The sequence below is a fragment of the Acinetobacter sp. GW821-FHT01C12 genome (assembly GCF_059422625.1).
This window is the reverse complement of sequence record NZ_JBWKXD010000002.1, coordinates 711,782-766,577: the sequence shown is the minus strand read 5'-3', so window position 1 is coordinate 766,577 and position 54,796 is coordinate 711,782. Positions and strand designations below refer to the sequence as shown.

At 37.3% G+C, this 54,796-nt stretch carries 70 protein-coding genes, 1 other RNA gene and 2 pseudogenes (2 of these 73 cut by a window edge); 54 read left to right on the top strand and 19 right to left on the bottom strand.

All coding sequences use genetic code 11. The annotated features are described in order from the left end of the window. Positions 1 to 673: the 3' portion of a GGDEF domain-containing protein gene (locus AC07WY_RS09160; RefSeq protein WP_262087523.1), read on the top strand. The gene continues 488 nt to the left of window position 1, outside the view; only the last 673 of its 1,161 coding nucleotides appear in the window; the start codon falls outside the window, past its left edge; it ends in the stop codon at positions 671 to 673. On the opposite strand, the gene AC07WY_RS09155 is transcribed toward AC07WY_RS09160, so the two are convergent. Further along, positions 670 to 1,944 (bottom strand): MFS transporter, encoded by a 1,275-nt coding sequence (locus tag AC07WY_RS09155; RefSeq protein WP_494736220.1) that lies wholly within the window; start codon positions 1,942 to 1,944, stop codon positions 670 to 672. The two genes, AC07WY_RS09160 and AC07WY_RS09155, sit on opposite strands and share 4 nt — an antisense overlap. A gap of 193 nt (positions 1,945 to 2,137) precedes the next feature. Next, on the bottom strand, positions 2,138 to 2,341 hold the full coding sequence (locus tag AC07WY_RS09150) for an amino acid transport protein (RefSeq protein ID WP_262086792.1): 204 nt from the start codon (positions 2,339 to 2,341) through the stop codon (positions 2,138 to 2,140). A gap of 204 nt (positions 2,342 to 2,545) precedes the next feature. Between AC07WY_RS09150 and def the strand changes: the two genes are divergently transcribed. Beyond that, on the top strand, positions 2,546 to 3,025 hold the full coding sequence (gene def, locus AC07WY_RS09145) for a peptide deformylase (RefSeq protein WP_004817516.1): 480 nt from the start codon (positions 2,546 to 2,548) through the stop codon (positions 3,023 to 3,025). An 88-nt stretch (positions 3,026 to 3,113) separates the two neighbouring features. On the opposite strand, the gene glpK is transcribed toward def, so the two are convergent. Then, positions 3,114 to 4,595: a glycerol kinase GlpK gene (gene glpK / locus AC07WY_RS09140; protein ID WP_034614061.1), complete on the bottom strand. Its 1,482-nt coding sequence runs from the start codon at positions 4,593 to 4,595 to the stop codon at positions 3,114 to 3,116. A gap of 130 nt (positions 4,596 to 4,725) precedes the next feature. On the opposite strand from glpK, the gene ssrA reads away from it, so the two are divergent. Then, positions 4,726 to 5,084: a transfer-messenger RNA gene (gene ssrA, locus AC07WY_RS09135) on the top strand. 193 nt (positions 5,085 to 5,277) lie between these two features. Continuing rightward, entirely contained in the window at positions 5,278 to 6,423 is a 1,146-nt protein-coding gene (locus AC07WY_RS09130) for a tyrosine-type recombinase/integrase (RefSeq protein ID WP_494736219.1), read from the top strand. Here AC07WY_RS09130 and AC07WY_RS09125 read toward each other — a convergent pair. From AC07WY_RS09125 to AC07WY_RS09080, 10 genes are all read right to left on the bottom strand, one after another. Beyond that, positions 6,420 to 6,593, bottom strand: a complete 174-nt coding sequence (locus AC07WY_RS09125; protein WP_171252532.1) for a hypothetical protein — start codon at positions 6,591 to 6,593, stop codon at positions 6,420 to 6,422. The genes AC07WY_RS09130 and AC07WY_RS09125 overlap by 4 nt on opposite strands. Further along, positions 6,590 to 6,787, bottom strand: coding sequence for a hypothetical protein (locus AC07WY_RS09120; RefSeq protein WP_327857671.1), 198 nt, complete (start codon positions 6,785 to 6,787; stop codon positions 6,590 to 6,592). Before AC07WY_RS09120 ends, AC07WY_RS09125 begins: the two co-directional genes overlap by 4 nt. Further along, positions 6,784 to 6,999: a hypothetical protein gene (locus AC07WY_RS09115; protein ID WP_494736218.1), complete on the bottom strand. Its 216-nt coding sequence runs from the start codon at positions 6,997 to 6,999 to the stop codon at positions 6,784 to 6,786. The genes AC07WY_RS09120 and AC07WY_RS09115 overlap by 4 nt, the downstream gene beginning before the upstream one ends. After that, the gene (locus AC07WY_RS09110; protein ID WP_494736217.1) at positions 6,996 to 7,619 is read right to left on the bottom strand and encodes a hypothetical protein; all 624 of its coding nucleotides are present in this window, start codon (positions 7,617 to 7,619) and stop codon (positions 6,996 to 6,998) included. The genes AC07WY_RS09115 and AC07WY_RS09110 overlap by 4 nt, the downstream gene beginning before the upstream one ends. Further along, positions 7,606 to 8,112, bottom strand: a complete 507-nt coding sequence (locus AC07WY_RS09105; RefSeq protein ID WP_494736216.1) for a hypothetical protein — start codon at positions 8,110 to 8,112, stop codon at positions 7,606 to 7,608. The genes AC07WY_RS09110 and AC07WY_RS09105 overlap by 14 nt, the downstream gene beginning before the upstream one ends. Before the next feature lie 9 nt (positions 8,113 to 8,121). After that, positions 8,122 to 8,409 carry a hypothetical protein gene (locus AC07WY_RS09100; RefSeq protein WP_327857668.1) on the bottom strand — a complete coding sequence of 96 codons (288 nt, stop codon included), beginning with the start codon at positions 8,407 to 8,409 and terminating at the stop codon, positions 8,122 to 8,124. Further along, positions 8,406 to 8,717 (bottom strand): hypothetical protein, encoded by a 312-nt coding sequence (locus AC07WY_RS09095; RefSeq protein ID WP_490774463.1) that lies wholly within the window; start codon positions 8,715 to 8,717, stop codon positions 8,406 to 8,408. The genes AC07WY_RS09100 and AC07WY_RS09095 overlap by 4 nt, the downstream gene beginning before the upstream one ends. Further along, positions 8,714 to 8,902, bottom strand: coding sequence for a hypothetical protein (locus tag AC07WY_RS09090; protein WP_303577969.1), 189 nt, complete (start codon positions 8,900 to 8,902; stop codon positions 8,714 to 8,716). Before AC07WY_RS09090 ends, AC07WY_RS09095 begins: the two co-directional genes overlap by 4 nt. A 216-nt stretch (positions 8,903 to 9,118) precedes the next feature. Further along, positions 9,119 to 9,514 (bottom strand): hypothetical protein, encoded by a 396-nt coding sequence (locus AC07WY_RS09085; RefSeq protein WP_494736215.1) that lies wholly within the window; start codon positions 9,512 to 9,514, stop codon positions 9,119 to 9,121. A gap of 16 nt (positions 9,515 to 9,530) precedes the next feature. Beyond that, the gene (locus tag AC07WY_RS09080; RefSeq protein ID WP_494736214.1) at positions 9,531 to 10,274 is read right to left on the bottom strand and encodes a S24 family peptidase; all 744 of its coding nucleotides are present in this window, start codon (positions 10,272 to 10,274) and stop codon (positions 9,531 to 9,533) included. 101 nt (positions 10,275 to 10,375) lie between these two features. Between AC07WY_RS09080 and AC07WY_RS09075 the strand changes: the two genes are divergently transcribed. The 12 genes and pseudogenes from AC07WY_RS09075 (at position 10,376) to AC07WY_RS09020 (ending at position 15,821) form a co-directional block, all read left to right on the top strand. Next, positions 10,376 to 10,567 (top strand): Cro/CI family transcriptional regulator, encoded by a 192-nt coding sequence (locus AC07WY_RS09075; RefSeq protein WP_488632626.1) that lies wholly within the window; start codon positions 10,376 to 10,378, stop codon positions 10,565 to 10,567. 8 nt (positions 10,568 to 10,575) lie between these two features. Further along, positions 10,576 to 10,830 (top strand): hypothetical protein, encoded by a 255-nt coding sequence (locus AC07WY_RS09070; protein WP_488632625.1) that lies wholly within the window; start codon positions 10,576 to 10,578, stop codon positions 10,828 to 10,830. 57 nt (positions 10,831 to 10,887) lie between these two features. Further along, positions 10,888 to 11,775, top strand: coding sequence for a replication protein (locus AC07WY_RS09065; protein WP_494736213.1), 888 nt, complete (start codon positions 10,888 to 10,890; stop codon positions 11,773 to 11,775). Next, positions 11,772 to 12,524, top strand: coding sequence for an ATP-binding protein (locus AC07WY_RS09060; RefSeq protein WP_494736212.1), 753 nt, complete (start codon positions 11,772 to 11,774; stop codon positions 12,522 to 12,524). The genes AC07WY_RS09065 and AC07WY_RS09060 overlap by 4 nt, the downstream gene beginning before the upstream one ends. Beyond that, positions 12,521 to 12,754, top strand: coding sequence for a hypothetical protein (locus AC07WY_RS09055; RefSeq protein WP_488632622.1), 234 nt, complete (start codon positions 12,521 to 12,523; stop codon positions 12,752 to 12,754). Before AC07WY_RS09060 ends, AC07WY_RS09055 begins: the two co-directional genes overlap by 4 nt. Further along, positions 12,751 to 13,023 (top strand): hypothetical protein, encoded by a 273-nt coding sequence (locus AC07WY_RS09050; RefSeq protein WP_494736211.1) that lies wholly within the window; start codon positions 12,751 to 12,753, stop codon positions 13,021 to 13,023. Before AC07WY_RS09055 ends, AC07WY_RS09050 begins: the two co-directional genes overlap by 4 nt. A 2-nt stretch (positions 13,024 to 13,025) precedes the next feature. Next, positions 13,026 to 13,364 (top strand): annotated as a pseudogene (locus AC07WY_RS09045) (RusA family crossover junction endodeoxyribonuclease); the annotation flags it as partial. Next, a complete protein-coding gene (locus AC07WY_RS09040) occupies positions 13,361 to 14,038 on the top strand; it encodes a metallophosphoesterase (protein WP_494736210.1) in 678 nt (225 codons plus the stop codon). The pseudogene AC07WY_RS09045 and the gene AC07WY_RS09040, both read left to right, overlap by 4 nt. A 10-nt stretch (positions 14,039 to 14,048) precedes the next feature. Next, positions 14,049 to 14,483, top strand: coding sequence for a hypothetical protein (locus AC07WY_RS09035; protein WP_494736209.1), 435 nt, complete (start codon positions 14,049 to 14,051; stop codon positions 14,481 to 14,483). A gap of 2 nt (positions 14,484 to 14,485) precedes the next feature. After that, positions 14,486 to 14,683 carry a hypothetical protein gene (locus AC07WY_RS09030; protein ID WP_494736208.1) on the top strand — a complete coding sequence of 66 codons (198 nt, stop codon included), beginning with the start codon at positions 14,486 to 14,488 and terminating at the stop codon, positions 14,681 to 14,683. Between the two features lie 508 nt (positions 14,684 to 15,191). Then, complete coding sequence (locus AC07WY_RS09025) at positions 15,192 to 15,374, top strand: type II toxin-antitoxin system HicA family toxin (RefSeq protein ID WP_004831652.1); 183 nt, start codon at positions 15,192 to 15,194, stop codon at positions 15,372 to 15,374. 42 nt (positions 15,375 to 15,416) lie between these two features. Next, a complete protein-coding gene (locus AC07WY_RS09020; protein WP_224964164.1) occupies positions 15,417 to 15,821 on the top strand; it encodes a type II toxin-antitoxin system HicB family antitoxin in 405 nt (134 codons plus the stop codon). Positions 15,822 to 15,854: 33 nt separating this feature from the next. Here AC07WY_RS09020 and AC07WY_RS09015 read toward each other — a convergent pair whose 3' ends face one another. Then, positions 15,855 to 16,040 carry a hypothetical protein gene (locus AC07WY_RS09015; RefSeq protein WP_494736207.1) on the bottom strand — a complete coding sequence of 62 codons (186 nt, stop codon included), beginning with the start codon at positions 16,038 to 16,040 and terminating at the stop codon, positions 15,855 to 15,857. A gap of 350 nt (positions 16,041 to 16,390) precedes the next feature. On the opposite strand from AC07WY_RS09015, the gene AC07WY_RS09010 reads away from it, so the two are divergent. From AC07WY_RS09010 to AC07WY_RS08845, 34 genes and pseudogenes are all read left to right on the top strand, one after another. Further along, the gene (locus AC07WY_RS09010; protein ID WP_494736206.1) at positions 16,391 to 16,633 is read left to right on the top strand and encodes a hypothetical protein; all 243 of its coding nucleotides are present in this window, start codon (positions 16,391 to 16,393) and stop codon (positions 16,631 to 16,633) included. 81 nt (positions 16,634 to 16,714) lie between these two features. Beyond that, entirely contained in the window at positions 16,715 to 17,155 is a 441-nt protein-coding gene (locus tag AC07WY_RS09005) for a hypothetical protein (RefSeq protein ID WP_434278956.1), read from the top strand. A gap of 413 nt (positions 17,156 to 17,568) precedes the next feature. Beyond that, the gene (locus AC07WY_RS09000; RefSeq protein WP_494736205.1) at positions 17,569 to 18,039 is read left to right on the top strand and encodes a hypothetical protein; all 471 of its coding nucleotides are present in this window, start codon (positions 17,569 to 17,571) and stop codon (positions 18,037 to 18,039) included. Between the two features lie 313 nt (positions 18,040 to 18,352). Beyond that, complete coding sequence (locus tag AC07WY_RS08995; RefSeq protein ID WP_494736240.1) at positions 18,353 to 18,913, top strand: terminase small subunit; 561 nt, start codon at positions 18,353 to 18,355, stop codon at positions 18,911 to 18,913. 9 nt (positions 18,914 to 18,922) lie between these two features. Then, the gene (locus AC07WY_RS08990; protein ID WP_464016757.1) at positions 18,923 to 20,419 is read left to right on the top strand and encodes a terminase large subunit; all 1,497 of its coding nucleotides are present in this window, start codon (positions 18,923 to 18,925) and stop codon (positions 20,417 to 20,419) included. Beyond that, positions 20,416 to 21,891 (top strand): DUF4055 domain-containing protein, encoded by a 1,476-nt coding sequence (locus AC07WY_RS08985; protein ID WP_494736204.1) that lies wholly within the window; start codon positions 20,416 to 20,418, stop codon positions 21,889 to 21,891. The genes AC07WY_RS08990 and AC07WY_RS08985 overlap by 4 nt, the downstream gene beginning before the upstream one ends. Continuing rightward, positions 21,857 to 22,957, top strand: a pseudogene (locus tag AC07WY_RS08980) (phage head morphogenesis protein); the annotation flags it as partial. The gene AC07WY_RS08985 and the pseudogene AC07WY_RS08980, both read left to right, overlap by 35 nt. A gap of 587 nt (positions 22,958 to 23,544) precedes the next feature. Next, positions 23,545 to 23,754, top strand: a complete 210-nt coding sequence (locus AC07WY_RS08975; protein WP_327857647.1) for a hypothetical protein — start codon at positions 23,545 to 23,547, stop codon at positions 23,752 to 23,754. 108 nt (positions 23,755 to 23,862) lie between these two features. After that, positions 23,863 to 24,639 (top strand): DUF6651 domain-containing protein, encoded by a 777-nt coding sequence (locus tag AC07WY_RS08970; RefSeq protein ID WP_303578024.1) that lies wholly within the window; start codon positions 23,863 to 23,865, stop codon positions 24,637 to 24,639. Between the two features lie 16 nt (positions 24,640 to 24,655). Further along, entirely contained in the window at positions 24,656 to 25,792 is a 1,137-nt protein-coding gene (locus AC07WY_RS08965; protein ID WP_327857645.1) for a major capsid protein, read from the top strand. 43 nt (positions 25,793 to 25,835) lie between these two features. Continuing rightward, complete coding sequence (locus tag AC07WY_RS08960) at positions 25,836 to 26,174, top strand: hypothetical protein (RefSeq protein ID WP_494736203.1); 339 nt, start codon at positions 25,836 to 25,838, stop codon at positions 26,172 to 26,174. 7 nt (positions 26,175 to 26,181) lie between these two features. Then, positions 26,182 to 26,556, top strand: a complete 375-nt coding sequence (locus AC07WY_RS08955; RefSeq protein ID WP_494736202.1) for a hypothetical protein — start codon at positions 26,182 to 26,184, stop codon at positions 26,554 to 26,556. Then, a complete protein-coding gene (locus AC07WY_RS08950) occupies positions 26,553 to 26,921 on the top strand; it encodes a glutamate 5-kinase (protein WP_494736201.1) in 369 nt (122 codons plus the stop codon). Before AC07WY_RS08955 ends, AC07WY_RS08950 begins: the two co-directional genes overlap by 4 nt. 47 nt (positions 26,922 to 26,968) lie before the next feature. Further along, positions 26,969 to 27,352 carry a hypothetical protein gene (locus AC07WY_RS08945; protein WP_494736200.1) on the top strand — a complete coding sequence of 128 codons (384 nt, stop codon included), beginning with the start codon at positions 26,969 to 26,971 and terminating at the stop codon, positions 27,350 to 27,352. 39 nt (positions 27,353 to 27,391) lie between these two features. Further along, positions 27,392 to 27,775 (top strand): hypothetical protein, encoded by a 384-nt coding sequence (locus AC07WY_RS08940; RefSeq protein WP_434278965.1) that lies wholly within the window; start codon positions 27,392 to 27,394, stop codon positions 27,773 to 27,775. Then, the gene (locus AC07WY_RS08935; protein ID WP_494736199.1) at positions 27,772 to 28,182 is read left to right on the top strand and encodes a hypothetical protein; all 411 of its coding nucleotides are present in this window, start codon (positions 27,772 to 27,774) and stop codon (positions 28,180 to 28,182) included. The genes AC07WY_RS08940 and AC07WY_RS08935 overlap by 4 nt, the downstream gene beginning before the upstream one ends. A gap of 184 nt (positions 28,183 to 28,366) precedes the next feature. After that, positions 28,367 to 28,891, top strand: coding sequence for an antA/AntB antirepressor family protein (locus AC07WY_RS08930; protein WP_434278967.1), 525 nt, complete (start codon positions 28,367 to 28,369; stop codon positions 28,889 to 28,891). 78 nt (positions 28,892 to 28,969) lie between these two features. Continuing rightward, entirely contained in the window at positions 28,970 to 29,884 is a 915-nt protein-coding gene (locus tag AC07WY_RS08925) for a phage tail tube protein (RefSeq protein WP_494736198.1), read from the top strand. A 2-nt stretch (positions 29,885 to 29,886) separates the two neighbouring features. Then, positions 29,887 to 30,366 carry a phage-derived protein YdaY family protein gene (locus tag AC07WY_RS08920; protein WP_494736197.1) on the top strand — a complete coding sequence of 160 codons (480 nt, stop codon included), beginning with the start codon at positions 29,887 to 29,889 and terminating at the stop codon, positions 30,364 to 30,366. Positions 30,367 to 30,649: 283 nt separating this feature from the next. Continuing rightward, positions 30,650 to 30,994, top strand: coding sequence for a phage tail protein (locus tag AC07WY_RS08915; protein WP_287839110.1), 345 nt, complete (start codon positions 30,650 to 30,652; stop codon positions 30,992 to 30,994). A gap of 57 nt (positions 30,995 to 31,051) precedes the next feature. After that, a complete protein-coding gene (locus AC07WY_RS08910) occupies positions 31,052 to 31,384 on the top strand; it encodes a hypothetical protein (protein WP_327857634.1) in 333 nt (110 codons plus the stop codon). Continuing rightward, entirely contained in the window at positions 31,371 to 32,138 is a 768-nt protein-coding gene (locus AC07WY_RS08905) for a phage minor tail protein L (RefSeq protein ID WP_494736196.1), read from the top strand. Before AC07WY_RS08910 ends, AC07WY_RS08905 begins: the two co-directional genes overlap by 14 nt. Before the next feature lie 2 nt (positions 32,139 to 32,140). Continuing rightward, positions 32,141 to 32,884, top strand: a complete 744-nt coding sequence (locus AC07WY_RS08900) for a C40 family peptidase (protein ID WP_494736195.1) — start codon at positions 32,141 to 32,143, stop codon at positions 32,882 to 32,884. Next, positions 32,877 to 33,506, top strand: coding sequence for a tail assembly protein (locus tag AC07WY_RS08895; protein ID WP_494736194.1), 630 nt, complete (start codon positions 32,877 to 32,879; stop codon positions 33,504 to 33,506). The genes AC07WY_RS08900 and AC07WY_RS08895 overlap by 8 nt, the downstream gene beginning before the upstream one ends. 49 nt (positions 33,507 to 33,555) lie before the next feature. Then, the gene (locus AC07WY_RS08890) at positions 33,556 to 40,014 is read left to right on the top strand and encodes a TipJ family phage tail tip protein (protein ID WP_494736193.1); all 6,459 of its coding nucleotides are present in this window, start codon (positions 33,556 to 33,558) and stop codon (positions 40,012 to 40,014) included. Next, positions 40,014 to 40,334, top strand: a complete 321-nt coding sequence (locus tag AC07WY_RS08885) for a hypothetical protein (RefSeq protein ID WP_303578005.1) — start codon at positions 40,014 to 40,016, stop codon at positions 40,332 to 40,334. The genes AC07WY_RS08890 and AC07WY_RS08885 overlap by 1 nt, the downstream gene beginning before the upstream one ends. Next, a complete protein-coding gene (locus AC07WY_RS08880) occupies positions 40,334 to 41,071 on the top strand; it encodes a hypothetical protein (protein WP_303578004.1) in 738 nt (245 codons plus the stop codon). Before AC07WY_RS08885 ends, AC07WY_RS08880 begins: the two co-directional genes overlap by 1 nt. Before the next feature lie 63 nt (positions 41,072 to 41,134). Next, positions 41,135 to 41,506, top strand: coding sequence for a hypothetical protein (locus AC07WY_RS08875; protein ID WP_303578003.1), 372 nt, complete (start codon positions 41,135 to 41,137; stop codon positions 41,504 to 41,506). Continuing rightward, on the top strand, positions 41,503 to 42,030 hold the full coding sequence (locus AC07WY_RS08870; protein WP_494736192.1) for a glycoside hydrolase family 108 protein: 528 nt from the start codon (positions 41,503 to 41,505) through the stop codon (positions 42,028 to 42,030). The genes AC07WY_RS08875 and AC07WY_RS08870 overlap by 4 nt, the downstream gene beginning before the upstream one ends. Before the next feature lie 148 nt (positions 42,031 to 42,178). After that, positions 42,179 to 43,156, top strand: a complete 978-nt coding sequence (locus AC07WY_RS08865) for a hypothetical protein (protein WP_494736191.1) — start codon at positions 42,179 to 42,181, stop codon at positions 43,154 to 43,156. A 13-nt stretch (positions 43,157 to 43,169) separates the two neighbouring features. Next, positions 43,170 to 43,634, top strand: a complete 465-nt coding sequence (locus tag AC07WY_RS08860; RefSeq protein ID WP_494736190.1) for a PDDEXK family nuclease — start codon at positions 43,170 to 43,172, stop codon at positions 43,632 to 43,634. 132 nt (positions 43,635 to 43,766) lie between these two features. Then, positions 43,767 to 48,338 (top strand): tape measure protein, encoded by a 4,572-nt coding sequence (locus tag AC07WY_RS08855; protein ID WP_494736189.1) that lies wholly within the window; start codon positions 43,767 to 43,769, stop codon positions 48,336 to 48,338. Positions 48,339 to 48,416: 78 nt separating this feature from the next. Then, positions 48,417 to 48,851, top strand: coding sequence for a hypothetical protein (locus tag AC07WY_RS08850; RefSeq protein ID WP_327857623.1), 435 nt, complete (start codon positions 48,417 to 48,419; stop codon positions 48,849 to 48,851). Continuing rightward, positions 48,852 to 49,199 (top strand): hypothetical protein, encoded by a 348-nt coding sequence (locus tag AC07WY_RS08845; RefSeq protein WP_327857622.1) that lies wholly within the window; start codon positions 48,852 to 48,854, stop codon positions 49,197 to 49,199. A 38-nt stretch (positions 49,200 to 49,237) separates the two neighbouring features. Here AC07WY_RS08845 and AC07WY_RS08840 read toward each other — a convergent pair whose 3' ends face one another. Beyond that, a complete protein-coding gene (locus AC07WY_RS08840) occupies positions 49,238 to 50,035 on the bottom strand; it encodes a BRO-N domain-containing protein (RefSeq protein WP_494736188.1) in 798 nt (265 codons plus the stop codon). 146 nt (positions 50,036 to 50,181) lie between these two features. On the opposite strand from AC07WY_RS08840, the gene AC07WY_RS08835 reads away from it, so the two are divergent. Together AC07WY_RS08835 and AC07WY_RS08830 are read left to right on the top strand one after the other, a co-directional pair. Further along, entirely contained in the window at positions 50,182 to 50,685 is a 504-nt protein-coding gene (locus AC07WY_RS08835; protein WP_494736187.1) for an Arc family DNA-binding protein, read from the top strand. 245 nt (positions 50,686 to 50,930) lie between these two features. Beyond that, positions 50,931 to 51,755: a hypothetical protein gene (locus AC07WY_RS08830; RefSeq protein WP_494736186.1), complete on the top strand. Its 825-nt coding sequence runs from the start codon at positions 50,931 to 50,933 to the stop codon at positions 51,753 to 51,755. Between the two features lie 53 nt (positions 51,756 to 51,808). Here the strand turns inward: AC07WY_RS08830 and AC07WY_RS08825 are convergent, their stop codons facing one another. The 3 genes from AC07WY_RS08825 to AC07WY_RS08815 form a co-directional block, all read right to left on the bottom strand. Further along, positions 51,809 to 52,093 carry a hypothetical protein gene (locus AC07WY_RS08825; RefSeq protein ID WP_494736185.1) on the bottom strand — a complete coding sequence of 95 codons (285 nt, stop codon included), beginning with the start codon at positions 52,091 to 52,093 and terminating at the stop codon, positions 51,809 to 51,811. 85 nt (positions 52,094 to 52,178) lie between these two features. After that, on the bottom strand, positions 52,179 to 52,946 hold the full coding sequence (locus AC07WY_RS08820) for a BRO-N domain-containing protein (RefSeq protein WP_494736184.1): 768 nt from the start codon (positions 52,944 to 52,946) through the stop codon (positions 52,179 to 52,181). Further along, the gene (locus AC07WY_RS08815; RefSeq protein ID WP_494736183.1) at positions 52,943 to 53,101 is read right to left on the bottom strand and encodes a toxin-antitoxin system HicB family antitoxin; all 159 of its coding nucleotides are present in this window, start codon (positions 53,099 to 53,101) and stop codon (positions 52,943 to 52,945) included. Before AC07WY_RS08815 ends, AC07WY_RS08820 begins: the two co-directional genes overlap by 4 nt. A 108-nt stretch (positions 53,102 to 53,209) precedes the next feature. On the opposite strand from AC07WY_RS08815, the gene AC07WY_RS08810 reads away from it, so the two are divergent. After that, the gene (locus AC07WY_RS08810) at positions 53,210 to 53,491 is read left to right on the top strand and encodes an Arc family DNA-binding protein (protein WP_494736182.1); all 282 of its coding nucleotides are present in this window, start codon (positions 53,210 to 53,212) and stop codon (positions 53,489 to 53,491) included. A 150-nt stretch (positions 53,492 to 53,641) separates the two neighbouring features. On the opposite strand, the gene AC07WY_RS08805 is transcribed toward AC07WY_RS08810, so the two are convergent. After that, the gene (locus tag AC07WY_RS08805; protein ID WP_494736181.1) at positions 53,642 to 54,376 is read right to left on the bottom strand and encodes a hypothetical protein; all 735 of its coding nucleotides are present in this window, start codon (positions 54,374 to 54,376) and stop codon (positions 53,642 to 53,644) included. 108 nt (positions 54,377 to 54,484) lie between these two features. Between AC07WY_RS08805 and AC07WY_RS08800 the strand changes: the two genes are divergently transcribed. After that, positions 54,485 to 54,796 carry the 5' portion of an Ntn hydrolase family protein gene (locus tag AC07WY_RS08800; protein WP_494736180.1) on the top strand. 276 nt of this gene lie beyond the right edge of the window, so only the first 312 of its 588 coding nucleotides appear in the window; it begins with the start codon at positions 54,485 to 54,487; its stop codon lies off the right edge, out of view.

Genomic DNA, 54,796 nt, shown 5'->3' with positions numbered 1-54,796 from the left:
CTTACAATCCATGTCGTTATATAAAAATACATTTTGGGTGTTTTGCATGTTGTATTTTTATATTCCGATCTTTCTTGCAAGTCTAGTTTTATTCGAGGTTCTTTTAATTCAATGGCGCAAAAGAGAGCAAATGATTCAGCGAATTAGTGTACTTGATCCACTTACAGGCATTTATAATCGTCGTAGGATTGGTGAGAATATTGACTTATTAAAACAGCAGCAAAGCTCTTTTGCAGTTGTATTATTAGATTTAGATTATTTTAAGAGTGTTAATGACCAGTATGGGCATGATACTGGGGATGCAGTTTTAAAACAGGTTGCAAAAATTTTGACTGAGAATATTCGTGAACAGGATGTTGTTGGACGATTTGGGGGTGAAGAATTTATTATTCTCATGAGCAATGGTGCATTAGAAAATGCACTGAGACTTGCTGAGAGATGCCGTCAAGCAATTGAAAAAGAAGAAATACGATTAGATCATCAACAGACGCTCAAAGTGACGGCTAGTTTTGGGGTCGCAGTATCAACGAATCCTTTTTTATCAACAAAAGAAGAATTGATTCGTCAGGCTGATCAGGCCTTATATCTGGCAAAAAACAATGGGCGTAATCAGGTTTGTCATTTCTTTGAAGTAGAACTTACCCATTCATTCGGATACAAACAACGCGGTTAAACCGTTTCAAATTTTTTGCGATAAACTACACTTGTGATAAGGGTAATTAGACAAAGCACAACAATATAGTACACAGCACCAATATCGCGATATAAACTCAACCATTGTACCAATGGCAGCGTTAAGCCACCTGCAATTGCGTATGCAACATTGTATGAGAATGAAATTCCTGAAAAACGAATTGGGGCAGGAAACATCTTGACCAAGCTATAGGAAACTACACCGACTGTGCCAGAAAATAGACCAAGTAACATGTACAGTCCGAAGATCGTTGAATGAGCGGCATGACCTAAACTGTAATAAAAAAGACCTGCAGTGATTGCCACACTGAGCGATCCCAAACAAATTACGCGCCCAGCACCAAAACGATCAGCGAGAAAACCTGCCAATATACAACCCAGCATTTGCATCAGAATTGCCATGCTTTGCATTTGAAATGCATCCGCACGTTGAAAGTTAAATGTGGTGGTCAGTAAATTGGGGGTAGATAGGATAATCACCACAACACAACCGGTCAAAAACCAAGTAAATAGCATCCCGATGACAACGGCAGATTTATGGGATGCCAAAACTTGCTTGATGGGTAGATCTTTTGAGAGTTCTTTACGCGCCTGCATCGCTTTAAATACTGGGGTTTCTTTAAGATAACTTCTTAGATATAAGGCAATTAATCCAAAAACTCCACCGACTATAAATGGGAGACGCCAAGCCCAAGCATGGATTTCAGCTTCGCTAAACTTAAGTGAAATAAACAGCGACATCAAAGCGCCCAGTAAGATCCCCAGTGACAAACCTGCGGTAAGCAAACCATTGGCAAAACCAATTTTCTTTGTTGGTACATGCTCTGAAACAAATGTCCATGCTGCGGGAATTTCTCCACCAATCGCAATGCCTTGAACCACGCGCATCAATAACAGTAGCAATGGAGCAGCTAAACCAATGTCTGCATAAGTTGGCATTAGACCAATGAACAAAGTAGGGAGTGCCATCAGTAATATGGATAAACTAAACAGGCGTTTACGTCCTACGAGATCACCAAAATGTGCCATGATCACGCCACCTAACGGACGGAAGAAATATCCTGCGGCAAAAATTCCGTAAGTATTCAGCATTGCCCAAAAAGGACTTAAAGAGCTGGGGAAAAATAGTTCAGCAATGATTTTTGCGTAAAATACATAAATGACGAAATCATAAAATTCGAGCGCACCGCCCAGAGAAGACAATGCAAGGGTTCTTTTTGCTTCCTTATTGAGGCCCAATTTTTCGTCCATGATGATGCAATGCCTTAAAAGAGAAATTGAATGTGAATGTAATCATTTTAATTGACTATTTTTTACTTAAAAAATCAATATTTATTTTTACACATCATACTTATTTTTATAGGTGATCAAGTGATTTAAAAATCATTTCTGCTTTAAAAGTATTGCGATAAGTTAGATTCTAATAGATTTAAATATTGATCATTTATATGCGAATTAACCACGGGATAACACTCAGAATAATACCGCATACAGACATAATCATTGTATTTTCAATAAAATAAGGAAAAATCATCAAAGTGATGCCACAGATAAAAGGCATGTTCATTCGCTGTCTTTTTCCATAGATAAAATAGCCTAAGCCAATTGAGCTAAAGATCAAGCCTAAGAATAGGGATGCTGTATTCATTATTTTCAACGATAGACTAGACGGTAGTTATTTACACGATCATGATTAAAAATGGTTTAAAAGACAAGCGGTCATTTGGCTTAGGTAAATAGAAATTCATTTGTACATAACCTACATACTTTTGCACAATAATTGAATTGGAAAGCGCATTTCAAATGCTACACTCATCTTTATCTAATTTACATTTGATCAAGGTACAAGATAATGAGTGCCGTGTTACCTGTCGCCCAACGTGGTGAAGACGTTTTAAAATTAATCGCAGCGCCTGTGGCTGAAGCTGAGTTTTCAAGTACTTGGTTAAATGAATTATCCAAGGCCCTACAGGCCACCATGTTAGAGCGTAATGGTGTTGGGATCGCCGCACCACAAGTGTATGTTTCTAAACGGGTGATTATTGTTGCTTCAAGAGCGAACCCTCGCTATCCAGATGCTCCTGAAATGGATGCAATCACAATGATTAATCCTGAAATCTTAGAGCAGTCTGAACAGACCATCTTGGGTGAGGAAGGATGTTTAAGTGTGCCCAATGAAAGAGGGCAAGTGGCTCGTGCTGAAGCAGTTACTGTACAATTTTTCACGCTGACTGGCGAAAAGATTATTCAGCAATTTCATGGTTTTCCTGCACGCATTGTGCAACATGAAATCGACCATTTAAATGGGATACTGTTTGTTGAAAGACTTTAAACTGAGAAAGCTTGGCTAAAATTTTACTTTGAATTTTATCTTTAATTCTAGCCAAGCTTTTCTACGTAGAATTGCTAATTGGATATTGTTAATTGGACTTCGCGCGCTGCAAGGCACCATTCCATAAGCTTAAATGATATTGTCTTTGGTCTGCGCTCATCTTAGGCTCAAAAGCACGATCTAATTGCCAAGATTCAGAAATTTCACTGAGATTATTAAAAACACCTGCCTTTAATCCTGCCAATGCAGCAGCACCCCAAGCGGTAGATTCCAAAAGTTTAGGGCGTAGCACAGGTACATTTAAAATATCTGCCTGAAATTGCATCAGCATATCATTTTGGCTTGCGCCACCATCTACACGTAATTGTTTTAAGGGTTGTGCAATATCCGATTGCATCGCAGTTAATACATCAGAAACTTGGAAGGCAATGGATTCTAAGGCTGCTCTGGCAATATGTGATTTATTGGTTCCACGTGACATTCCACAAAGTAAAGCGCGCGCTTCACTGTCCCAATGTGGTGCTCCCAGACCTGTAAAGGCTGGAACCAAAACGACACCATCTGTAGTGTCAACTTGGCAAGCTAGCTTTTCAACTTCAGCACTATTTTTGATAATTCCTAAACCATCTCTTAACCATTGCACAATCGCACCAGCCATAAATACACTGCCTTCTAAGGCATAATGAGATTGGTCTTGGCATTTCCATGCTAAGGTGGTGAGTAATTTATTTTTGCTATATTGAATATCTGTTCCTGTATTGAACAGCATAAAACAGCCTGTTCCATAGGTATTTTTGGCTGTTCCAGCTTCAAAGCATGATTGTCCAAAGAGAGCAGACTGTTGATCACCTAATACGCCACAAATGGGAATTTCCGCACCAAGAAGCCCTGTGGCGGTATTGGCAATATAACAATCAGATTGGATAATTTTAGGCAGAACACTCGCTGGGATATTAAATAATTCAATTAATTCAGCATCCCATTGCTGTGTTTTTAAATCCATCAGCATAGTGCGTGAAGCATTACTTGCTTCGATGACATGCTCTGAGCCTTGAGTTAAATTCCAAATTAACCAACTGTCGACTGTACCAAATGCGACATGGTTTTGTTCAGCCAGTGCTCTTAAGCCTTGCACATTTTCCAATAACCAAACCAGTTTTCCAGCACTAAAATAAGGATCTATTCTTAATCCTGTTTTTTTGTGAATTTTTTCAGATAAATTGTTTTGAACTAACTGATTGCACCAGTCTGTAGCGCGTCGGTCTTGCCAAACGATGGCAGGGGCAAGTGGTTTACCTGTTCGCTTATCCCAAACTACCGTAGTTTCACGTTGGTTGGTTAAACCAAGTGCTTTAATGTCTTTGGCCAATAGTCTTGCCGATGCGATTGCTTGCTGTACGACGGTGATTTGTGTGGTCCAAATCTCCATGGCATCTTGCTCAACCCAGCCCGAATGTGGGGTTTTAATTTGGGTTTCCCGTTGAGCAGAGGCATATACCTTTCCATGCTCATCGAAGATAATTGCTCTGCTAGAGGTCGTTCCTTGATCAAGTGAGAGTAAATAGCTCATCTTTTTTATATTTGTCCCTTGAAAAATAGTGATAGTAGCGCAATTATAGAACTAGGCGCATCATTTGATATAAATGTAGTGAATTATCTGCTTAATTTGCAACAATTATGTTATGATGGCCGTGTTATCTGGGGATGTTATTGGCTTCGACGCCGATGATGAAGCTCATAGATGCATGCCGAGAGCGCATTTTCTCTCGTAAATCAAATTTGCATATTTTAGTCGCAAACGACGAATCTTACGCTCTAGCTGCCTAAGGGCAGCTTGTCCGCTTCACTGAATACTTGTGGTCAGTGGACCCGACTGTAGCGCACGCACACAAGTCCGTATAAAGTCAAGCCTCGGGGCTTTATACTAAACTTAGAGGATCGCGTTTTGTACCCTGTTCGTCGGGTCACTTAATGTTAAAATAATTGACGATATCTAAGCATGTAGTATTCTCGAGTGTAGTGTTGGCGGACGCGGGTTCAACTCCCGCCATCTCCACCAAATTTGTAAATCATGATCTGTCACTTAGTTATACGATGTATCATAAAACTTAATAAAGTCTTGAAATTTAACAGTTTCAGGGCTTTTTTAATGCCTGAATTTCTATCATGGACATCTACAAGCACAATTTGAAAATCACGCACTATCATTATATGATGTTACACAGGTGTGACACGCGTGTAACAGGTGAACTATGCTTTCAGACTCACAAGTAAAAGCTTTAAAACCAAAAGAAAAAAGATATTCACTTGCAGATGGTGAGGGTTTGTCAGTTGATGTATTTCCTACTGGTAAAAAGAAATGGATCATTTCATACCGGGTAAATGGAAAACAGACTAGAAAGAATTTAGGTGAATACCCTGAGCTAGGGTGCAAAGATGCCCGCCAGTTAGCTCGTCAGTGTAAAGCTGAAGCGCAAGGCAAAATGCTAAATTCACCATCCGTAAATGCTGTGATTGAAGAATGGCTTAAACTGATGACGCCACGTTGGTCTAGTAAAAAATACATAGATACAGTTATTTATAGACTAAACTATATTACTGAAGATTTTAAAAACCAGCCGATTGATGAAGTTGATAGAAAAATAATCGTTAAGAAAGTAAAAGAAATCGTGAATAAGGGAACACTAGAAACCGCAAAACGTTCACTTCGATTACTAAATGAAATCTTTAACTTTGCTATTGCTTCAGACTATACGCAAAAAAATCCATGTACTTTGATTTCTGACGTTATCCCACAGCAAACCGTTCGTAATATGCCAAGTCTTGATGCAGAGCAGATGCCTGAGTTTTGGAACCGTGTAACACATAGCAATGTTACACCAGAACTGTTACACGCACTTAAACTCGCATGTTACACAGCCGTTCGTATTTCTGAGTTACTTCAATCGCGTTGGGATAGTGGCGAAATAGATTTAGAAAATAGACAATGGGTGATTCCAGCATCTCGAATGAAAATGCGTAGAGATCATGTTGTACCTTTGACTGATCAAACTTACACGCTATTTAAAGAACTATATGATCATAAGACAGATAATGGATATATTTTTAAGCACACTCGCAATCCTGGTGAGCATGTCCGATCTGAAAGTATTTTAGCAATCATTAAGCGAAATGGTTATGCAGGGCAGATGGTTACACATGGTTTTCGATCTTTATTCTCTACCCACACAAATAACTCAAAACTATTCAGACCTGATGTAATTGAATACCAAATTGCGCACGTTCCCAAAGATCGTATTCGCGGTATTTACAACAGAGCTGAATATTGGGATGAAAGGGTAGAGTTGATGAAGTGGTATTCAGAACAAGTTGATCGTTGGATGAAAGGCGCTAATTAAGCGCCTTCCTTCAATATTTCTTTTTTCATCCTTAGCAAAGTAGAAGCCGTATATTTCTTTTGAACTCCAAATTCCTGATCAGGTGGGTACTTCTCTAAATAGTATTTTTTGAAAGTATTTAGACACACACCTAATTCACTCGCTACTTGCGTCATAGAGTACCATTTCATAGACCTTGCTCCTTTTCTTCTAAAACCCATTTCAATATTTTAATTTGAGCCAAAATTTCTCCCAGCTTTCCAAGCATTAAATCAAATGCAAACTCATTGCCTTCTTTTTGATATTGATCGCGACGCATTACAGTAGACATCATTTCTACATTGAGCTCTTTGAGTTTAGATCGAATACCTATGTGATTTTTCACGCAACTTCCCCTAAGCTATCTCTAATATCTTTTGGCAAATCATCACTCATTTCATTATTCACAATAAAATCCGTAAGAATGTGATAGAACAAAGTGGTTTGATCTGCATCTAATTCAACTGTAAAGCCATTCCCACTGATTACACGTGGAGCTAACTGTTCAGCTAAATCTGATATGTAATCAATGTCATCATTTGAAATTGGTTTACTCATGCTGCAATTCCTTTCTTATCAAGTAATTCAGCCAAAACATATTGTGCTGTTTTTGCTTTGGCCAACATTTGTTTTTCTTTGATTGCATCACGCTCAAAACGAAGCGTAGTCACACGTAATGCTTTGTCGATATGATTTACTTCATGCAGATTTTCATCTTCATAGCCAATCAATTCGTATGGTGTATCAACTAAGCAATGTGCTAGTTCAGCTTGGTTTCTATCCCACAGGTGCATATAAGCCAAAAGCTGCCATTCATACGCTGTTTTACCGCCTAGCTTCAATTGGTAGGGGTGAGTTGCTTTAGACCAAGAAGATTTGATATCAATGATTAGGCTGTTTTCCACATCATCAATGTCGCATTCGCCGGTGATTAGTTCTGAGTTTTTACGTTCAGTATTTTTCACATAACTTGTGAAGTTATAACTGTTGTAAAGATCGATAGAATCTTGCTCAACAATGCGACCTTTTTCGACCATGTTAAAACTCAAATCCTCATCCCAATCCAAAGCGACTTGAGACGCTAAGCACTCAAGATATGTATATGCGCCACTGCTTAAAGTATCTTTTTCAGGGTAGGGCATAATCTTCCCCATCGATGAAGCTCTAATTAGTTTCATTCTTCTTCACTCCATTCAATTGGCTAAGCTGGTCTTGAGTTAAAGCATATCCAGCAACGATTTGATCAATGGAGTAATGTCCTGTCTCAACTGCTTTAAGCGCTTTGTCAAACTGCTGCGGGGTAATTGGATGCAATACTTTCTGAACGTGGGGTACTTCTTTTCTGACTCGTAAGCAAGCAACGATTTCACCAGCAACTTTTACAGATGATTCAAACACTGTGATTGATTTTCCAGCCCAATCCTCTAAATATGGACCATACATTCGTTCAATGGTTTTACAGTTGGTTCGGTTAAGAATCATAGGTTTTGAATTTACGAGTTGTGCGACAGTACATTCTTCTTTTTTACCGCCGTCACCAATAACAATTTCACGACCTACTGAACGGATCGTGATAGTCAGATCCTGCCCATTTGGGAGGCAATAAACACCTAAATATTTAGGATTAATTAATTGCTTCCAGTGCGTTCTATTTTGAACTTGAGAATTCATCTCTTTCTCCTAAGCCACTAATTCATAAGCACTTGACTTAACAAAAGTTTTAATTTCATTAATTTTCTCAAGCTGTTGGTTTAAAACATAAATTTGTAAACTGTCTTGATGCTTACTGGCATCTAATAGAACTGATTTACTAAAAACCAATTCATTGTTTTCTATCTTGTGAATCCAAACTGATTCAGATAAATCTAAAGTTTCAAAGCCATACGAAGTGCAGGTTATTTTTAATTGCTTGATGGCTTTCTTAATTTTTGCTTTTAAGCGCGAAACCTCAATTTCATAGAGTTTCATAACAATCTCTCCTGAACTTCTTGCTCGATAGCTTCTTTTAGAACATCCCAATTTTGTGGATTAATATAAAAATGATCGAGTAAGCCATCTTCGTTGTATGCCTTGATATTGCAAAGTTCTTCAATATCTGCATCTTTCCAAGTTTGAAAGCCATCCCCATCTTTGAAGTAACGAGCATTAAATTTCACTTCCAAACAAAACTCATCATTCTCAGTAAAGAAGTCTGCTTGACCTTGATCTAAACTGATTTCGTCAAGTCTGAAAGGTGGCTTGATGACTACTGGCAATGTGAGTAGGGGCATATTCATTGTTTAACCCCCATTTTTGCGACTGCATTTTGATAGCCTGCACAATTCACTACACCTGCAAGACACATTGCGATAACGATAAGGGCAGGGATAAGTAAGCCTGATTTCTTATTTTTGATTGTATTTTCAGGAGTTGGGTGCTGATATAGCCGTCCTGTTTGACTTTTAGTTTGTATCTTTTGCATAATGTTCTCACTCTCTGAGTAAAAGCACATTTGATTTGACGGTCGGTGTGCTTTTTTGTTATCTGATGCATTTAGTTTACCAAAGGAAACTTTATTGTCAATAAAAAGTTTATTTAAAGAAACTTGTTTTTATTTTTGGAAACTTTTAATTATTTTAGGCAAAAGAAAACCCACACGGGGTGGGCGAATTATCAAGCTGATAAATTCCTAATTTGGTTATTTTAAGAAATTTGGGCATGCTTCGCTGTAAATTAACAAGAAGTCGCTTTGAGGTTCTATTTTGCGAAATTCCTTCCAAGGTTCAAAATGACTTTGTAAACTTAAGCTATGTGAACTTTTAGGAATTACGTCACCACCCATATATTTAAAAGTTTTTTCTCTACAGTTAATTAAAACCTTATTGAGTGTGTAGATAGAGGGGTCGAAGTTAAAATTAGTTTTATAAGTAAATAAGATAGTTGCATCAGGTTGCCCCTCAATTACATCACTTACAGAAACTTCATACCCTCTAAGTTTTTCTTTACTGTTTGGAATTACAATAAAATTTTCAGCGTAAACATAATTAGAAATAGAAATGAAAACAAGTAAAAGGCTAGTCTTTTTAAATTTCATATTTGTATCTACTGATTTAACCTGCTCGCCAAAATTGACGCCCCATTACTTTAAAGTTCAACCCGTTGATTTCGCTAACTTCACGATCACGATATTTTGGGTTAAGGCTGTGAAGACTTAACTTTCCACCTTCTTCCTTAAATATCTGCTTAATCATGCCTTCGCCTTCAAAATAAACAGCATAAATTTCACCATCTATTATTTCGGTTTGAGAAATATCAATTCCTACTAAGTCGCCGTCATGAATAAAGTCAGACATGCTGTCACCCTTAGCTTTTATGATTCTCATGCATTTAGGGTCAACATATTTTTTTTGAAAAAATGATGGAGGAAAGGGGAACTTTCCATTAATGACATCAAAATGAAACTCTATAGACTCACCTGTACCACATGAAAAGTTCGCTTCCACTACATCTATCCAAATAAATCCATTTTCAATTTCATAGTCAACAACAGTAGGCTCATAAATCTCATTGACATCAAAAGAAGATTCCTCTTTTCGAGTCAATCCGTGTTTATCCATAAACTCCTGCATATTGAAGTTATTTTTTCTTTGATCATTTTCGCCAGTTAATAACCAATTTTGAGAAGTCTTAAGCACATTTGCTAAAGGTGATAAAAATTCAGCTTTAGGGATATTAGTCCCAGCCACCCATTTTGAGACTGCGCCTTTAGTTGCACCTGTAGCTTCAACTAAATCAACTTGTCGAATTTTTAGCTCAGTCATTCTTTGAATTATTCGATCACTGATAGTGCTCATAAAAACATCCTCTTTAATGTTTCCTATAGTAAACATTCATATTGATTTAGAAATAAACTTATGGTTTACTAATGGAAACTAAAAGTTTATAAAGGTAAACCATGACAGTTGATGATTTAAAAATGCATTTTAGAGTTGAGAACGATATCCAGCTCACAAAAACAATTCTTGGGGTCACGAGAGGAACTATTAGCAAATGGCGACATAGAGGCATTCCAGTAGACACTCAGGCAAGGATCCAAGTTTTAACTAAAGGCAAATTAAAAGCTGATCTTCAAGCCTTATCAGCATAGGAAAAAAAATGAGTCTCGAAAAAAAATCGATACATGTTCGAATTGATCATGACATGCATGGGCGTCTCTCTGTATTAGCTGATTTAGATGAAAACGAAATAGCCGCTCAAGCTGCGATCTTCTTAGAAATGATGATCATGGCTAAATGGCATGTCGTGAATGTAACAGCTAAGAAAATGACGCGCTTGGGATTAACGGGGAACTACGGGGATACCGCTTCAAGTGACAGGGATGTAACGGGATTAAAAGTATTAAGTAAATAAAAACCGTTTCTACGGCAATAGAAACGGTCTCAATTCATCAATTAGGAACCAATGAATATGAAAACAAATTTAGCACATGAACCACCGATCCCACAAGGAGAGCTGGTTCAATTTCCAAAAAAAGAGCGACAAGCTATGTCGAAGAAAGAAGAGGGCTATACTCCAATGCCTAATTTTATCTGTGATGAGGGTTATTTAAGTGCTTTAAGTGGTGAGGCAATCAAATGCCTTGTCCTTTTAAATCGTCACATTAAGGGCTTTCACGGAGATAATAAATCTATTGGCGAAGCTTTAGTTATGAAATTGACGGGCTTCAAAGACAAAAGAACTGTACGTAAAAGTATGGCTGATTTAGCAAAATTTCAGTTAGTTCGTATCACTAAAAATTTGGGTAAAGCGACAATTTACACGGTCACATTTGAGGACCGAATTAAGCCTGAACTAGTAACATCAAATGATACTGGTGCATTAAATGTAGTTACATTAAATGATACTGGTGTGGGTACATCAAATGTCACTGGTACTAGTGACATCAAATGTCACTCTGTAAAAGAAATATATTTAAAAGAAAATATTAAAGAAATACACACACACAAGAGCGTGTCTGAAAATTCTTGGAAACCGAATATTAATTTTCTAAAAACCATTTTATCGCAAACAAAATTTAGCCAACGTTGTGAAGAAATTTTATCCCTTGCTGATTTCAATTTTCACTTGGGTAATTTCAATGCGCATTGGGAAAACAAAATTGATCTGACTGAAAACCAACGTACAAGAAAATTTGCTGCATGGTTGATTCAAGAGTTTGAAAAGCACTTGGTCAAGATTGATCGTACTGAAAAACAAACGAGCAAAGCGCCAACTCGAAACGTAAACGATGCTTGGGGTGATGTTCAGCAGTACAAACCTGCAACGGATGATCTGGATTGTGAGGGGATGCTATGAACGCGATGACTTCACTAGATTTAGAGATTACGAGTTCAACTGAGTTTTGTACGAAACATCAAGTTCAAATGGTTTCTTACCGTGGTAAATCGTTTTGCAAACAGTGTTCACTTGAATCACTTGATCGTGGTCAAAAAGATCATCATCACGCAGTAAATACCATGGTTCGTGAAAAACACTTTGCTGGCGCGCAATTACCACTACGCCATGCTCAAAGTGGGTTTGGTAATTATCAGGTTTCAAACGAAGGTCAACGCAATGCAAAAGCTCAATGCATGTCGTTTGCTAAAGATTTCTTGGGTGGTGTGATTCGTAATCTAATCATGGTTGGTCGTACTGGTACAGGCAAAACACATCTTGCTAGTGCCGTGGCTTTAAACGTGTTGGATAAGCGCAAATCAGCTCGCTACATCACTTCTGAGGACATGGCTAATGAGATTGCTAATGCTTGGAAAAGAACGGATGACAGTGAAGCTAATGCGATTTACCGCTTTACTGAATATGACTTACTGATTCTTGATGAATACGGTTTGCATGACCGTCATGAGAACAGATTGCAACTGGTTCACAAGGTTTTGTACTCACGTTATGACGAGGGCAAGGCAACCATGTTGATTTCAAATTTCACGCTTGAAGAACTTAAAAAAGATTTGGGTGATCGGTTGTGGTCACGCTTTCAACACGATGGTCTGACTTTGGTTGAGTGTAACTGGGGTGATCAACGAATGGGACAAGGGGGTGGGGTGTGAGAAATACAGCGCAAGAAATCTTTGAGAATCGCTTTGATATTTTATTGTTTGCAGCTCATACAAAAACATTCAATGTCACAGATATTTTTGAAGCTGTACTCGATACATCAAGAATGACAATTCGAAACTGTCTAAAAGATTTAGTTGAAAGTGGCTACATTGAAAAGCTTTCGGTATATGACTTTCGGGCAACCAATAAAACAAAAGAATTATTTAAGGTGGCACTATGACAACTAAAGACAACGATGCAAAGGAATCTAAGAAAGGTGATCTCGTTATTGCTCCAATTCTTGACGGGTTTTTTGTTGGGAAGATCATAGATTATCGAAGTGACATTGATAAATTTGATGTTCTTGGTACAACACATTGGGATTGGTACGACAAGTCACAGCTTCGTCATGCTGAAACCAAAGCTGGTCATGGTTTAGATGATGTCACTGATCATGTTACAGACATTCGCAATCACGTTAGTCCAAGCACAATGGTGGTGGATTTATGAGTTTACTCAATTGTGAAATTGCCATGATTCCACCTAGTGTGAACCATTACTGGGTGGCAGCAGGGAAAAGACGTTACCTAAGTCAGCGAGCTAAAAATTTTCAGAAGATTGTGAGTTTGTTTGTTAAGCCTCTCAAAAGCACAGCTAGGCTCAAAGCAGAGATTACTTTTCATTTTCCAGATCGACGTACTAGAGATATCGACAATCACTTAAAAGCGGTTTTAGATAGTTTAGTGAAGTGTGGTTTATGTGAAGATGATGAACAGTTTGACGAGTTGCTAGTAAAACGTGGAAATGTGGTTAAGGGTGGATTGGTAAAAATTAAAGTGGTGGAAGTATGAGCTTAGTCAAAGTTTGGGACAAAGAGATCAAAGGCAAGCTCTATGCAGTCGGTGATATTCACGGATGCTACAACTTGCTGATGAATCGTTTAAATGAAATTGGTTTTGATTTTGAAAATGATTTGTTGGTTGCAGTAGGTGATTTGGTGGATCGAGGCATTCAAAACATTGAGTGTGTCGAGTTGCTGTCAAAGCATTGGTTTACGTCTGTTCTTGGTAATCATGAGGATTTATGTATCGGTGGGATTCAAGAAGAATCATATAAGCGCCGTCATATCTCAAATGGTGGAGAGTGGTTTTATCAGCTAGATGGGCAAGCGATGTACAACATTGCAAAAGCCTTTTCTAAATTGCCTGTTGTGCTAGAGATCAATTACAAGGGGCGTAAATACGGTTTTGTTCATGGACACATAGAACAAAATGACTGGAATGAATTTAAAAGCTCATTTGAATATGAAATTTCACCATTTCGAGGACCAGTAGAATTGGCAATATGGGGACGTGCCCGTGCAAATACAGACAGTGAACAATATACCAATGTTTCAGGTGTAGATGCGGTCATCATGGGGCATACAGTCACTCCAAAGCCTCTCAAGCGTGATAACTGCTATTACATTGATACAGGTGCGGTGCATTGGGGAACTATGACAATTTTAGATTTGAGTAAAGTTTAAGGGGCTTGGAATGAACGTAGCGGTGAGAGTGATGGATTGGTCTAAATACACAATTGATGGATGGCTTGAGCAATTTGGTGCTTGGTGTGAAACCGCTCGTTTGAAAGGCGGTGAATTGCCTGATGGTCTACATGTTAATCAGATTTATTGGTTGATTCGTGAAGCAGATAAAACGCCACGTAACTCGAAGTGTTATATCCGTTGTGAGATTAGTGACTTTGAGGCAGAGCAGGTACAGGCATTGCTGAGAAGCGTGTTCAACTCCAATTCAATTGATTATCAAGCAAAGTACGCAGTGATGTGTTTAGTTAAGCATAAGGTTGAAAATCGTAGTCTTAGTGCAGTGGCTGAGATCACAAAACAGTCTAAAGGGCAGGTGAATATTTTAATTGGATGTGCTAGATTTTATCTACTTGGTAAATATAACTTTTTGAAAATGGTGTAAATATGACTCAACGTACAAGAACATTTAGTGCTTATAACTCTGAAGGATTATCAGAACAAATTAACAAATGGTTAGAATACTCTGATCGTCATAATATCAATGTAAAAATTGAAAAGATTGTGAATATTGCGTCTGAATTTGCAAATGAAAAAAAACAAACAGATTATCCTTTTGAAGTTCTTGTTTTGTACTCCAATTAGGGTATTGACCGTTTAAACGCAATATGGCATATTTCAGCTATAGTGGGCGAAGTTATGGTAATCCACTAAATATTTTAAAGCTCGTTAAAAATAACGAGCTTTTTTAATTTGGTTTTAAAATTTAGTGATATAATTCATAAACAGATTACTTAGGTCTGTTGTCTGTACTGGTAGTTCGACTCTACCACTTGTGTTTTGGTCAGGTATTGCCTTTTTATCAATAAGTTATCAGTTTTTTTCTAGTCTTAAAAATTGTGCTTTAACTAAATTAAAGGAGATGTCTATGTCAAATAATCTTAAATTTGTAGTTTCAACCATTCTTTCAGGCGTGGCAATTAATAACTTAAGCACAGATTTTGGGTGTATTGTACAGACCTAAGTGATTTTAATTTAAGCTCATCAAAAAGAAGGGCTTTTTTTATAAAAAAAAATGGAAAATAACTCTAGGGTTATTGCTATTTAATAACTCTAGGGTTATAATTAACTCATCAAGACAGATGGAGTTAAAATGAAAAGTCTGGAATTGATCAAGATCATTGAAGCAGATGGTTGGTATGAGGTAAGGGTTAGAGGTAGTCATCATCACTTCAAACATCCTACCAAAGAGGGACTGGTTACAGTACCTCATCCTAAAAAGGATTTACCAAAAGGCACTGTAAAAAGCATCTTGAAGCAAGCGGGTCTCGAATGACCCGCTTCACCCAGACTTGATTTTCTCTAAAAAGAGGTGAGTATGTTATATCCAATTGCAGTAGAAAAAGGCTCAGATGTTGAAGCCTACGGTGTGATTGTTCCAGACATTAAAGGATGTTTCTCAGCAGGTGATACTTTTGAAGAGGCATTGACTAATGTGAAAGAAGCAATTGCAGGTCATTTAGAAATCTTAGCCGAAGATGGTGAGGAAATTCCTTTAGCCTCTGAGGTAAGTAAGTACTTAAATGATGATGAGTTTAAAGGCTTTATTTGGGCTGTTGTTGATGTTGATGTAAGTCGTTATCTAGGTAAGGCTGAAAAAATCAATGTCACTTTACCAAGTCGATTAATTCGTTTAATTGACGATAAGGTGGGTAAAGACAAGCATTTTAAATCTCGATCTGCATTTTTAGCCGCTGGAGCTGAAAAAATGTTGCGAGCATAATCTACCATTGAAGCCCGCTGAAAAGTGGGCTTTTTATTTGCCCGCGTTTTCATCATAGAAACGGATCGCTTGCATAAGTAATTCGTTATGGCTCAAGTCATGTTTCTTGGCAACTTGTCCAATGTATGCGATGTCATCAAGTTTGAGTTTAAAAGATTTAACTTTTACGCCTCGTTTTGAATCGCTATCACGTTGAATTTCTGTAGGTGATTTTGCCATTTTCTGTACTCCTGATAACTTCTTAAGTTAGTTAGTGCCACCCCTTTCGGGGTGGGCTTTCTTAGTAGACTTTCATACTGATTAACAGTAGAATTACTAAGATAACTAACTTAATCATGCCAGATTCCTTGTTAGTTCGTAAGTCTTGAGGACTTACACCCATCAAGTTGAGACTGCCATCTCGTCTTGATAAAGTTATTATAGGATGACCTATATTATAAGTCAACCTATTTTATGGAAAAAGCTCACTTTTTAGTGGGCTTTTTTATTGTCTAAAGTATATAAATTATATTCAATTAATAGGCTGAATTTAGTAGTATCGACCTAGAATTAATTGCATTGAGATAATCATGAAAAATAAATATTTATTTCTATTTATTATATTTATTTGTATTGGTTTTTTTATTTTATTAGTTAAAGGTGAATTACCATTATCTCAAACTGGCGGTATTGAAAAGGAATGTATAGGAGTAAATATTCCTGAGAGTGTACAATATACAAAGTCACGACAATATTGCACATGTTTCAATAATCAGCTTAATTATAAAGATAGCAGTAGTGCTCAAAGATTTTGTTTAAATAAAATTAACTAAAAATAAATTTTATCCGTCAAATAGTTTGATGGATTCACCATGACCGCCGAAAGGCGGTTTTTTTATGTCAGGAGAAAATGAATGACACTTGAAGAACGCCAACATTATGTAGATGTAATTAAAGCCCTCTACAAAACTTCTATTTCAGTTGATGAAAGTCAAATTTCAGATGAGGTAGTAGATATTGTAGATACAATTCTTTATGAAATTCGAAATTGTACTATGAATCTTGGCATTTTTATTTCTATTGTTGATGGTGTTACTGCTGGAATGAAAAACGTATTAGAGTCTTTGGGCTTCGGTACAGCTAGTTCTCAACGCAGTTTGATTGAAGAAACACTCAAAGATAAAACAAAAGCATGGTTAAAAAGTAAAGGCGAAACTTTTGGCTGGGGTTTTATCAAAGGCGTAGTTGAATCATGGATTAAGATTCTTGATAACAATACAGCTTCATTAGCATGTAAAAATTCAGCATTATTAAGTTATAAATCTCCTTTAGCAATTGCTTTGCTTGGTTTGTAATTAGAATTTAGACTTAAATAAGCTCATTTTCGGATGGGCTTTTTATTTGTCAAAATCTTAGACATTTTTATTCAAATTTTTTTATTAAAGAGATGATTTTAAATAAAAAAATTTTGACAAAAAGCCTGACATTAATTTGACAGGGTTTTTAATGCCTAGAGGAAAGTGGAATGAATAAGGTTGAAGCGCAAAAGAATCTAAAACTACTCGAACAAGATAAAGCACGCATACTTTCACTTAACCATCTCAATTCCACTTGGGCGTTTAAGAATCAGTGTGAGTTGAGAGTGAAGCAGATTAATGAGTGCATACGAAATTTAGAAGATGAGCTAAAGTCTAACTTGAAAATTTAAATAAATTGATGAATTATGTTTTGGCGGATTTATTGATTTAATTATCTAAGGCTTTTTAAAATGAAATTTGAAGATTTAAAAAAAGATACATCATCTATTTTCCTAGAAATAGAAAGTAAACAAGAGTTAAATTTAATATATTTAAATTCAGATATAGACAATTTTTTGAAATTTATCAAACAGAACAAACCAGAAGTTATATTATTTAGTAAAAATAATTTAAGTGCTAAAATTAAAGAAATTGTTGGTAAAGATATTGATTTATCTAATTTTTTACGAAATGTTTCTGGCTCATTCACTAATAAAATTAATCAATTAGAACGTGATGATCGTGATGAACATGATAGATTACAAAAATTAAGAGATTATTTTGTAAAACTATTTCATGCAAATAACGAACATAATGATTTTATAGTTGAATATCAATTGTTCATTCCTTTAAATGGTAGTTTTTTAACTATTGCTGAGTGTCATTATTTATGGGAAAACGATGATGACTATATAAATGAAATTATTCAAAATGTAGGTTAGTTGTAAACTTAAAATCCAAACCTCCTCCAGGAGGTTTTTTATTGGGCGATGAAAGTAATGCAGAAAAAATAAAAGCCCATAAATTGGGCTTCTAATAAAGATTTCACAGTTATCGTGATTCTTTTTAGGGTGGCGTCCTTCGTTCTTTCGATTGACTACAGGCTGGTTACTGCTTCTGTCAATAGGAGTGCAAATACACTTTCCTAACGGCAGGAACCCTGTGCATTGAATCATCAAGCCATCGGGAAGTCCTTGCTCCTGCATTAATAATTATAAGTTTTGATTTGAAGTTAATCAATTGGGAGATTCATTTATGGAAGATATTGACCTTCCGAGTGGAAGTGAGCCACTACAAGATGACCGCCGTGAACGGTTAGCACAAGAGTACTTAAAGTGCTTGAACATTGCCAAAGCTGGTGAAATGGCGGGGTATGCAGATAAGAGTACCTCTTGGAGAGCATTTGAACGTGATGAAGTTCAAGAACGTGTTGCTTATTTAAGTGCTTTAAGACTGGAGCGCACACAAGTAGATGCAGATTATGTTTTAAGACGTTTGGTTGAGATAGATCAGATGGACGTTTTAGACATTATGGATGACTCTTACAACTTCAAACCAATTGGTAAGTGGCCTTTAATTTGGCGTCAATATGTTTCCAATATAGAAAATATTGAGCAATTTGAGGGCTTCGGAGAAGATCGTGAACAATCAGGCTGGCTTAAAAAAATCAAATGGCCTGACAAGGTTAAGAACCTTGAGCTGATTGGTAAGCATGTAAGTGTTGGAGCTTTCAAAGACAAAGTTGAGCTTACAGGCTTAGTTACAGTTAAAACTATTTCAGATGTTATGGATGAGATAGGAGATGAAGATCTTTAAGGAGGTAAAATGCTCTCAAATAAACGAAGAGAACTCCTTAAAAATCGGTTCTGGCGCTTAAATAATCTTTATTTTGTAGAAGATAAAAACGGAAAATGTGTCAGATTTAAAATGACACCTGAGCAGTTAGAATACTTTGATGGTATGCATGACCGAAATGTCATTCTTAAAGCTCGTCAGCTTGGTTTCACTACAGAAGTTTGCATTATTCAGCTAGATCTAGCGTTATTTCATCATAAGCATTGTGCTTTGATCGCACACACCTTGCCAGATGCAGAGCGCCTATTTCGTAATAAGACCAAATATGCTTATGACCGCTTAACTGATGATGTTAAGCAGGCGAATAAAGTTATCAAAGAAACAACCAGTGAAATCGTATTCAAGAAAGGTGGATCCGTTACTGTTTCAACTTCATTTCGTGGTGGAACGCTATACAGCTTGCATGTTTCAGAATTTGGGAAGATTTGTGCAAAGCATCCTGATAAAGCAAAAGAGATTGTTACTGGTGCATTTGAAGCTGTTCCACTTGGTGGTCGGATTACTCTTGAAAGTACTGCAGAAGGACGCAGTGGTTATTTCTATCAATATTGCCAAGACGCTGAAAAGTTAAAACTTCAAGGTAAAACTTTAAACCCATTAGAGTGGAAATTCTTTTTCTTCTCATGGTGGAAGAACTCTGAATATCAAATCCCAGCAACAGAGATATCGGAACGATTAAGGGAATACTTCTCAGATTTAAAAGTTAAGCACAATATTCACACTACACCTGAACAACAGTCATGGTATGCATCCAAAGAAAAGACTTTGGGTGATGATATTAAACGAGAATATCCGAGTATTCCTGAAGAAGCATTTCAGCAATCAGTTGAAGGCGCGTATTACAAGAAGCAATTCAAATTCTTATATGCAAATGGTCGAGTTGGCGAATTACCAAGTAATGATCATTTGCCAGTAATGACCTTTTGGGATTTAGGCGTTTCAGACTCAATGGCAATTTGGTTTATCAGGAAAATTTCTGATGAATGCTATCAAATCATTGATTATTACGAAAACTCGGGTGAAGGCTTAAGACATTATTTTAAAGTGTTGAAAGATAAAGGCTACACATATTCAAAACACTACGCACCACACGACATCAAAAACCGTTCTTTAACAGGTGATGCTAAATCTCGTCTAGATATCGCTAAAGAAGGTTATGAAATCGATGGTGAAATCTATTCCGTTCGATTTGAAGTAGTGGAAAGCATAGGTGTGATGGATGGTATAGAACAGACTCGTGAGATCCTTAAATACTGTGAGTTTGATGAAACCAAGTGTGAAGAAGGTATTTCTCACTTAGAAAACTATCGTAAAGAGTGGGATGACAAAAAAGGGTGTTGGAAAGATAAACCTCTGCATGATCATACCTCTCATGGTGCTGATGCATTCCGCATGTTTGGTGTAGCGATGAATAAACCAAAACCAGTAACAACTCTCGATATACCAATTTTTGGAAGAAGAAGATGACAGGTGTAACTTCAAAGCATCCTGAATATATTAAAAACATCGATACCTGGAATAAAGTTGATGATGTTTGTGATGGTCAGGATGCAATTAAGAAAAAGGGTAAAACATATTTACCAGTGCCTGTCACTTTTGGTGATGGGGATGAAGATCGTTATAAAGAGTATTTAGATCGAGCGGTTTTCTATGGTGCGACTGGTCGAACTTTAATTAGTCATATTGGCTCAGCATTTAATAAGTTGCCTGATTTTAAAAGACCAGATGAGCTTGAGTATTTAGAGCGAAATGCAGATGGTGCAGGACGATCTATTTACCAAAGTTCACAACAAATGCTGCGATTGATTTTTAAGCATTATCGTTGTGGAATTTATGTTGATTTCCCACAAGTTGAGCCTAGTCGAAATAGGGCTGAAGATAAGCAAAAGAATGCATTCCCAATGATTCACACATTGAAAGCTCAATCCGTTATTAATTGGGATTTCATCATTGTGGGAAATCAGAAAAAACTATCTTTGGTCGTGATTGAAGAGAATATTTCAAAGCTTGATGATGATGGATTTGGTCGTACAAGTGATACCCAGTACCGTGTTTTGAGATTGCAGAAAGGTCAGGATGATTTTGTTTATTCAGTACAGCTTTATGAGCGGAATGAAAAACAAATTTTTGAAGCTGGACCGCTTTATTACCCTACGGATTATCACGGTAAGCATTGGAACTATATTCCATTTACATTTTGTGGCGCGATAGATAATACAGACGAAATTAATAATCCGCCGTTGCTTGAGTTGGCTGATTTAAACCTTGCTCATTATCGTAATTCTGCAGATGTTGAAGAATCAGGGTTCATTGTTGGGCAGCCTATTGTTTCTATGCCGAATATTACCCCTGATCAATATGAAATCATTAAAAAGGACAAGTTAGCGATTGGTGCTCGCAATGGATTTCCAACAAAAGTTGAAATTTCACAAGCGAGTGAAAATAACTTGGCCAAGCAATTAATGACAGATAAATGGGTACAAATGAAAGAAATGGGTGCTCGCTTAATTGAGGTGGGGTCTGCTAATAAAACTGCTACACAAGCAGATAATGAGGACTCTTTGCAGCATTCAGTTGTTTCACTGGCAGTGTCTAATATCAGCGAAGCATTACAAATGGCGTTACGTTGGTGTGCCAAATTTGCATTGCCTAATCACGATATAAAGCCAGATGAGCTGACCTATGTTATTTCTCAAGATTTTAATAAACAAAAATACAGTGTGGAACGTTCAAAACTGATTTTAGAGATGGTCCAAGGTGATCTTCTGCCTCCTGAAATTCTTTATCAATATGAGCAAACTGGAACATTCTCAGATGCAAAATGGGAAGAGATAGAAAAGAAGATTGAAGAATATCGGATGAGTAAGCCATTAGCTGGTTATCAGCCATATCAAGGTGTAGATGATGAAAGATCAACTGATAGAGCAAGCAATACTTGATGCCTTAAATCAACATAATTCTTATCTTCAACGTCTTTCCTCTACCTCGGTCAATGAAATCTTAAAAAGTTTCGATGCTTTATCTATCCAAGCGTTAAATAAGCTTCGAGACCTGCTCGATGATTTAAATGAAGCTGAGAAGACTAGTTTAGCTAGTGCTAAATACTCTACTTCGTCATTGAAAGAAATTCAGGGAGTCATGGCAGGTTGGCAGCAGTCAATTTCTACTGTTCTTCCTGAAATTCTTGATATTTCGATGATTGCTTTGGCTTCTTATGAATCAGCATATATCTATAAGTTGGCTGGTAAAAAAGTACCCAAGATTAATGGAGCTGATTTACTCAAAAAATCAAAGAAAACTCCTTATGCAGGTGGTCAATTATTAGATTATATTTTCCCTACCGTTGCTGAGAGTATTCGAAAGAAAGCTGAATATGTTATTCGTGATGGTGTGAATTTAGGTCAGACAAATCAACAAATTATTCAAAGAATAAAAGGTACTAAAAAGCTAAATTATGCAGATGGATTGCTTAATCAATCACGAAATGCAATTGATGCTGAAGTGCGTACAGCCCGAGCACATTTAAGCAATGATGTTTATTTGCAGACGTGGTTGGCTTTAGGATTTGAATATACAAGAGATGTCGCAACTTTAGATGGTCGAACAAGTTTTGGATGTGCTGTAAAAGATGGTCGTGTCCAATTGGTTGGCGTTGGCCATCAAAAACCTCCTTATCACCGCCGTTGTAGAACTGTTCAGGTCGGATGTGAGAAAGATGGAACGTTGGAGGGTTTGAGACCTTTTGTTGCAGATAAACGCTCAGTTAAAAATATTCCCAAGGATCAGCGAGATGGAAAGATTGGCCAAGTTGATGCGAATACGACCTATAAAGATTGGTTTAATCGGCAAGATGAGGCTTTTCAAAAAGAATGGTTAGGTCCTGTTAAATACAAACTCTATAAAGAGGGTGGATTTCCAATTGATAAGTTTGTTGATCCACTGTCTGGTCAAAAATTCACTTTAGATGAATTGCGCAAGTTGGATGAAAAAGGCTTTGAGTCAGTGTTCAAATTTTCAAAAACTGGCAAGAGTTTTAAACAGCCTCAAAATGAATCAAGTTTTTATGATTTACCTAACAAAACACAAAAGCCTGACGTTTCAACACCTGCGAGAAAGAAAGCTGTTGCATATGAAAATGATATACGCAGTGAAAAAACGGAATATGGTGCATTCATTTCGCAAGATGGCAAAATTATTAAGATGATAGCTGGAGATACTGATAATGTGTCAGTTTCATCAGATTTTTGGAATAAGGTTGCTCACTCAACATTCACACATAACCATCCTAAAGGATCAAACTTCTCAATTGAGGATATTTTGACTGCGGCTGAATTGAATCTAGCAGAAGTGAGGGTTGTGACAAAGAACATGAGATTTGCAATATCTAGTAATAAAGAAACTAACCTCTGGCCGTCTGCTAAGGAAATTCAAAATACTGTTGATGAGTTGAAACCGAAGGCTCTAGACATAACTAGGAATATGATTAATACTGATTTCATCAATATAAGATTTGCCCAACATGAGCTAGAGCATCAATTATGGCTAATGGTTGCTAAACGACTTAATCTTAATTATTCACGAGAGATGAGCTAATGAATGACGAGTTATTGTTGGAGAGAGAAAGAACTATTAAACGACTTCAAGAAAAATTTGGTCTTTCAGAAGATCAGATCATTAGAAGTGAAGATGTAGAGGCTTCAGGAGAGAAATATCTAACTTTTGATGGTCCGAATGCTGTTAAATATTGGAATGATCTGAAAGAACTTTGTGAAAAAGAGTTTGGTCCTCAAGAAACCCAATAGCATATTCATTTTAATACAAGCACCCAAAAGGGTGCTTTTTTATTGCCTGCCAAAAGTGGAAACGATTGGTGAAACGAGCGGAAGCTTAATTAAAAATGGTGGAAACCTATGAAACTCAAAACGATTCAAATCGAAAATAAGACCTACGCAGAAGTGAATGAAGAAGGTAAACCTTTATACCTCCATGAAGATGGAACAGAGATTGCCTTTGATGCACCACATGCGATTGCAAAAATTAATGAACTCGGATCAGAAGCAAAAAATCATCGAATTGCCAAAGAACAAGCGGAAGCAAGTTTAAAAACATTTGAAGGTTTAGATGCTGAAAAAGCCCGAAATGCTCTAAATACCATCAAAAACTTTGATGATAAAAAGTTGATTGATGCAGGTGAAGCAGAACGGGTACGAACTGAAGCAATTGATTCAGTAAAACAAACTTATGAAACACAACTTGGTCAAATCACAACTGAACGTGATGCATTTCAGCAGCAATTACATAATGAATTGATCGGTGGTGGATTTGCTCGTTCTAAGTTTATTCAAGAAAAAGTTGCTGTTCCTATTGATATGGTTCAAGCCATGTTTGGCCAAAGCTTTAAGGTCGAAGATGGCAAACCTGTCGCATATGACGGCAAAGGTCAAAAAATTTATTCCCGCACAAATCATGGTGATGAAGCTGCTTTTGATGAAGCTTTAGAAATCTTAATTGGTGGATACCAACACAAAGATTCCATTTTAAAAGGTTCACAAGCAGGTGGTGGTGGTTTTTCAGGTCAAGGCGGACAAGGGGGTGGCAAAGCGATGTCACGTCAAAGCTTTGAACAATTAGCGCCACCAGAAAAACAGTCATTTATGAAAGATGGCGGACAAATTACAGAAAATTAATTTTGGAGATTAGCGAATGTCTAATAATTTAAATGGCTTATTGCCAACGCTTTATGCAGCACTTGATATTGTTTCTCGTGAGATTACTGGATTTATTCCAGCAGTTACACGTGATACAGGTATTGAACGCGCTGCAGTTGGTGATGATGTCAAAATTCCAGTAACAACCGTTGCAGAAGCACAAGATACTAAACCAGGTGTGCATGCACCAGATGCAGGTGATGGCACTGTAGATAATATCGTGGCTAAAATTACCAAGTCACGAAATGTACCTATTCGTTGGAATGGTGAAGAAACTCGTTCACTACAGAATGCGGGAACTTTTGCGGCAATTCAAACCGATCGTTTTGCTCAAGCTATGCGTACTCTTGTGAATGAAATCGAACGAGATTGTTGGCTAGAAGCTTATAAAAATGCATCAATTGCTTATGGTACGGCAGGACAAACGCCGTTCAGTACTGCAGCTGATATGACTGATTTTGCTGGTACATTAGGTATCTTAGAAAACAATGGTGCTCCTCGTAATGACCTGCAATTAGTTTTAGGTCATGCAGCAATTGGTAATTTGCGCGGTAAGCAAGCAGGATTATTTAAAGTAAATGAAGCTGGTCGTGATGACATGCTACGAAATGGTATGACTGATCGTATTATGAACTTTGCGATTCGCCACTCTCATGCAGTAGGTGTACATGCTAAAGGGACAGGTGCTGGATATCTTGTAAATGGTGTTTCATCAGCTGGTGATAAGTCGATTGAGGTAAACACAGGAACTGGAACAATTCTCGGTGGAGATATTGTGACTTTTGCTGGTGATGGGACTCAATATGTATCTGGTGGTTTAGCCGGCTCTAATTTAATCCTTAATCATGGATTAGCTTTAGTCCCAGCTGATAAAGCTGCTGTTAGTGTTGGAAACAATTATGTACCAAACCTAGCATTTTCACGATCAGCAATTGCATTAGCAACACGTACTCCAGCTTTACCAGAAGGTGGGGATAGTGCAGATGATCGTACGCAAATTGTAGATCCTGTTACTGGATTGGCATTTGAAATTGCGGTTTATCGCCAATACAAACAAGTTGTCTATGAAGTCAGTTTGGCTTGGGGTGTCAAAGCTATTGCACCGCGACATATCGGACTACTTTTAGGTTAACCAAAAGGGCGAGAAATCGCCCTTATTTTTTTGGAAAATAAAAATGACTTTATTAAATACAGTCCAAATCAAAGATGGTGATGGATATCGTGTAATCAATGAATCTGATTTTATTCATGGACAACACGAACTCTATGGTGATTCTAAATTATCGAATTTGTCTAACCAAGCTTCAGGTGTTGGCTCAAGTTTAGAATACAAGAAACGACTAGAAGAAGCTGAGAACAAATTAAAGGATTGTCTAGAACAGCTTCAAAACTCTCAAGGTGAATTTACTGCATTCCAAAATAACATCGATGCAATGAAAGCCCGTATTGCTGAATTGGAAGTTAATTCTAATAAAACGGACAAAGAAGAACCGAAAACTACAAAAGCTAAATAGGTGAGTTATGAGCTTTATCACTGTTGATGACGCAAATCGTAAATTGGGTAATGACTTTGTACCAGATGGTGATAAAGCTCGTCTTGTTTTACTGGCAAATACTTGGATGAAAAATGAAATTGGTTTTGTTCCAGAACCATTCGATCCACTTTTAATCGATGCTGCTTGTGAAATTGTTAAAGGTATCAAAGCTGGTGTGATTTACGCTGGTACTTCTCGTCAAACAACAAGTGAACGAGTAAAGGCCGATACAGTTGAAGTTGAAGAGTCATTTGTAGAGGGTAGTCGTGAAATTTCAGAATTTGAGCAGATTGCCAAAGCATTTATAAATTCGCTGGATCTAAAGCCCAAGGGATTCACATTCAAGGTGTATCGTGGATGAGATATAATATTCAATCTAAAGTGGCTAAAGCCTTTAATACTAAGCTTGCAGATGCCATCACAAATTTCACATGTTCCAAAGAAATCCAATCTGGTGATTTCGACTTTGAAACACAAACTTATCCTACTGTGACCGTTGAGCAATACACTGGCCGTGGTGTATTTGGCTCATATAAGCGAGATTTGGTAAAGCCTATCGATTATCAAGTTGAGGATGTAAAAGCTACTGTGCTTCAAAATGAAGTAACTGGTGTGCCTCAGATTGATGATGTTTGGGTGGCAGGTGGTCAATTCAAAATTTTGAATGTAGGTAAAGATCCAAGTGGAAGTATTTGGGTTTTACAGTTGAGGAAAGTTGCAAATTAAAATGGTTGTGATATTTAATATCATCAAATTACTTAAATATCTTAACAATGAAATTAATTTTTTTCTTTGCTTTACTATCACTTTCTATAAATGTGTATGCACTCGAAGATCCAAGTCGTTACAGACAATGTTTTGATTCGGCAGGAAAAAATAAAATCAGATCTTGTCTTGTTGTATATGGTACAGATAAAGATAGTAAGTACACTGAATTAAGCTTTAGAGATAAAATTTACCATATTAAACAACCGATAGCGTGTAAAAGTGAAGATTGTGAATATGAGATGGGCGAAGATTTGAACTATCTTACAGAAGCAGAAAAATACTTTTTAGATAGAAGATTGAAAGTGATAAGTAGTAATTCAAATACTAAAATTTGGACATGCTATAAACAAGTTAGTGGTGAAATTAATGTTTGCTTCAAGGTTAAATAATATTTAACCCACTTCGGTGGGTTTTTTTATGGGTGAAATATGGCTTGGAATGGATTAAGACCATCACAATTCACACTCCAAGTTTTGCGTGATGGCTCAGAATTACAAAGAAAAATCACAGCAGCAATGCTTCAAGGTGTAGTGCTTAAAAGTCCAGTAGATACAGGGGCCTTTAGAGGCAATCATCGAGTTTCAATTGGCAGTGTGGATTACACCAAAGACTTTCAGAAAAAAGATAAATCAGGTACGGCAACCATTGCAGATGGAATGGCTAAAATACTGAGCGTTCAATTGGGGATGAGAGTCTTCATTAGTAATAATCTGCCTTATGCTATCCGATTGGAAAACGGACACTCAAAAGAACAAGCACCACTAGGAATTTATTCAATCACATTCCAGTCAGTTAAGAGTAGATATAAATGATGACTTTATCAGAGGCTGAATTGGCGATATACAAGCGAATAGGTCAATTTAGTGGTGTGGAAAAAACAAATCTTCGTATTGAAAATCAGAAAACTCCAGATGGTAAACCATTTGATCCACCATCAAATAAACATTGGTGCAAAGTTTATATTCAGTATGGAGATAGTTTGATTGCAGGTATTGGAAATAGACCCTGTATTCGAGATATAGGCACTATTTCAATTCAATGCTTTGCACCAAAGAATTCAGGCACGATTGAAATGACAAATCTATGTGTTAAATGGAGAGACTTCTTACAATCCTTTGGTGTTTCATTTCTTGAAGTCTATAAAGTCCATGCGCCACAAGATATGGATGATGACAATTTCTATGCAAAGATAGTTAGAGCTGAGTTTCGAGTTAATTAGCTTAATCACACAACAAACCTGAATTACTTTTAAACGAACCTGTCCTTAGTGGCAGGTTTTTTAATGCCTGAAATATGGCATCCAAGCCAACTAGGGTAGCTCCTGAAAGGAAGATGGTCGTTTCGACTACTCATTGCATCTTCTTGTTGGCTTTCTTTTATTTATGAGTGGTCGGAGCATAACAATGAATGCGATTGTAAAAATTGAAGGTAAAAGTCCATTTATCGAAGTGGAACTTAATGGAAAAATTCAACTTGGCGTAAATGCCCGTGATTTGCACAAAATGCTAGAAGTCAAAGCGGAGTTTTCTCATTGGATTAAACGACGAATTAACCAATGCAAATTTGAAGAAAATTTTGATTATACGGTTTTCGTCAAAAAAGACGAAAACCTAAAAGGTGGTCGTCCAACAACTGAATACATTATTTCTGTAGATATGACAAAGCATCTTGGAATGATGGAACGAAATGAAAAGGGTTTTGAAATCCGCAAGTTTTACATTGAGCAAGAAGAATTAGCACGCAATACATTAAATGGCATCCAAATTGAAATTGGAAAATTATCTTTGATTGCTGATCAGTGGAAAGAAACCTTATCCAATGCAGGAAGAATTCTAAGCGTTGGAGGAAAACAAATTAGACCACAGATACTGAAAAAATTAGACGAGCTTATTGAACATGCTCAACCAAGTTTAAAACTGGAGGGTTAGATTTCAAATCTAACCCTTTAATTAATCAATCCACCTCCTTAACGGAGGTTTTTTTACGCCTAGATTAAGGAGAACTTAATGAGTTCTGGAGCTAAACAATTAACCCGAATTGGTTTTGAAGCATCACCTGGTGTGATTGCAACAACCTGGAATACATTTGCATTTACCACTAATGGTTTAGATGCATCAGCACAAACCACCGAATCACAAACGATCAAAGATTCACGAATTGCAGCTGGTACTTTAGTGACAGGTGTTGAAGTACAAGGCGATATTGAGTCTGAATGGGCTTATGGCATTCAAGATGGAGTCTTAGAGCTAATCGCCTTCAATGCTTGGAATAGCAATGTTTTAACATTTGGTGGTACTACTCGAAAAACACTTTCGATTATTCGTGGCTTTAGTGATATCGATAACTTCCAAGTTTTCACTGGTTGCCACATTAACCAATGGACTTTATCAATTCCTGATAGTGGCATTGTGACTTCTAAATTCGCAATTATGGGAATGAAACGCACCGCTTATGAGGTTGCACCGACTGGTACCGTAACACCAGCAGTGGATGCTGTTCCATTAACAAGCCTATCCACTGGTGACATCCTTATTGATGGTGAAAAGAAACCAGGAATGTGCATCACTCAGATTGAATTAACCATTGATAATACAATGCAAATTCAGAAGTGCTTAGACTATGAAAATAACATTGCCGCAATCTTAGAAACCATTATGAAAGGCAGTGGTAACTTTACAATTGCATGGTCCAAAAATACTGCAGAACTTTATGAAAAACAATTCTTAAATGAGCCGATCGGCCTTGAATATTCATTGAAAGATACTGCAGGTAATAAATACACACTCAAACTACCTAAGGTTCAAGTATCTGCGCCTTTGCCAAGTGGTGGTGCTGGTGATGTATTAACTACTCAGTTTTCGTTCACGGTCGCGAATGTTGCACCGACTCTTACACGTATTCCTGTAGTTGCGGGGCCTTAATCATGTTAATTGAAATCGAAGAACAGAAGTCCATTGAATACGTTCAAGAATGGTTTGATTTTAAAGATGGCGTGAAATTACTCATTGCGAGTATTGATAAGCCATCGTTTCAGCGTTCACTTGAACTCAATGGGATTCAGGCTGAGCAAGAGCTTGCAGGCATTAAGGCAGTCACAGATGAAGGTGCAGTTAAAGCTAAATTAGGTTTTAACCGTGCTGTATCACATCTATTGTTAGGATGGGTTGGGCTAGTCGGTAAGGATAAAAAGCCGATCGAATACAGCGCGCAAAATGCAGAGCTGATTTGTACAAGCTCAAAGCAATCACTTGAAATTATTGTCTTCATCATGGAAAAGGCTAAAGTGATCCATGACTCTAAGACTGAAGAGATTGCTGATGAAGTGGGAAAGTCCTCAAGCACTACGAACAAAGAAACATCAAATGGTGCGAAGAAAAAACCGCAGAAGTTTATCAAAAGCTAGGCTTAAAACCACCTGAGCGATTAGAGCCAAGTTACACCGCAAACCATATCATCAAAGCCTTTAATTTAATTTCAAAAGCTCGACGTTTTATTGTTTTTCCTAGCGGTGGTGGATCATATGATTCACTTACACTAGCAGACATTAAGAGTTATTTTGATGTTTATGGATGTGATATAGATCGAGCTGTTTTTGTAGAGTGTATTTTTGCGTTGGACGGGAAGTTTTTGGAAGGGTGTAAATAAATATAGAACCATCAAATGGTGATTTTTATTGGACGCAATTTATGAGCAATGAAAAATTTACATATCCATGTGATCTAGATGGAAACTCAGGCAAACAAAACTTCAATATTTTGACTTCAAAATTTGGTGATGGCTACGAACAGAATATCTCAGTAGGCATCAACAATAAAAAGGGGGAGTGGCCATACAAATTCACATCTACCAAGGAAGAGATTCTTCAAATCAAAGCTTTTTTTGATCGACATAAAGGGGCTGATTCATTTCTATGGAATTCGCCATTGGATGGTGAAGTACGTGTCAAAACAGATACAAGCTATACACCTAGTCAAGTAGGTGGAATGATCTGGACTATTTCCACAACCTTTACCCAAGTTTTTTACCCTTAAATCTAATTAACTTCACGCCCCACTCGTTGGGGCTTTTTACTTGAAGGAACATGAAAAATGTCAAAGCAATTTACACACATTGAAGCAAGTTTTACTGCAGCACTCATAGTCAAAATTGAAGCATCAGCCTATGAATTTGGATCAAAAATAGATTATCTGTCGATTGATTATAACAAGGCCACAGATGATGTCTTAATCGGTTTAAAAAAGGATAAAGAGCCTGATGCGAGCCGAGTCTCATTAAAAGAAGCACAATTCATAAGTTGGTTGATCCCCCATATTATTTCTTTGCAGAACCGGTCGGGAGTTTCAATTCAATCGATTCAAGCCATTTATGATGTGGAAGGTTTGGATCTTGATATTGTGGTGAATGACAATGTTAAACAGTGATTTTCAAAAGCTGTATGTAGATGGATTAATCACACTATTTGAATTAGACGCCAGTACACTTGGAGCTGGCGTTTTGCGTTTCCATGGTCATATTTCTTATGAAGACTGGAAAAAGATTTATTCATCGATTGGTAATGATTCTGTCTCAATCGCTGAGGGATCTGATCCTGGTGATAAAAAAGTTTGGCAACGTAATATCATTTTTAATGGTCAGACTTTTGAGCCAATGGCGTTGCAAGTATCAGGCTTAGAAATGCGTAGTGATGGCAAGGCTTCAGCACCAACTTTAAGTATGGCCAACAATATTAAAGGTATTCAAGGTGCGGTAACAGCGTATTGTTTACAGTTTGGTGATTTTGCTGGTGCAAAGATCAAAGTCATTACCACATTAGCCAAATATCTTGATGCTGAAAACTTTAGTGCTGGTAATGCCACGGCTAATCCAAGTGAGAAGCGCGAGCAGATTTGGTTCATTGAACAAAAGACTTCTGAAAATGCTCAGCAAGTGACTTTTGAACTTTCTAATCCAGTGGATTTCGAAGGGCTAAAAATTCCTACACGGCAAATCTCAAACTACTGCAACTGGGAATATCGAAGTGAAGAGTGCGGATATATCGGTTCTGCAATGTTTACTGAAAAAGATGAATCGACAGACAATCCAGCTTTAGATCGATGTAACTATCGAACATCTGGCTGTCGTTGCCGAGAGAACGAGCTTCATTTTGGTGGATTCCCTGCATCTTCAATGGTGTAAAAATGAAATTAAATAAAAAACTCAAAGCAGCGATTTTATCTCATGCTGAACAATGTTTCCCCGCAGAATGTTGCGGGGTTATTGTTTCTGGTGTGTATATTCCATGCCGTAATGTCGCTGAAAATGGTCAGTTTCAAATTCATCATGAAGACTTGGCAAATGCTGAAGATCAAGGTGAGATTCAAGCCTATGTACATTCACATCCCAATGCTACTGCACGTGCTTCTGATTTAGATTTATTACAAATTGAACTTCATGAAATGCCATGGGTGATCTGTGCTTGGCCTGAAGTAGATTTTCAAGTCTATAAGCCATGTGGTTATAAAGCACCACTCATTGGTCGTGATTACCATCATGGATATCAAGATTGCTACTCAATTATTCGTGATTTTTATAATCGTGAATTAGGTATTCAGTTGATTGATTTTGAACGTAAAGATGATTGGTGGAGTGATAAAAATCACAAATCCCTTTATCTAGAAAACCTAGACGCAGCTGGATTTTATGAAGTCAGTCAACCTCAGTATGGTGACATGTTGGTGTGTAATGTTGGGCGTACAGAACACCCGAATCATGCGGTGATCTGGTTGGGGGATCACTGGCAATTAAAGTCAGAAGAAAGCACAAGTTGTTTTGGTGGACCATTAATCCTACATCATCCTTATGGTCGAAAGTCAGTGCGTGAAATTTTTGGGCAACAATGGCAAGAGCGTGTTGTCAAAATTGTGAGGCATAAGAATGCTTAAAACGATCAAATTGTATGGCGTACTCGGAAAGAAGTTTGGTAAGGAATTTAAGCTTTCTGTTGAAAGCACCCGTGAAGCTGTAAAAGCGCTATCAGTCCAAGTGCCCGGCTTTGAACAATTCATGCTAACAGCTCATGAACAAGGGCTTACCTTTGCTGTTTTTCAAGATGATGAAAATATCTCTGAGGATCAGATTGATTTTGAGACTGGCGCCAAAGTTATCAAGATTGTGCCTAAAGTCATTGGGGCTGGCGGTGACAGTGGGGTTCTAAATTTAGTTTTAGGGGTTGTGTTGATAGTTGCTGGCTATTTTACTTTTGGAGCAACAACTCCTTATGGTGCAGCATTGATTGGTGCAGGTATTGGAATGTCCATTGGTGGTATTGCACAAATGCTTACCCCAAAAGTTGATGCACAAGATCAAAACCAAGATGGAAATAAGTCTAACTTTGGATTTGGTGGAGCAGTCACCACAATCGCACAAGGCAATCCAGTTCCGGTTCTTTATGGTCAGCGCGAAGTCGGTGGATTCATTGTAAATGCTGGTCAATTTGCAGTAGATACTTTTAGTTCTGCAGATGCTGGTTTTACAGGCGGTGGCAGCAGCGGTGGAAAGAAATAATTTAAGAATATAAGCGCATTAAGCGCTTTTTTATTGTGTGGGAAAAAGTATGCTTAAAACAGTAAAAGGCGCAAAAGGCGGTAGCAAAAACCAAAGACAACCCAAAGTTGCAAATGATACAACCGCTTCAAAAACCTATGCACGTTTACAATATGGCATGAGTGAGGGCGAAGTTGAGGGCTTAGCAAATGGCTTTAAGTCAATCTTCCTTGATGACACACCAGTTGAAAACGATAGTGGTGCAAGAAACTTTCAAGATGTCACTCTAGATTTTCGCTCAGGTACCAATGATCAGGCATACATGGAAGGTTTTGAAAGCATTGCTTCTGAAACTGCTGTTGGTGTTGAACTTAAAAGTGATACACCTTGGGTTAAAGGGATTACCAATCTTAATCTCGATGCCGTGATTGTAAGAGTGCGTTTTGGGGCTTTAAAACAGCAAGACCCAAGTAATGGCGATGTTTCAGGTATTGTTATTGATTACTTGATTGAAGTGCAGACTGATGGGGGATCATGGGAGTTAATGCTTGATACTCAAATGTCAGGAAAAACTTCAGCAAATTATGAACGTACCCATCGTATCGGCTTACCAAAAGCCAATAATAATTGGTTGATTCGCGTCACACGTAATACACCGAATTCAAGCTCTGAATATGTCAGCGATAAGATGTATATTCAAGCCATTACTGAAGTTGTCGATCTTAAACTTGCCTACCCAAATACTGCATTGATTGGCGTGCAATATGATGCTGAAACATTCTCGAATATTGCCAAAATTGCTGTTGATCTAAAGGGTGTAAAGATCAAAGTACCAAGCAACTATGATCCAGTAAGTAGAACATACATCGGGATATGGGATGGTCTATTTAAGCGTGCTTATAGTAATAATCCAGCTTGGATTTACTATGATCTATGCACCAATAAGCGATACGCACTTGGCAACCGTTTAACCGAGCAAATGATTGATAAATGGTCGTTGTATCGTTTAGCACAATATTGTGATCAGCTGGTACCGAATGGCAAAGGCGGTCAAGAGCCACGGTTCACTTGTAATGTGTATATTCAAAGTGCCGAATCTGCTTTCGATATTTTAAGCAAACTTGCAGGTTTATTTCGTGCAATCAGTTATTGGGATGGTGCATCGATCGTATGTGAGGCTGATGTACCTCAAGATGCTATTTTTACATACACATCTGCCAATATTATTGATGGTGTTCTTGGTATCAATTACACCGGTACGCGTGCACGTGATCGGCATAATGCAGTCAAAGTGGCTTGGGATAATCCGCAAAATCGCTATAAGACTGAATATGTTTTTGTGCGTGATGAAAAATCAATTGCAGAGGCTAAAGCAGTACGCTTATTAGAACTAGAAGCATGGGGCTGTACATCAGAAGGACAAGCACAACGTACGGGCCAATGGGCTTTAAAAACAGAACAACTTGAAACTCGAACTGTCACATTTAAAGTTGGGTTAGATGGATATATTCCATTACCAGGTAAAGTGATTGAACTTGCTGATGAGTTGTTAGCTGGTCGTGCAAATGGTGGGCGTATTTCTTCAGTCAGTGCTGATTTAAAACAAATCACCTTAGATCGTGATGATGTGGTGTGTCGAGCTGGTGACCGTCTAGTTGTGAATGGCGAGAATGGAAAGGCACAAGCACGAGTTGTATCAAGTATTGCTGGTCGAGTTGTTACTGTTGTATCAGCATTTGATAGTGTTGCCCCACAAAATGTATGGGTGATTGATGCGCAAGATTTAGCGACGATGAAATTTCGTGTAGTTTCGATCTCACAAGATGAGCCACACCAATTTACCATTACTGCATTACAACATGCTGATTCTAAATTTAATGCCATTGATCATGGTGCATTTATTGATGATCGCCCGATCTCAATCATTAATCCTACAACTCAAGATCCTGTTGAATCAGTCAGCATTTCCAGTGAGCAAATGGTTCAGCAAGGAATGTCTGTTGAAACCATGGTGATCAGTTGGCCACAAGCCAAAGGTGCAACTAAGTATCAAGTTGAATGGCGTAAAGATAATGGTACTTGGTTAAAGCTACCATTAACTGGAAACAATTCAGCAGAGATAGCTGGTATCTACGCAGGTAAATATGAAGCGCGGGTTGTTGCGATTAGTGCTTTTGATATTTCATCTTTACCAACTTATTCAATTTTGACTGAATTAAAAGGAAAGCAGGGCAAACCACCTAAAGTGGCGTTTATCCAAGCAACTGGTATTTTATTTGGTATGAAACTGGATTGGAGTTATCCAGCAAATGCTTTGGATACGGCTTATGTAGAGATTCAAGTCTCACCAGATGGTAAATCTAACATTGCTACATTAGGTTCTTTTGCTTATCCAACCACAACCACAGTAATCCAAGGACTACAGCCAAATCTAACTCAATTCTATCAAGCACGTTTGATCGATAGAATCGGGAATGTTGGTGACTGGTCCGACTGGACAAATAGTACAACAACAACTGATGCGAAAGATGTACTTGAATTACTCGAAGGCCAGATTACAGATAGTCAGCTAAATCAAGATTTGATTAGTCGCATTGAAGTGGGTTCAGAGGCAAAAGACTTAGTTGTAGAAGTAAATAAAATTGCAACTGCTACTTCTTTACAAGTCGATAAGTTAACGAACGACCTTACAGCAGAAACAGCGCAGCGTAGAGATGATACCAAAGCATTGAATGATGCTTTAACTCAGGAAACAGTACAGCGTAGAGAGGGTATCAAAGCACTGAATGATGGTTTAACTCAGGAAATTACGCGAAGTAAAGATGCTGATAAGTCACAGATTGAAACGCTGGACAACTACAAAGCTTCAATAGATGGATCACTATCTAATGTCCAAACTAGTATCAGTACGATTGCAACGGCAACTGAAGCCAACACTTCCAAGCTGACTGCATTAGATTCAGCGATTGATGGTAAAGCTGATGCGTCGGTAGTACAAAATCTAAAAAATGATGTAGTGACTATAGGAGATCAAGTTAATACTCAAAGTAGTATGATCACTGGATTACAAAATACTGTAGTGAATAAGGCTGATGCATCAATAGTACAAAATCTAAAAAATGATGTAGTGACTATAGGAGATCAGGTTAATTCACAAAGTAATATCCTTACTGGTTTACAAAATACTTTAGCAGGTAAGGCCGATGCTTCTGCTTTAACAGCGCTTGACTCTAAAGTAGCAACCATTGATGGCAAAGTTACATCACAAGGGCAAGCGATTACCGCTCTTGAAAATTCGATTGCTGGCAAGGCTGATGCTTCTGCTGTCAATCAGTTGAAGACTACAGTTGAGCAACAGGGCAATACTATTTCATCACAAGGTCAAGCAATCACAAAGGTTGAGGCTAAAGTTGACAATATATCTGTTGGTTCAAGGAACTTGCTTCGTGATGCTGAGACATGGGCAGGAGCTGGAAATGCTGGTGAAAATATTACAACCAGTATCAGTGAAGATAAGAAAGAGTTGACGGTAATTGCTGGTGAAAACAACAACAACTGGTTTACTAACTTTTGGGATATTTATCAATTTGCCGATGTCCAGACTAATTGTAATCAAGGTGATGATGTTATCTACTCTTTTGAGTTGATGATTACATCAGGTTCATCCCCACAATCACCATCAATGTATTGGAAAGGTTCTATGTCATATTTGCCCACTGTATTGGCAAAGGGACAAGAGTTGAGATATGACAAATGGTACAGATTCTATCACACACGAAAGTTTGTTGAAGCAGAAGGTCTTGCATTCCACATGGGCTTTAGTGGACTTGTTGGTACATATAAACTTCGTAGACCTATCATTGAAAAAGGCAATATCCCAACGGATTGGAGTATTTCTGACAATGATTTTGCTACCGCAAGAGCTGTTCAAACATTGGATGCTAAAGTTACGACAATCGGTGATAAGACAAATGCTAACGCAGAGGCTATCACTGATTTAAGAACTTCTGTAAACAACAAAGCTGATTCATCTGCATTGAACTCTTTGAAGTCAACTGTTGAACAGCAGGGTAACACGCTTACTTCACAAGGTCAGGCAATCACATCTGTGACAGCTCAAGCTGGGCAGACAACCAACCAAGTTGGGTATACAAAAAACTATACCCTGACAACCATTAGGAATGGGTTCGATCCAAATGGTCACTATGGTTTGATGAATGCAAAGAATGAGAAATTGGCTAACCTAAGTCGTGGACTAAATATCTATGTATTTAATGGATATGGCGATCATGTGAATACTCGTTCTTTTGACACCTATGGTGTTGAGAATGAGGGCAGGCCTGCACAGATTGTTGCTGACATGAAAGACTTCTTAGATTCTCTGGCTTATGGAACTTTTATTGCAATCGTGGGTGCAGATCACATTGGTAGCTTCTCAGTAAATGGGTTGTACGAATCTGTAAGAGGTGTGTTGAAAACACAATGGGGGCTTTCTGATGATTACTTAACTAATTGGTATGGAAACAATCTGCCAATTGTTATGACTATGAAAGGTGCGCCACAGTATTCCTCTGTAAATGCTATGTTCACATCGAATACTAACAATGATGTTTGGTCTAAGGTATTTACTTTCATCAATGGTGTTCCATCTGAGTATGGCGGCTCTTATGATCAACGTCTGATTAATGCCAATGCAACTGCTGTCACTAAGTTAGATGCGACAGTCACAAGACATGATAATGAGATTAAAGCAAATGCTTCTGCTGTCACTGGATTACAAAGTGCCATTGATGGTAAGGCTGATGCTAATGCTCTGAATCAGTTGAAGACTAGTGTTGAACAACAAGGGAATTCAATTACCTCACAAGGTACTGCTCTTACTCAAGTTGAAGCTAAGGCTGAACTGGCACTTAATGGTAGAAAGTTTCCTCTTAACCTTTCAGCTTTAGACTCTAACACATACTATCCTGTACTTATCCCTGTAGCATCTAAAGGTATCAGTGAGATAGCTTTTGAGATGCCACTTGGAGCTTTTAGCGCACCTTGGTCAAGTCATGGCGGTGGTACTTTTGCACTTTCATTACATTGGAAAGCAAGAGCATCCGGTTGGGGTGCACAAGATATCGAAAGACAAGTCGTAAATTTCGGTTATCTTTGGACACAGAGCAATCAGTCGCCAGTAATGTTTTTAGGGCAATTAACTCACTCAAGTCAAGAATTTGTATTCCTACGTGGCGGTACTTGGTATGAGTTGACTTGTAACCAATTTACCGGAGAACCAAAACTTGTTACTACAGGAAGGTGGGAGGGTGATGAGTACATTGAACCTAGAGGTTATGATGCGAGTCTAGTGCCAGTTTCTATCAACAATAAGTTGAATGCGACAGCTACGGCAACTACTAATCTGGATGCTGCAGTGACTCAAATTAACGGAAGGGTTGAAGCGAATTCACAAGCAATCACACAGGTTGGTACAACTGTTGCTGCTATACCTACTGGTTCTGGTAATTTGTTGCAAAACCCCGACTTTTCTTTAGGAAATGTCAGTGGGTGGTCAACAACAAGTTATGTTTACGGGTTTAGCTCATACTTAGTTGTGAATGGCTCTAGGAATTTCCCTGCATATGAGGCTTGGTTTAAGCCAAGTATAAACCTTGCAATGTATGTTGCTGGAGATCAAACGGGCGTTGGTGGATACACTGAGGTCACACAAAGTGTTCCTGTTAAAGGGAACAGTTTTTATCAAATCAGTGGTTATGTACAGAATCATAGAAGTAAGACAGTTTTGTTTGCATACTTTTATGATAAGAATGGTACATACATCACAGACACCTACACACACCAAGCAAATACTTCTATTGTAGCAAACAATGGTGGTTCAACAGCACAGACATTAAGTGACTTTGCTAGGCTGTACCAGAACGTTCAAGCACCTTCAAATGCTATGACAATGGCAGTAGTTTTCAGACAACAGGAATGTGGTTCTGAGGCTCACCAATTCATAACAAGAGCGCAAGCTTGTGAAGTTCAGAATAATAATGGAAATGCACCTCCTGTTCCTTGGCAAGATAACACAACAGCTAACACTGCTTTGGTCCAACAATCGTTGCAGTCTATTAACGGTATCAAGGCCCAGTACACTGTGAAAACAGATGTGAATGGTTACGTTGCTGGTATTGGATTGATTAACGAGGGTTCAGGAAAGAGTCTTTTTATTATTCGCGCTGACCAGTTTGCAATTGCAGCACCAGCATCGGTAGGAAATGAAGCCAAGTATGCTTTTAATTACCAAGCAGGACCAGTGACTTTACCAAATGGGACAGTCGTTCCTGCTGGACTTTATCTTGATAACGCTAACATTGGTTATATTTCAGCAACTAAGATTCATGCTGAAAGTTTGAGTGCTGTTAGTGCTAATTTAGGAACTTTTACAAGTTCAAATAGTAACGGCACAACAACAATTACGGGCTCATATATTGAGGTTAAAGATAATCAAAACCGCGTAAGGGTCAAAATAGGAGTTTGGTAATGCCAACAGGTATTTTGTTGCAAGATGAACAAGGGAGAGTGTCATTCGATGGCACTCAAAGAATACCAAAAGTCTTAGTGGAAGTTACTATTAATGCCGGTGATGTGACAAAAACTGTTTCCTTACCAAGGGCCTTGAAAGGTCAGTTGTATTACTACTATATACCTTTGGAATCCAATGATACTGAACCATATTACGATCCAATGAGCTATAACTATACGGTTACCGTGAATGGGACTCAGTTGAAAGTTGACTATATACCTTATGCGGCATGGTCTACTGCACCTAAGTCATTCAAGGTATTAGTTGGAGAATATTAATGGCATCGTATTTGGAGCTTAATAATGATATTACCCAAGTGATTGATGATTCATTTTTTAATTTAGCATTTATACGTAAAGAGCGGCATTATTTCATTAAGACATCAGGACCAGGTATTTATGGGTGGATGGGTTATGACATAGATGTTTCAGGTATTGATAACCCTGTTGTAGCATTTAGTTCAGTATGCGGCTGTTGTTATTATAATATGACTGCTACTACCATTCGTGTTATGGCTACAGGAGCAAACCAACAGAACATTCCTAACGCACGTGATAAACTTAATAATGAAGCTAACTACGTAGATATCTATATATTTGGTAGACCATTAGATAACACTCCAAACATTGGTTTTAAAGCTTGGGATGCAAATGGCAAATTGGTATTTGATGCAAATCATAGATATATGCAACCGCAGCAGATGTATCAGGAAACGGGTAACTATACTCCTATTACTCAAGGTGGTAAGTACGTAAATAGTAAGACTATCTCTTTGCCTCCAGGACGAAAGTATGCAGCATACCCGTTAAACAGAATTTACTATGTCAGCGCTGAATGGTTAAGTAATGGTTGGGAGAGCTGGTATCAAGGAGATGTTTATTCATCAGTTGCCGCTATAGAAGCCGGTACTGTATGGCTCACCTCAGGTAAAATTGATCAAGTTGAAGATATCTCTGGCGTATCAATTGGAGTATGTAGACATCACTATATGTTCCTAGACGTAACAAATTACTAAACATCAAAAATCTAAGGCACCCAATCGGGTGCTTTTTTATTGCCAAAAATTAGGGGAAATATATTGAACGATCCAATTTCAATCAAAGGCCTACCATGGCTTTTTAAAATTGTTGCAGCTGTTATTGGGGCTATTTTTGCACTTACTTTAAGTGGAGATATAGACACTCAAGGCCGCATCAAAATCACCATGGGCGTCATTATGAAGTTCACTTTTAGCGTGGCCATCAGTTTGTATGGTGGCTCAGCTTTTATTGAATACTATGACTTAGCCCATTACACACATATGGCACAAGGTTTTGTGATGTTGATTTTTGCCATTTTTGGAATGCTTTGTATTGGTATTGCTTATCAATCCGTACAGCTTCTAAAAGGCAAATCATTTAATGAAATCATCACAGAGATTAAAGAAGCATTTGGAGCAATATTTAAATGAATTTTGAGAAAGCATTTGCTCGATTAATTGGCCATGAAGGTGGCTACTCAACTGATCGTAATGATCCTGGTAACTGGACAGGTGGAAAAGTTGGGAAGGGAGTTCTGAAAGGAACTAAATATGGTATTGCTGCCAACACCTACCCGAATTTAGACATAAAAAACTTAACCCTAGAACAAGCCAAAGCAATTTATAAAAAGGATTGGTGGGACAAACTGGGAGCTGAACAACTCCATCCTGCGATTGTTTATCAATTATGGGATTTCGCCGTGAATGCTGGAAAGAGTCGAGCCGTTAAAGAATTACAACAAGTCGCTGGTGTCATTGATGACGGTATTTTAGGTGCAAAAACGATTGCTGCAGTTAAAGCTTTATCTGTGACTGATGTTTTGATTTTATTAACTGCTGAGCGTTTGCGATTCTATACATCGTTAACCACTTGGGGAACTTATGGCAAAGGCTGGACAAACCGAGTTGCAGATAACTTAAAGTACGCAGTGCCAGATATGAAGAATAGTAATTAACGACATGAAATCAATCGTCAAACTTAGTTTTACTGAATTTATTAATAGGTACTAGAAAGCATCCAAACAGGGTGCTTTTTTATTACCGATTTTACCCCAAGGCAGTCCGATGACTGTCTTTTTTTATGTCTAAAGAAAAGGAAACACAATGAAAAAGAGCTTAGCTTTTTTAACTGGTATTTGTTTAGCCTTGAGTTCAGGTTTTACAAGTGCCGTAACGCTTAATGGTTGGGCATTAACAAATCCAGTTGCGTTAGATGCATCTGGTTTAGTTAATGGCTCTAAAAATGTTGCTGATCTAGCTAAGAAATCTCATGCTCTGATTGCGCCTGTTGCAAAAGATGTGAGTAAGGTATTAGTTCGAGGTGCTGGTGGTTTAGCACTTTCAGTAGCAGTAGAGGAGTTGTTGGGTGCTGTAGATTGGGTGATGGATCCAGCGAATAGTCAAATAAAGTATAAAAACAAACCTGATGCTTTGAATTCTGAAAGAAAATATACAACATCGAAAGATGCTACATATTTTTATTCAGGTGAAGCAGCATGTAGAAATTCATTAGGAAACCTTTATGTTTCTTATGAAGAGCCTAAAGGATTTGCTTTTAATGGGAGTGTAGGTTGGTGTAATCCGGGTTTACCTTCAAGGCTTAATCTTGCTGCTTATCCTAATTATCCAACAATTCCAAATCCTGAAAAAACTCTCCCACTCGATACAGTTTCCCAAAAGATTATTAGCAACGCCCAATCTGGCAATACTGATGCACAAGCAGTTACAGTTGCAGCAGCTCAAGATATCTTAAATGAAGCTGAGAATGATGCAGAGAAAGCTAAACCGATTGTTCAGCAGTTAGAAGCAAATGCTATAGTAGCGGGCATTGCTCCTCATCCTAATAATATTTCACATGATCGTGAGGATGAGATTCGTAATATGAAGCCAAATGATCCATGTGATGAAATTTCACAAGCGATCAAGGATTTGGAAGAAACAGTTACTTGGCGTAAAAGTGACTTAAATCCTAATGAAAAAGGTACTAAAAAATACGTGGGACATCAAAAGCGAATTAAAATTCTTAATGACAAAAAAGATGACTTAAAACGAGCTTATACAGTTTGGTGTGAAGGTAATTAAAGGGGATTACACAATGGAATTAATAGATACTTCAATCAGTTATCTTTCAGGATTTTTAAATGGTCTTGCAGAAATCGATGGTGATATTAAAGAGAAAAATCTGAATATCTTTGATGTTGATAATGATCCATCATTAACATTAGAAGACAACTTTTTTAAACACTATGATAATTATGTTGGATTAGATTTCACATACGAAAAAATTAAGTACTCTAATATTGAAACATTAATTCAAGACTATTTATTAACTAAGCCATTAGGCATGACAATTGATGCAGCAGATCGTAAAAAGTATCTCGCTTTTCGAATCATGGACTATCTTGACTGGTGCTTTAGTGATGATGTTGTGGTAAGAGAATTGGATGTTTATTTTGCTAAACTGACACTTCCAAGTGGTGTATTTGTAAGGTTTTTCATCATTCCTTTTAACAATAAAGCGCTCTATTTCCTTATTGAGGAAAAAGTAACTCTAGAATAATTTTATTTTCTAATTGACCGTCGAAAGGCGGTTTTTTTATACCCAAAACAAAACCCCGACAGTTTGCGCTGTTGGGGTTTTGTTTATCAGCAATGCGCCGTTAGGCGCTTTTTTTACGCCTAAGGAAAAGTCATGGCTGAACAACGTAGCACACTCATTATTGAAATTAGCTCAGAACAAGCAGCACGTAATGCACGTGCTTTAGATCGAGAGCTACAAAGTATCGAACGCACTGGTAATTACGCAACTACTTCAATGAACTCTATGTCAGTGGCAGCAAGGCAGTTGGCAGGGTATTTGGCTGGGGTTGTGACTGTTGGTACTGCGATCGCTAAGATGGATACTTATACTGGTTTAAATAACAAACTTAAATTAGTCACTAAGAGCCAATCTGAACTCAATACTGCAATGAACGATACCTTCAAAATCGCTCAAAACACTGCACAAGCTTGGGATTCGGTTGCACAGATCTATCAACGTTTTTCCGACAATGCAAAGCGTTTAAATATTACTCAAGCCAAAACTGCAGAACTAACTGATACCGTTGCTAAAGCAATCGCAATTAGTGGTGGTTCAGCTGCTTCGGCAGAGGCTGCATTAGTTCAATTTTCACAAGCTTTGGCTTCCAATGTTCTAAGAGGTGAAGAGCTTAACTCTGTTATGGAGCAAGCGCCTGGACTTGCAAAGGCAATTGCTCAAGGTATGGGAATCACAGTAGGTCAATTACGTTCAGTTGCTGCAGAAGGAAAGATTACAGGTGATGTACTTGTTGATGCTTTAACAAAAGCACGTGGTTCAGTAAATGAGCTATTTGGCAAAACGGATTTCACTATTGCTCAGTCATTCACGCAACTATCCAATGAAGTCACTAAGTTTGTGGGCGAGGCTGGTAAAGGGAGTGGGGCTGCAAATGCAATTTCAGGATCTCTAACTTTACTCGCAGAAAACCTTAACAACGTAACCAACATTGCTATGATCGGTGGTGCTTATTGGGTTGGCACTTATATTCCAGCACTTTATAAAAGTGTAGTTGCAGGATATGGAAAAGCTACCCAATTAGTTGAACAAACAGCTATCCAATGGGCAGCGATTGAAGCTGAAAAAGTAGCCGCAGCACAAGAATTGGCTGGTGCAGAAGCTAAATTAGTTAATCTTCAAGCTACACGCGCTCAACTTATCGAAGAGTTGAAACTAGAATTAGCTCGTAAGAAAAAACAAATTTCAGATCAAGGTGCAATAAATTCTGATATTAGAATGGGGCTTTTACGTCAACAACAAGCCGCTATTAATACTGAATTAACTGCCACTGAAAATGCTTTAGCAGCAGCTAGAACAAGATCAGCTGTAGCAAATAATGCAACAATGGGGGCTGGGCGTGGTTTGCTCGGATTACTTGGTGGAGCTGGGGGATTAGTAGGTATTGTGGCGGCCGTTGGCGCATCAATGCTTTTAATGAGAGACAATACAGACTCAGCCACAAACTCTCTTAATATTCAAAAGCAATCGGTTAGAGAGATTGCAGCTGAATATAGTAAATTATCAGCAGCTAAACTTATCTCAGAAATGGATGAAATTGATAAAAGAATCAAAAAATCACAATCTGATGCTTCAAAAGCTAGAGATAGCTTATTGGGAATGGTAACAGGTAATTCTGAGTCAATAAGTAATGAAGAAATTAAACGTCAAAACCTAATGCTTGATCAACTTAAAAAGATCAAGGAAGAAGGTTTAAGTACAGCTGCTGCACTTCAGAATCTGAGTAAATCAAAATTATTTACAGATGGGGAGATTAAAAGTGCGCAGCGTTATTTTGCTCAATTAGATGAGGGTATAAGTTCAGCACGTGAATTTGGTTATCAGAAAGAATTAGCCAACAGCTATATGGCTAAAGCTTCAGGTGTTTATGAGGAAAATGCAGACAAAATTTCAAAGCTCACAAACGAGTCTGAGCGTTTAAATGAGTCATATTCAAACTCTAAAGAGTCAATTGTTAAGTCAGCAGAATCCTTTCTTCAAATCAGTGAAAATTCTGGTGCATCAGCTAAACAATTAATTATTGCTAAAAATGCTCTAGATAGTTATAGCAAAGGAACAATTTCAGCAACGCAATTATCCCGGATATTTTTGGAAAATCTTCCAATTCCTCAAAAAACAATTGATTCATTTATTGCTCAATCAAAGCAAGCGGATAGCTACAAGAATTCAGTAGCTGGTGTGAACGTTGAGCTTAAGAAGCAAATTGATTTTAGAAATACTTATTTAAGTCAGCATCAAGGTGTTTTAGCTGCTGAAAAAGAGGTAACAGAAGAGAAACGGAAGCAATTGGCCAATGAACAGAGACTAAGTGAACTCCGAAAATCTGCCAACAAATCAATGCTTGACGATAATTATTGGATTAATACTTATAATCGAGAATTGAAAAATATTGGTGGTGATAAACAGAAAGCTTCAACTTTTGCTGATTTTGCACTTAATTGGCGAAAAGAGAACAAAATCGAAAGAGATGTTCAGTTAACCACCGAGCAAGCTAAAATTTTAAATGATCTATGGGTCTTAGATCAGAAGCGTAAAACACTATCGGATGAAGCAAGTAAATCTGAAAAAGATCAAACTAAGGAGCTTGAGAAGCAGCTTAAAGTCTTACAGGTCAACGAAAAAGTAAAAGCTAATGCGGCTAAGTATAACTTTAGTGGATTGGAAGGTAAGTATGGGCTACCTAGTGGAATGTTGTCTGCAATTCATATGATTGAATCACGTGGAAATGCAAATGCATATAACAAAGGTTCTGGTGCAGCAGGTGGCTTCCAATTTCTTAAAAGTACAGGTGAACAGTATGGAGTCAAAGACCGCTATAACTTAGCTCAATCCGCAGAGGGAGCTGCAAAATACATTTCATATCTATTAAAACTTTTCAATGGAAACGTAGAGAAGGCTGTTCGTGCTTACCATGCAGGCGAGGGTAATGTCCAAAAAGGTAAAAACCTTGGAAAATATAATAATCAATACATCAAAGATTATTATGGTTATATGGGAGGCATTAGTGGCTTTACAGGTGAATCAAAGGACTATGAATCTCTCTTAAATGATCAAGTAAAACTACTTGAAAAATCGCAAGAAGAAGCTGAAAAAATCCGTAAAGAATTTATGTCAAAAGGTCTTCAAGAGGAGCAAGAATATAAGGAACAACTTAAGAAGATTCGTGAAAATTCGACGTTATCTGGTGATGAAAAGAAAACCTATGAAGCTCAGTTAACTACTAGATTTGAAGCACAAAAGAAACTTAATGATCTGCAGCAGGATTATGAGCTCAATGGCTACAAATATACTGAATCACAGAAGCTTCAATATACCCACGATACTAATATTTTAAGAATCGATGCCGATAGTAAGTATAGTGATTTTCAAAAAGCGTTAGCGAAAAAAGCGATTGATGATCAATTAGCATATGAACTTGAAAAATCTAAACTTGCCAAAGATCAACGATTACTTCAATCAACTGAATTTTATATGTCTGAGTTGCAACTAGTTAAAGCAAAATATGATATTGAAAGACGCTTATTAGTAGAGAATAATGATCATCCAGAAGAAAAAGCCTTTAAAACACAGATGCTTGAACTCCAAAATCAAGTAGATATGAATCGACGTTTAAAAGATGCATCAATAGGTTGGGACTCTGTTCAGTCTCAAATGAATGGATCTACTGGACGTTTTCAAGTTAGCCAAGATAGATTTAGTCGAATGGGTGTATCACAGAACTTATTTGATACACAAATTGCTGATGTTGAAAGACAAGAGCAAGAACCTGGAGCGGATTTACAAAAATTGGCAGAGGTTCGTGAACAAATTTGGGCTGCACATAATAAACGCATGATTGATATTGAAAATCAGTATCAAACTGATTCTTTGAATTTGCAATTAACTCAAGCTCAGCAATTGACCGGTTCATTTGCAAATATGTTTAAAGGTATTCTTGGTGAAAGCTCAGGTGCATATAAAACAATGTTTGCAATGCAGCAGGGCTTTGCGCTTACTCAAGCTGGTATGAATTTATGGTCATCTGTTTCTGATGCTTATGCTAAAGAACCAGGTACTGTATGGCAAAAAGTTGCCGCAGGTGCTAAGGCAGCTTTGGATCAGGGCACTTTCTTAGCAATGATCCAAGCTATTACACCTCAAGGTTTTGCAACTGGCGGACACATCACAGGCAAAGGCACTGGAACAAGTGATGATATTCCAATTATGGCCTCCAATGGCGAGTTTATGATGCGTCAGTATGCTGCCTCTAAAATTGGTCTAGTTGCTTTAAATTACATGAATCAGACGGGTGAGATACCATTTCAGCGTGAATATCTTGGCATGAAATCTCACTACTTAGGTTCTACTCAACCAGATTTAAATGTTCAAAAATTTAAAGATGGCGGTTTAGTTGGATTTTCTCGGATAAATAATGCTGATGTAGAAAGAAGTCAGTTTGATTCGATTCGGCAGAGAAATGCTGGCACTAATGTTCCAACCATAAATATTTACAACAGTGTTTCAAATAAAGTTGAAGCAACTGCTTCTTGGGATGGAAAAGAGCTAACAGTAATAATCGAAGAAATTAAGAAGCAAAACAGGGCTGAAACGCAAGCTATGATTAATAAATCATGGAAAATGGCGACATCGCAAGGTGGTGTTATTGATAACCTTAAAAGAGGTCGATGAGGTTGGGGAGTTAGCCACTATGGTGGCTTTTTCTCTTTTTAATTGATATTTTATCAGGACTTTAAGGAGTCATTTGGTATGAATAATAAATTTATAGGATTGCTGTTTTCATGTTTATTTTTAACTGCATGTTCTACTTTACCAGTAGATGATGTCAAACGAAAAGAGCTACCAGATGATCGAAAGCTTGCTTTTAAATCCTTAACTGATGTAAATAATGCAAAGATTATTGTCACACGTGATTCTGGTTTTGTGGCGAGTGCTTGTTATTACGGATTCTGGGTGGATGGCATTTTAGCAGGTCGTTTTGCACCAAAAGAGTCAGCTGCATTTTATGTGCCATCAGGAGAAAGAGTTTTTAAATTTGGTAGAGATCCAAATGGTAAAGGTGCTTGTTCACTAGATAAAAAAATTGGTAATCAAATTGAAACTATTGTGGATGAGAAAGTAGTTAAATCATATAGATTAACTCTTGATGGCAGTGGATTTCCTTCAATACAACGGGATAACTAAGTGTTAAAAATATTTATTTTAATAGGTTTGTTTCTGCCTACAATCTCTTTTGCATCTCCTAAGCAACCACTTAATGGCAATCAACATGAAAACAATTGTCGAATGTACATGGATCTTGCTAATTCAATAATGATGCAAAAGCAGAATGGAGTTCCACTTGTAAAAGCATTGGAGGGGAATGATTATGCATACAAGAAAAATAAAGATGAGAATATGAATAAGATTGTTGGTCTAATAATTAGAGATGCTTATGCTCAACCGAGTTATTCCACTCAATCTATAAAAAATGAACAACTAAATGAGTTTTCTGCAAAATATTATTTAGGTTGCATGGAAATGTATGAATAAACAAAAAAACCCGCCTAAGCGGGTTTTCATTTCTCAAGCTAAAAACCATTAACTGAATGTAAAGGCTGACCACCTAATTTTGTGTAATGGGTCATGCCATTCTTTAGGGCGATTTGGTTTAACAAATTAGCATGACAAAAAGCTTCATGCGTGATTGCTATAACTTGCCCTGAAAGTTCACTTCTTAATAGTGTTAGTGCCGGGTAAATATCATTTTTGATAATCTTGGCTAGTTTTGGAACATACCACATTAAGAACTGTACATTTTGATCTTGCCAAGGTTTTAATGATTCTTGTTGGTTTGTTTGATTGCTGAATAAAACTATCAAGTGATGAACATACTCAACCGCCACAGGAATTGCATCGTATGGGATATCTTCAATGTGTTCTACATTAAATCGTTGGTGAACGAGTTTGTAAGCATCGCTATAGTTTAAATGCTTGGTCTTAGCCACAAGCAGATTTACAGCATTGGTTAAAGGTTCACGTTCAGATTTGTGGGTTTTAGCTACTGGTTGACCGACTTCTTTATCAAGAATGTCGAGTACCCATTTGCGAAAGGATTTTGCAATACTGGTACGAGCAAACATAGCTACAAGGTGGCAACCACGCAAACTAAATATCCGCACGCCCAAATTGGGTGTGTGAGGGTTTTCAATTACTTGAGTCATGTTTGCTGTAAATTCATCCGAGTTTCGGTTGTACACCTTAGATACGGCATCTGTTTGTTTATAACCAAGTGCTTTGGATAACTCACTCGCCGTAAGCCAGATTTGTTGTTCGTGCTGAACGGGGTTAAATTTCACTTCGTTGAAACTTAATGTTAGACTTGTCATGTCACTTTTCCTTGAAAGAAAGTTGATAGAAGCCTCGATAGCCGTCCAAAGTCATCGAGGCTTTTTACTGTCACTAAAATAGTGACATTGACAATAATTTAATATGATACTAATCTAGTGTCAACTATTAAATTTTGAGATTATAAATGAACGATAAGAATCGCACCCAGAATCAAGATGATTGGAAACGTACTCAAATTCGTATACCGCAAAATCAATACGATGAAATTGTGGCTTATGCTGAAAATAAAGAAATTTCTATCAATACAGCTATGACTGAACTTATGGATAATGGGTTAAAAGTCGCTGATAGCCGTGTGGATCCTTCTGATATAGATTTACGGATTATTAAATTAGATAACGGCATTAAACGTTTAGTTTATGGAAAATTTATTAAAGCGTTTGATCTTGATTACACTCAGGACCTGACCTCATTAAAAGCTGATATAGAGTTATCTTTGGAGAGACTTTACGACTCGTCATTGCTAAAAAGATTATCATTTTTTAATAAAAACGTTATTGTTTATCAGGGTGATAATCATATTGATATTGTTGATAATGGGGTTGGTAGTCTCAACTGGCTGATTGTCGAAGACCATATAACAGATGAATATATGGAGAATTTCCATAAAAATAAGGATGCAGATTAAATGTATTTAACAGAGTTTATCATTTTCAGAATTCTAATTTATCCACTTATTTCTACATATAATATTGAGTATGTTTTTTTAAATATTTCAGATCATTCAAATTTTTTTCTGACAGCTTTGTTGTTGAGTATATTTCAATTATTTTTAGTTATTCGTAAGTATTCATTAAATTAACCACCTTCGGGTGGTTTTTTAATGCTACAAACGATATAAATTAAAGACTATGAAAAATACTAAGGTCAACAATGAATGGTATCTCTACATTCCTTCAATTAAATTCAGCGTTAATCACTGGTCTGCTAGGCATGCTTGGAGCTTTGGGTGGTGTAATTATCACGAACTATTACAACTCAAAAAATAGTGATAAAAAAATCAATTTTGATTTATTGGATAAGGATCGTGAAAGAAAATTTAACCTTAGGAAAGAAATCTATTTAGAAGCAGTTGATTCAATTGTTGACTTCGAGGCAATGTTAGGTGGGATAGCAACTGCATCATCACTGGATAAGTTTAATGAATTTCATCGTATACAAACAAAAAAGTTGAAAAAATTAGAATTAATAAGCGATATGGATATATCTATAAAAGTGGCAGATTTAAGTGCTCATTTCCGTTATCTCATAAATTATATTTTAACTGAAAAGGAAGCACTTCTTGAAAAGGAAAGGGAATTAAATGAGCTTGTTGAAAGAATTAAGGTTATAGGTCAAAAGGTCGAATGGTTTGAAGAGGGAGGCGCTAAATCCTATAACGCCAAAGCAGCAGCAGAAGCTAAATTAGAATATTTAAATAACAATAGATTGGGACAAATGCTTAGCGCCGAGATGACAGAAAAGGTAAAGCAATTATTTCATGAGCAACAAAAATTAGCGATGTACTTGCTGGACTACTTTGACAATATTTCTGGACTGATTGGGACTATATACAAAGGTTTTAGAGCAGATTTTGGTCTAGATTTGTTTGACTCAAATCGCCATGATCTAAGCGATCAAATAAATTTAAAACATAAAATTAATAAAAACTTTCAAGAGGCAATGGGGGATGCTAAAAATAAAATCTCTTCATTGTAATGCGGCATTTATAGATCAGAAGAAAAAAACCACTTTAGAGTGGTTTTTTCAATTCAATGAAAATAAACATTTGAATCCGTTATTATCTTCCGTTCAATCTGCATTATTTGATCAGACCAATCCTCGCATACATACATACCAGTCTCAGCTAGTTGTTTAACCTGAGAAGCTGCATGTGGAGATTTTTGATCCAGTAATGTTTTGATCACAGAAAATAGGTTCGCCATTTCATCGAATTTACTTGCTGTTGCTTGAAGATCAGCTTGCATATTGTCTTTCCTGAACTGTTTATTTGGTGGGTCTTGTGGTTCTGGTTCCGGTGGTGCTATAGTGTGCATAGTTGTTAGTCCTTTGGGACACAGATAAACCTTGTTTAGATTGGTACTCGGACAAGGTTTTTTTGTGTCTGAAATATTGTTCATGTTATGCCTGAAAAATAGAATTAAGTTTTATCCCGTAAACAGCTTCCCAAGCTTCCCTTGGATAAATCTTTACAGTTCCAAAATTTGGATCAGCAATATCTTTAATTTTCTCGCCCTTAGCTTCGCACCATTTTTTCAATTTGTGCCATCCATATTTTCCACCTGTCTTAATTTCTACAGCTTTAATTGATGCGTAATTTTTAGATTCGCCCAACTGTTCTTTTAATGCTTCTGCTTGTCGACTCTTAGCGGATGCGGTAGCCATAGCTGTTGCAGTTTTCTTATCACTGATATGGGCTTTTGTTTCGATGGCATGATCACGTTCAGTTAGCGCTTGCTGTAATTCTTGAGTCTTTCGAATAATCACATTATTAGCAACTTGCAAAGCCTTAGCCATTATTAACTCAGGGTCGTCATTCTCTTGACCAGCAATATAGCCACCATTTTTACGAATGCTTGGTAGAACTACAGAAGTGATCCATTTTTTAAAAGACTTAGCTTCGGGTTTTCGACTACCTAAAACCAATGAATACAAGCCCGATTCGTTAACAATATTTGTAGGGGTTTCAAAGATTCCACCTGTTGGTGTGCGACCCTCGATTGAAACTAGGGCCACCTCATCAGCATCTAATCTGCGCAAAACATCAGTTGTATTGCCAATTTCCAAAGCTTTACAAACATCTGATGCCACAAACCAAATATCACCACCATCTCTTACAATGGTACGCACTTCATTTTGATTGAAGTTAAAAATAGATAGATTGCTCATGCTCCTACTCCTTTGGTTGGGTTTAAAAATGCTTCAACAGCTTTGTTGATTAGATAGTTCATTGAGCGTTCCTCTTGTTGCCCTTTGGTTTTAAGTTTCTTATGAAGCTCAGCATTTAAGCGAACTTTCACATAAACAATTTCAGTGGATTTCATGGTTTCTCCTTGTCCCCATTTTGGGGTATTTGACTAATGTACCCATTTTGGGGTTATTGGTCAATACCCATTATGGGGTTATTATCAAAATTATTTTGGGTGGCTTTTATGAGTGATGACGATAACAAGGTGGTAACGCTAAAAGTTCGAGTTTCACCTGAATTTCGAGAGTTGATTACTGATACAGCAAAAGCTAACAATCGTTCAATGAATGCTGAAATTGTAGATCGATTAGAAAAAAGCTTTAACCAATCTTCTAATACAGCAAATGAGTTAGATATTTTTATTAACGTTTTAGAAAGATTGGTGCCAGGGATGGAGGTTAATTCCACATCCAACTTTCTAGTTGAATTAATTAATGCAAGAAAAAAACAGAATCCTGATAAATGATAATTCATAAAAAAGCCTCATCGAGTTGTGTTGATGAGGCTAGTAAACCAAAGCTTTATTGGGGTCAGGAATAGTCAAAGGGGTAATGGTATTAATAAAATATCGCTATCACCCTAATATAAGTAATTGAAATATATTTTTTTTATAGGGTTATGGCTTTTGTTTTATTTTACTATTTCCGCCATTTTTTGCTTCAGGATGGCGACATATTTTATCAATAGCCTCCCTTAAAATATTTGATTCTATTTCAGGATGATTATCAGACAACCATTGTTTTACATAATCTTGCTTAGGTGGTGGTTGGTCACCATTTGGATTGTAATCTTCCCAAAACTCCTTAATAACTGCTATGGCTGCATTAATAGCAGGTGTACTGTAATTAATTTGGGGTAATAGCAAAGTGTCATTGTTATTTATAGTTTTTTCTATATTATTTACAGTAGTAACATGCTTGTCTTTTTGGGGTGATAGCGACCTTATAAACCCATTTTTATTTAACCATTTATATAATTCATCTCTATGTATTTTAGTTGTTGTGTAAATAACATCTTTCGCGTCATCAATACTTATTTTTGCTTGTTCAATAACATCATCCCATGTGCTATTTATGTCACTACATTGAACATTAATATATGGGGATTTGATTTCATGAGTGCATATAGCTTCTGTAATAGATCTAATCAACATCAAAACATGTTGCCAATGAAGGGGTTTATTATTTCTTAAATCCTCGAACAAGTGATAGTCTGAATGGTTACTGTATTCAAGTGGGTCAAAGCCAGCAGTAAGAAGACTTGCTTCAGCGATTGTGAAAATCTTGACTGTCCGCCAGTGAGAAAGATCTGGAGTGCCTTTTTTATCATGCATATCATGTAAGGTATTCATCTTATTTCAAAATAAATAATAATTTATTGTGATAATAGCTCATTGTGAGGCAATTGTGAGGTATTATTTTTTTATAAATAGAAATTTTGAGAGACTTTAAAAGTGACAATGCTCGTACTAATAAATTATAAAGATGGAGTAATCCTTGCAGCAGATAAACGAGCAGTTTGGAAGAATGGAAGTGAAGTCAGTCATGTTGTATCGGACGAGGTAGATAAAATTTACACTTGGAATGGTGGTTATATAGCAGGAAGTGGCTATGCCCCCTTACTAGAAAATGTTAAAGATTTTGCAGCAAAAAATACAATCAATAGTGCTGATGAAATTGCAGATTACTTAAGATTAGTTATTCAAAATAGTTCAATCCATCAGCAGTGGATTAATACTTCTAATTTTGCATTGATATATGGCACTTCTAGT

Excerpts from the sequence above, each read along its gene's own strand:
- glpK (WP_034614061.1), bottom strand. The coding sequence starts at position 4,595 with ATGAGCTATTTACTCTCACTTGATCAAGGAACGACCTCTAGCAGAGCA.
- AC07WY_RS08970 (WP_303578024.1), top strand. The coding sequence starts at position 23,863 with ATGAAACTCAAAACGATTCAAATCGAAAATAAGACCTACGCAGAAGTG.
- AC07WY_RS09075 (WP_488632626.1), top strand. The coding sequence starts at position 10,376 with ATGACAGTTGATGATTTAAAAATGCATTTTAGAGTTGAGAACGATATC.
- AC07WY_RS08930 (WP_434278967.1), top strand. The coding sequence starts at position 28,367 with ATGAATGCGATTGTAAAAATTGAAGGTAAAAGTCCATTTATCGAAGTG.
- AC07WY_RS09010 (WP_494736206.1), top strand. The coding sequence starts at position 16,391 with ATGAAAAATAAATATTTATTTCTATTTATTATATTTATTTGTATTGGT.
- AC07WY_RS08975 (WP_327857647.1), top strand. The coding sequence starts at position 23,545 with ATGAATGACGAGTTATTGTTGGAGAGAGAAAGAACTATTAAACGACTT.
- AC07WY_RS09030 (WP_494736208.1), top strand. The coding sequence starts at position 14,486 with ATGACTCAACGTACAAGAACATTTAGTGCTTATAACTCTGAAGGATTA.
- AC07WY_RS08945 (WP_494736200.1), top strand. The coding sequence starts at position 26,969 with ATGAAATTAATTTTTTTCTTTGCTTTACTATCACTTTCTATAAATGTG.
- def (WP_004817516.1), top strand. The coding sequence starts at position 2,546 with ATGAGTGCCGTGTTACCTGTCGCCCAACGTGGTGAAGACGTTTTAAAA.
- AC07WY_RS09015 (WP_494736207.1), bottom strand. The coding sequence starts at position 16,040 with ATGGCAAAATCACCTACAGAAATTCAACGTGATAGCGATTCAAAACGA.
- AC07WY_RS09020 (WP_224964164.1), top strand. The coding sequence starts at position 15,417 with ATGTTATATCCAATTGCAGTAGAAAAAGGCTCAGATGTTGAAGCCTAC.
- AC07WY_RS08985 (WP_494736204.1), top strand. The coding sequence starts at position 20,416 with ATGACAGGTGTAACTTCAAAGCATCCTGAATATATTAAAAACATCGAT.
- AC07WY_RS08960 (WP_494736203.1), top strand. The coding sequence starts at position 25,836 with ATGACTTTATTAAATACAGTCCAAATCAAAGATGGTGATGGATATCGT.
- AC07WY_RS08935 (WP_494736199.1), top strand. The coding sequence starts at position 27,772 with ATGATGACTTTATCAGAGGCTGAATTGGCGATATACAAGCGAATAGGT.
- AC07WY_RS09000 (WP_494736205.1), top strand. The coding sequence starts at position 17,569 with ATGAAATTTGAAGATTTAAAAAAAGATACATCATCTATTTTCCTAGAA.
- AC07WY_RS08865 (WP_494736191.1), top strand. The coding sequence starts at position 42,179 with ATGAAAAAGAGCTTAGCTTTTTTAACTGGTATTTGTTTAGCCTTGAGT.
- AC07WY_RS08860 (WP_494736190.1), top strand. The coding sequence starts at position 43,170 with ATGGAATTAATAGATACTTCAATCAGTTATCTTTCAGGATTTTTAAAT.
- AC07WY_RS08905 (WP_494736196.1), top strand. The coding sequence starts at position 31,371 with ATGTTAAACAGTGATTTTCAAAAGCTGTATGTAGATGGATTAATCACA.
- AC07WY_RS08850 (WP_327857623.1), top strand. The coding sequence starts at position 48,417 with ATGAATAATAAATTTATAGGATTGCTGTTTTCATGTTTATTTTTAACT.
- AC07WY_RS09060 (WP_494736212.1), top strand. The coding sequence starts at position 11,772 with ATGAACGCGATGACTTCACTAGATTTAGAGATTACGAGTTCAACTGAG.
- AC07WY_RS09105 (WP_494736216.1), bottom strand. The coding sequence starts at position 8,112 with ATGAATTCTCAAGTTCAAAATAGAACGCACTGGAAGCAATTAATTAAT.
- AC07WY_RS09100 (WP_327857668.1), bottom strand. The coding sequence starts at position 8,409 with ATGAAACTCTATGAAATTGAGGTTTCGCGCTTAAAAGCAAAAATTAAG.
- AC07WY_RS08825 (WP_494736185.1), bottom strand. The coding sequence starts at position 52,093 with ATGCACACTATAGCACCACCGGAACCAGAACCACAAGACCCACCAAAT.
- AC07WY_RS08810 (WP_494736182.1), top strand. The coding sequence starts at position 53,210 with ATGAGTGATGACGATAACAAGGTGGTAACGCTAAAAGTTCGAGTTTCA.
- AC07WY_RS09125 (WP_171252532.1), bottom strand. The coding sequence starts at position 6,593 with ATGAAATGGTACTCTATGACGCAAGTAGCGAGTGAATTAGGTGTGTGT.
- AC07WY_RS08955 (WP_494736202.1), top strand. The coding sequence starts at position 26,182 with ATGAGCTTTATCACTGTTGATGACGCAAATCGTAAATTGGGTAATGAC.
- AC07WY_RS08900 (WP_494736195.1), top strand. The coding sequence starts at position 32,141 with ATGAAATTAAATAAAAAACTCAAAGCAGCGATTTTATCTCATGCTGAA.
- AC07WY_RS09150 (WP_262086792.1), bottom strand. The coding sequence starts at position 2,341 with ATGAATACAGCATCCCTATTCTTAGGCTTGATCTTTAGCTCAATTGGC.
- AC07WY_RS08805 (WP_494736181.1), bottom strand. The coding sequence starts at position 54,376 with ATGAATACCTTACATGATATGCATGATAAAAAAGGCACTCCAGATCTT.
- AC07WY_RS08870 (WP_494736192.1), top strand. The coding sequence starts at position 41,503 with ATGAATTTTGAGAAAGCATTTGCTCGATTAATTGGCCATGAAGGTGGC.
- AC07WY_RS08990 (WP_464016757.1), top strand. The coding sequence starts at position 18,923 with ATGCTCTCAAATAAACGAAGAGAACTCCTTAAAAATCGGTTCTGGCGC.
- AC07WY_RS09155 (WP_494736220.1), bottom strand. The coding sequence starts at position 1,944 with ATGGACGAAAAATTGGGCCTCAATAAGGAAGCAAAAAGAACCCTTGCA.
- AC07WY_RS08885 (WP_303578005.1), top strand. The coding sequence starts at position 40,014 with ATGCCAACAGGTATTTTGTTGCAAGATGAACAAGGGAGAGTGTCATTC.
- AC07WY_RS08910 (WP_327857634.1), top strand. The coding sequence starts at position 31,052 with ATGTCAAAGCAATTTACACACATTGAAGCAAGTTTTACTGCAGCACTC.
- AC07WY_RS09090 (WP_303577969.1), bottom strand. The coding sequence starts at position 8,902 with ATGCAAAAGATACAAACTAAAAGTCAAACAGGACGGCTATATCAGCAC.
- AC07WY_RS08815 (WP_494736183.1), bottom strand. The coding sequence starts at position 53,101 with ATGAAATCCACTGAAATTGTTTATGTGAAAGTTCGCTTAAATGCTGAG.
- AC07WY_RS08895 (WP_494736194.1), top strand. The coding sequence starts at position 32,877 with ATGCTTAAAACGATCAAATTGTATGGCGTACTCGGAAAGAAGTTTGGT.
- AC07WY_RS08835 (WP_494736187.1), top strand. The coding sequence starts at position 50,182 with ATGAACGATAAGAATCGCACCCAGAATCAAGATGATTGGAAACGTACT.
- AC07WY_RS08950 (WP_494736201.1), top strand. The coding sequence starts at position 26,553 with ATGAGATATAATATTCAATCTAAAGTGGCTAAAGCCTTTAATACTAAG.
- AC07WY_RS08995 (WP_494736240.1), top strand. The coding sequence starts at position 18,353 with ATGGAAGATATTGACCTTCCGAGTGGAAGTGAGCCACTACAAGATGAC.
- AC07WY_RS09115 (WP_494736218.1), bottom strand. The coding sequence starts at position 6,999 with ATGAGTAAACCAATTTCAAATGATGACATTGATTACATATCAGATTTA.
- AC07WY_RS09070 (WP_488632625.1), top strand. The coding sequence starts at position 10,576 with ATGAGTCTCGAAAAAAAATCGATACATGTTCGAATTGATCATGACATG.
- AC07WY_RS09035 (WP_494736209.1), top strand. The coding sequence starts at position 14,049 with ATGAACGTAGCGGTGAGAGTGATGGATTGGTCTAAATACACAATTGAT.
- AC07WY_RS09130 (WP_494736219.1), top strand. The coding sequence starts at position 5,278 with ATGCTTTCAGACTCACAAGTAAAAGCTTTAAAACCAAAAGAAAAAAGA.
- AC07WY_RS08965 (WP_327857645.1), top strand. The coding sequence starts at position 24,656 with ATGTCTAATAATTTAAATGGCTTATTGCCAACGCTTTATGCAGCACTT.
- AC07WY_RS09025 (WP_004831652.1), top strand. The coding sequence starts at position 15,192 with ATGAAAAGTCTGGAATTGATCAAGATCATTGAAGCAGATGGTTGGTAT.
- AC07WY_RS08925 (WP_494736198.1), top strand. The coding sequence starts at position 28,970 with ATGAGTTCTGGAGCTAAACAATTAACCCGAATTGGTTTTGAAGCATCA.
- AC07WY_RS09110 (WP_494736217.1), bottom strand. The coding sequence starts at position 7,619 with ATGAAACTAATTAGAGCTTCATCGATGGGGAAGATTATGCCCTACCCT.
- AC07WY_RS09040 (WP_494736210.1), top strand. The coding sequence starts at position 13,361 with ATGAGCTTAGTCAAAGTTTGGGACAAAGAGATCAAAGGCAAGCTCTAT.
- AC07WY_RS08940 (WP_434278965.1), top strand. The coding sequence starts at position 27,392 with ATGGCTTGGAATGGATTAAGACCATCACAATTCACACTCCAAGTTTTG.
- AC07WY_RS08855 (WP_494736189.1), top strand. The coding sequence starts at position 43,767 with ATGGCTGAACAACGTAGCACACTCATTATTGAAATTAGCTCAGAACAA.
- AC07WY_RS08840 (WP_494736188.1), bottom strand. The coding sequence starts at position 50,035 with ATGACAAGTCTAACATTAAGTTTCAACGAAGTGAAATTTAACCCCGTT.
- AC07WY_RS08890 (WP_494736193.1), top strand. The coding sequence starts at position 33,556 with ATGCTTAAAACAGTAAAAGGCGCAAAAGGCGGTAGCAAAAACCAAAGA.
- AC07WY_RS09050 (WP_494736211.1), top strand. The coding sequence starts at position 12,751 with ATGACAACTAAAGACAACGATGCAAAGGAATCTAAGAAAGGTGATCTC.
- AC07WY_RS08830 (WP_494736186.1), top strand. The coding sequence starts at position 50,931 with ATGAATGGTATCTCTACATTCCTTCAATTAAATTCAGCGTTAATCACT.
- AC07WY_RS09080 (WP_494736214.1), bottom strand. The coding sequence starts at position 10,274 with ATGAGCACTATCAGTGATCGAATAATTCAAAGAATGACTGAGCTAAAA.
- AC07WY_RS08920 (WP_494736197.1), top strand. The coding sequence starts at position 29,887 with ATGTTAATTGAAATCGAAGAACAGAAGTCCATTGAATACGTTCAAGAA.
- AC07WY_RS08880 (WP_303578004.1), top strand. The coding sequence starts at position 40,334 with ATGGCATCGTATTTGGAGCTTAATAATGATATTACCCAAGTGATTGAT.
- AC07WY_RS09005 (WP_434278956.1), top strand. The coding sequence starts at position 16,715 with ATGACACTTGAAGAACGCCAACATTATGTAGATGTAATTAAAGCCCTC.
- AC07WY_RS09065 (WP_494736213.1), top strand. The coding sequence starts at position 10,888 with ATGAAAACAAATTTAGCACATGAACCACCGATCCCACAAGGAGAGCTG.
- AC07WY_RS09095 (WP_490774463.1), bottom strand. The coding sequence starts at position 8,717 with ATGAATATGCCCCTACTCACATTGCCAGTAGTCATCAAGCCACCTTTC.
- AC07WY_RS09085 (WP_494736215.1), bottom strand. The coding sequence starts at position 9,514 with ATGAAATTTAAAAAGACTAGCCTTTTACTTGTTTTCATTTCTATTTCT.
- AC07WY_RS08820 (WP_494736184.1), bottom strand. The coding sequence starts at position 52,946 with ATGAGCAATCTATCTATTTTTAACTTCAATCAAAATGAAGTGCGTACC.
- AC07WY_RS08915 (WP_287839110.1), top strand. The coding sequence starts at position 30,650 with ATGAGCAATGAAAAATTTACATATCCATGTGATCTAGATGGAAACTCA.